This is a genomic window from Mucilaginibacter sp. UYCu711 (assembly GCF_050433825.1).
Taxonomy (GTDB): domain Bacteria; phylum Bacteroidota; class Bacteroidia; order Sphingobacteriales; family Sphingobacteriaceae; genus Mucilaginibacter.
Map to the genome: position 1 here is coordinate 115,344 of NZ_JBNPWM010000008.1, position 57,671 is coordinate 173,014.

General features: G+C 43.9%; 51 protein-coding genes (2 of these 51 cut by a window edge). 30 read left to right on the top strand and 21 right to left on the bottom strand.

The window, feature by feature from the left end; genetic code table 11:
* Positions 1-663 carry the 3' portion of a translation initiation factor IF-2 gene (gene infB / locus ABIB50_RS17610; protein ID WP_429381763.1) on the top strand. Its footprint begins 2,346 nt before the window's first position, so the window shows 663 of its 3,009 coding nt (coding positions 2,347-3,009); its start codon lies off the left edge, out of view; the stop codon is at positions 661-663.
* 159 nt (positions 664-822) lie between these two features.
* Here the strand turns inward: infB and ABIB50_RS17615 are convergent, their stop codons facing one another.
* Genes ABIB50_RS17615 through ABIB50_RS17625 form a run of 3 tightly spaced genes read right to left on the bottom strand, consistent with a single transcriptional unit; the run spans position 823 to position 3,182 of the window.
* Positions 823-1,497 (bottom strand): metal-dependent hydrolase, encoded by a 675-nt coding sequence (locus tag ABIB50_RS17615; protein WP_429381765.1) that lies wholly within the window; start codon positions 1,495-1,497, stop codon positions 823-825.
* An 11-nt stretch (positions 1,498-1,508) separates the two neighbouring features.
* On the bottom strand, positions 1,509-1,814 hold the full coding sequence (locus ABIB50_RS17620; RefSeq protein ID WP_429381766.1) for a YbaB/EbfC family nucleoid-associated protein: 306 nt from the start codon (positions 1,812-1,814) through the stop codon (positions 1,509-1,511).
* A 39-nt stretch (positions 1,815-1,853) separates the two neighbouring features.
* Positions 1,854-3,182 (bottom strand): serine hydrolase domain-containing protein, encoded by a 1,329-nt coding sequence (locus ABIB50_RS17625; RefSeq protein ID WP_429381770.1) that lies wholly within the window; start codon positions 3,180-3,182, stop codon positions 1,854-1,856.
* 138 nt (positions 3,183-3,320) lie between these two features.
* On the opposite strand from ABIB50_RS17625, the gene ABIB50_RS17630 reads away from it, so the two are divergent.
* The 3 genes from ABIB50_RS17630 to ABIB50_RS17640 are packed head-to-tail and all read left to right on the top strand — an operon-like array spanning position 3,321 to position 5,757.
* Positions 3,321-4,355 (top strand): tetratricopeptide repeat protein, encoded by a 1,035-nt coding sequence (locus ABIB50_RS17630; RefSeq protein WP_429381772.1) that lies wholly within the window; start codon positions 3,321-3,323, stop codon positions 4,353-4,355.
* Between the two features lie 13 nt (positions 4,356-4,368).
* Positions 4,369-5,253, top strand: a complete 885-nt coding sequence (locus tag ABIB50_RS17635) for a tetratricopeptide repeat protein (RefSeq protein ID WP_429381774.1) — start codon at positions 4,369-4,371, stop codon at positions 5,251-5,253.
* 57 nt (positions 5,254-5,310) lie between these two features.
* Positions 5,311-5,757: a GNAT family N-acetyltransferase gene (locus ABIB50_RS17640; protein WP_429381775.1), complete on the top strand. Its 447-nt coding sequence runs from the start codon at positions 5,311-5,313 to the stop codon at positions 5,755-5,757.
* Here the strand turns inward: ABIB50_RS17640 and ABIB50_RS17645 are convergent.
* The gene (locus ABIB50_RS17645; RefSeq protein WP_429381776.1) at positions 5,754-6,527 is read right to left on the bottom strand and encodes a LytR/AlgR family response regulator transcription factor; all 774 of its coding nucleotides are present in this window, start codon (positions 6,525-6,527) and stop codon (positions 5,754-5,756) included. The two genes, ABIB50_RS17640 and ABIB50_RS17645, sit on opposite strands and share 4 nt — an antisense overlap.
* 2 nt (positions 6,528-6,529) lie before the next feature.
* The gene (locus ABIB50_RS17650; RefSeq protein ID WP_429381778.1) at positions 6,530-8,176 is read right to left on the bottom strand and encodes a sensor histidine kinase; all 1,647 of its coding nucleotides are present in this window, start codon (positions 8,174-8,176) and stop codon (positions 6,530-6,532) included.
* A 232-nt stretch (positions 8,177-8,408) separates the two neighbouring features.
* On the opposite strand from ABIB50_RS17650, the gene fumC reads away from it, so the two are divergent.
* The 4 genes from fumC to ABIB50_RS17670 all read left to right on the top strand — a co-directional run bounded on the left by fumC (position 8,409) and on the right by ABIB50_RS17670 (position 11,610).
* Entirely contained in the window at positions 8,409-9,806 is a 1,398-nt protein-coding gene (fumC, locus tag ABIB50_RS17655) for a class II fumarate hydratase (RefSeq protein WP_429381779.1), read from the top strand.
* A 4-nt stretch (positions 9,807-9,810) separates the two neighbouring features.
* Complete coding sequence (locus ABIB50_RS17660; RefSeq protein WP_429381781.1) at positions 9,811-10,311, top strand: fumarate hydratase; 501 nt, start codon at positions 9,811-9,813, stop codon at positions 10,309-10,311.
* 1 nt (position 10,312) lies between these two features.
* Positions 10,313-11,107, top strand: coding sequence for a S1/P1 nuclease (locus ABIB50_RS17665; protein ID WP_429381783.1), 795 nt, complete (start codon positions 10,313-10,315; stop codon positions 11,105-11,107).
* Positions 11,108-11,175: 68 nt separating this feature from the next.
* Positions 11,176-11,610 carry a low molecular weight protein-tyrosine-phosphatase gene (locus tag ABIB50_RS17670; protein WP_429381785.1) on the top strand — a complete coding sequence of 145 codons (435 nt, stop codon included), beginning with the start codon at positions 11,176-11,178 and terminating at the stop codon, positions 11,608-11,610.
* A 92-nt stretch (positions 11,611-11,702) separates the two neighbouring features.
* Here the strand turns inward: ABIB50_RS17670 and ABIB50_RS17675 are convergent, their stop codons facing one another.
* Positions 11,703-13,919: a transferrin receptor-like dimerization domain-containing protein gene (locus ABIB50_RS17675; protein ID WP_429381787.1), complete on the bottom strand. Its 2,217-nt coding sequence runs from the start codon at positions 13,917-13,919 to the stop codon at positions 11,703-11,705.
* A gap of 224 nt (positions 13,920-14,143) precedes the next feature.
* Between ABIB50_RS17675 and ypfJ the strand changes: the two genes are divergently transcribed.
* The 3 genes from ypfJ to ABIB50_RS17690 all read left to right on the top strand — a co-directional run bounded on the left by ypfJ (position 14,144) and on the right by ABIB50_RS17690 (position 16,526).
* Entirely contained in the window at positions 14,144-15,016 is an 873-nt protein-coding gene (gene ypfJ, locus ABIB50_RS17680) for a KPN_02809 family neutral zinc metallopeptidase (protein WP_429381789.1), read from the top strand.
* A gap of 126 nt (positions 15,017-15,142) precedes the next feature.
* Positions 15,143-15,565 carry a DUF4476 domain-containing protein gene (locus ABIB50_RS17685; RefSeq protein ID WP_429381791.1) on the top strand — a complete coding sequence of 141 codons (423 nt, stop codon included), beginning with the start codon at positions 15,143-15,145 and terminating at the stop codon, positions 15,563-15,565.
* Between the two features lie 52 nt (positions 15,566-15,617).
* The gene (locus tag ABIB50_RS17690) at positions 15,618-16,526 is read left to right on the top strand and encodes an N-acetylmuramoyl-L-alanine amidase (RefSeq protein ID WP_429381793.1); all 909 of its coding nucleotides are present in this window, start codon (positions 15,618-15,620) and stop codon (positions 16,524-16,526) included.
* 129 nt (positions 16,527-16,655) lie between these two features.
* On the opposite strand, the gene ABIB50_RS17695 is transcribed toward ABIB50_RS17690, so the two are convergent.
* Positions 16,656-18,317 carry a glutamine--tRNA ligase/YqeY domain fusion protein gene (locus ABIB50_RS17695; RefSeq protein WP_429381795.1) on the bottom strand — a complete coding sequence of 554 codons (1,662 nt, stop codon included), beginning with the start codon at positions 18,315-18,317 and terminating at the stop codon, positions 16,656-16,658.
* Between the two features lie 294 nt (positions 18,318-18,611).
* Between ABIB50_RS17695 and ABIB50_RS17700 the strand changes: the two genes are divergently transcribed.
* Positions 18,612-20,996: an ABC transporter permease gene (locus tag ABIB50_RS17700; protein WP_429381797.1), complete on the top strand. Its 2,385-nt coding sequence runs from the start codon at positions 18,612-18,614 to the stop codon at positions 20,994-20,996.
* Positions 20,997-21,082: 86 nt separating this feature from the next.
* On the opposite strand, the gene ABIB50_RS17705 is transcribed toward ABIB50_RS17700, so the two are convergent.
* Positions 21,083-21,958, bottom strand: a complete 876-nt coding sequence (locus ABIB50_RS17705; protein WP_429381799.1) for an NAD(P)H-binding protein — start codon at positions 21,956-21,958, stop codon at positions 21,083-21,085.
* Between the two features lie 87 nt (positions 21,959-22,045).
* Here ABIB50_RS17705 and ABIB50_RS17710 point away from each other — a divergent pair, with 87 nt between their 5' ends.
* The gene (locus ABIB50_RS17710) at positions 22,046-22,438 is read left to right on the top strand and encodes a winged helix-turn-helix transcriptional regulator (RefSeq protein ID WP_429381801.1); all 393 of its coding nucleotides are present in this window, start codon (positions 22,046-22,048) and stop codon (positions 22,436-22,438) included.
* Between the two features lie 113 nt (positions 22,439-22,551).
* Here the strand turns inward: ABIB50_RS17710 and ABIB50_RS17715 are convergent, their stop codons facing one another.
* Both ABIB50_RS17715 and ABIB50_RS17720 read right to left on the bottom strand, forming a co-directional pair.
* Positions 22,552-22,788 carry a hypothetical protein gene (locus ABIB50_RS17715; RefSeq protein WP_429381803.1) on the bottom strand — a complete coding sequence of 79 codons (237 nt, stop codon included), beginning with the start codon at positions 22,786-22,788 and terminating at the stop codon, positions 22,552-22,554.
* Between the two features lie 2 nt (positions 22,789-22,790).
* Positions 22,791-25,379: a glycoside hydrolase family 38 C-terminal domain-containing protein gene (locus tag ABIB50_RS17720; RefSeq protein ID WP_429381805.1), complete on the bottom strand. Its 2,589-nt coding sequence runs from the start codon at positions 25,377-25,379 to the stop codon at positions 22,791-22,793.
* An 80-nt stretch (positions 25,380-25,459) separates the two neighbouring features.
* Between ABIB50_RS17720 and ABIB50_RS17725 the strand changes: the two genes are divergently transcribed.
* On the top strand, positions 25,460-25,648 hold the full coding sequence (locus tag ABIB50_RS17725; RefSeq protein ID WP_429381807.1) for a hypothetical protein: 189 nt from the start codon (positions 25,460-25,462) through the stop codon (positions 25,646-25,648).
* Positions 25,649-25,969: 321 nt separating this feature from the next.
* The gene (locus tag ABIB50_RS17730; RefSeq protein WP_429381809.1) at positions 25,970-26,200 is read left to right on the top strand and encodes a hypothetical protein; all 231 of its coding nucleotides are present in this window, start codon (positions 25,970-25,972) and stop codon (positions 26,198-26,200) included.
* A gap of 49 nt (positions 26,201-26,249) precedes the next feature.
* Here ABIB50_RS17730 and ABIB50_RS17735 read toward each other — a convergent pair whose 3' ends face one another.
* Entirely contained in the window at positions 26,250-26,993 is a 744-nt protein-coding gene (locus tag ABIB50_RS17735; RefSeq protein WP_429381811.1) for a DUF6263 family protein, read from the bottom strand.
* 111 nt (positions 26,994-27,104) lie between these two features.
* Here ABIB50_RS17735 and ABIB50_RS17740 point away from each other — a divergent pair, with 111 nt between their 5' ends.
* On the top strand, positions 27,105-27,851 hold the full coding sequence (locus ABIB50_RS17740; RefSeq protein WP_429381813.1) for a hypothetical protein: 747 nt from the start codon (positions 27,105-27,107) through the stop codon (positions 27,849-27,851).
* A 152-nt stretch (positions 27,852-28,003) separates the two neighbouring features.
* Positions 28,004-30,739, top strand: a complete 2,736-nt coding sequence (locus tag ABIB50_RS17745) for a PQQ-dependent sugar dehydrogenase (RefSeq protein WP_429381815.1) — start codon at positions 28,004-28,006, stop codon at positions 30,737-30,739.
* 126 nt (positions 30,740-30,865) lie between these two features.
* Here ABIB50_RS17745 and ABIB50_RS17750 read toward each other — a convergent pair whose 3' ends face one another.
* A complete protein-coding gene (locus ABIB50_RS17750; protein WP_429381817.1) occupies positions 30,866-31,213 on the bottom strand; it encodes a hypothetical protein in 348 nt (115 codons plus the stop codon).
* A 101-nt stretch (positions 31,214-31,314) separates the two neighbouring features.
* Here ABIB50_RS17750 and ABIB50_RS17755 point away from each other — a divergent pair, with 101 nt between their 5' ends.
* Positions 31,315-32,211: a hydroxypyruvate isomerase family protein gene (locus ABIB50_RS17755; RefSeq protein ID WP_429381819.1), complete on the top strand. Its 897-nt coding sequence runs from the start codon at positions 31,315-31,317 to the stop codon at positions 32,209-32,211.
* 73 nt (positions 32,212-32,284) lie between these two features.
* On the opposite strand, the gene ABIB50_RS17760 is transcribed toward ABIB50_RS17755, so the two are convergent.
* The 3 genes from ABIB50_RS17760 to ABIB50_RS17770 form a co-directional block, all read right to left on the bottom strand.
* On the bottom strand, positions 32,285-32,692 hold the full coding sequence (locus ABIB50_RS17760) for a hypothetical protein (RefSeq protein ID WP_429381821.1): 408 nt from the start codon (positions 32,690-32,692) through the stop codon (positions 32,285-32,287).
* Positions 32,693-32,775: 83 nt separating this feature from the next.
* Positions 32,776-35,328 (bottom strand): beta-galactosidase, encoded by a 2,553-nt coding sequence (locus ABIB50_RS17765; protein WP_429381823.1) that lies wholly within the window; start codon positions 35,326-35,328, stop codon positions 32,776-32,778.
* A gap of 81 nt (positions 35,329-35,409) precedes the next feature.
* Positions 35,410-36,930 carry a Gfo/Idh/MocA family oxidoreductase gene (locus ABIB50_RS17770; RefSeq protein ID WP_429381825.1) on the bottom strand — a complete coding sequence of 507 codons (1,521 nt, stop codon included), beginning with the start codon at positions 36,928-36,930 and terminating at the stop codon, positions 35,410-35,412.
* Between the two features lie 384 nt (positions 36,931-37,314).
* Here ABIB50_RS17770 and ABIB50_RS17775 point away from each other — a divergent pair, with 384 nt between their 5' ends.
* From ABIB50_RS17775 to ABIB50_RS17815, 9 genes are all read left to right on the top strand, one after another.
* Positions 37,315-38,067, top strand: coding sequence for an ROK family protein (locus ABIB50_RS17775; protein WP_429381827.1), 753 nt, complete (start codon positions 37,315-37,317; stop codon positions 38,065-38,067).
* A gap of 30 nt (positions 38,068-38,097) precedes the next feature.
* The gene (gene tkt, locus ABIB50_RS17780; RefSeq protein WP_429381829.1) at positions 38,098-40,107 is read left to right on the top strand and encodes a transketolase; all 2,010 of its coding nucleotides are present in this window, start codon (positions 38,098-38,100) and stop codon (positions 40,105-40,107) included.
* 74 nt (positions 40,108-40,181) lie between these two features.
* On the top strand, positions 40,182-40,892 hold the full coding sequence (gene rpiA / locus ABIB50_RS17785; protein WP_429381831.1) for a ribose 5-phosphate isomerase A: 711 nt from the start codon (positions 40,182-40,184) through the stop codon (positions 40,890-40,892).
* Between the two features lie 105 nt (positions 40,893-40,997).
* The gene (tal, locus tag ABIB50_RS17790; RefSeq protein ID WP_429381833.1) at positions 40,998-42,089 is read left to right on the top strand and encodes a transaldolase; all 1,092 of its coding nucleotides are present in this window, start codon (positions 40,998-41,000) and stop codon (positions 42,087-42,089) included.
* 7 nt (positions 42,090-42,096) lie between these two features.
* Positions 42,097-42,720, top strand: coding sequence for an HAD family hydrolase (locus ABIB50_RS17795; protein ID WP_429381835.1), 624 nt, complete (start codon positions 42,097-42,099; stop codon positions 42,718-42,720).
* 1 nt (position 42,721) lies between these two features.
* On the top strand, positions 42,722-44,143 hold the full coding sequence (gndA, locus tag ABIB50_RS17800; RefSeq protein ID WP_429381837.1) for an NADP-dependent phosphogluconate dehydrogenase: 1,422 nt from the start codon (positions 42,722-42,724) through the stop codon (positions 44,141-44,143).
* Positions 44,144-44,167: 24 nt separating this feature from the next.
* The gene (zwf, locus tag ABIB50_RS17805) at positions 44,168-45,685 is read left to right on the top strand and encodes a glucose-6-phosphate dehydrogenase (protein ID WP_429381839.1); all 1,518 of its coding nucleotides are present in this window, start codon (positions 44,168-44,170) and stop codon (positions 45,683-45,685) included.
* Positions 45,686-45,803: 118 nt separating this feature from the next.
* Positions 45,804-46,535: a 6-phosphogluconolactonase gene (gene pgl, locus ABIB50_RS17810; protein WP_429381841.1), complete on the top strand. Its 732-nt coding sequence runs from the start codon at positions 45,804-45,806 to the stop codon at positions 46,533-46,535.
* 188 nt (positions 46,536-46,723) lie between these two features.
* A complete protein-coding gene (locus tag ABIB50_RS17815; protein ID WP_429381843.1) occupies positions 46,724-47,221 on the top strand; it encodes a DUF6265 family protein in 498 nt (165 codons plus the stop codon).
* A 131-nt stretch (positions 47,222-47,352) separates the two neighbouring features.
* On the opposite strand, the gene ABIB50_RS17820 is transcribed toward ABIB50_RS17815, so the two are convergent.
* From ABIB50_RS17820 to ABIB50_RS17840, 5 genes are all read right to left on the bottom strand, one after another.
* Positions 47,353-48,159, bottom strand: a complete 807-nt coding sequence (locus tag ABIB50_RS17820; RefSeq protein WP_429381845.1) for a hypothetical protein — start codon at positions 48,157-48,159, stop codon at positions 47,353-47,355.
* A 172-nt stretch (positions 48,160-48,331) separates the two neighbouring features.
* The gene (locus ABIB50_RS17825; protein ID WP_429381847.1) at positions 48,332-49,594 is read right to left on the bottom strand and encodes a glucose-1-phosphate adenylyltransferase; all 1,263 of its coding nucleotides are present in this window, start codon (positions 49,592-49,594) and stop codon (positions 48,332-48,334) included.
* On the bottom strand, positions 49,591-51,018 hold the full coding sequence (locus ABIB50_RS17830) for a glycogen synthase (RefSeq protein ID WP_429381849.1): 1,428 nt from the start codon (positions 51,016-51,018) through the stop codon (positions 49,591-49,593). Before ABIB50_RS17830 ends, ABIB50_RS17825 begins: the two co-directional genes overlap by 4 nt.
* A 548-nt stretch (positions 51,019-51,566) precedes the next feature.
* The gene (gene polA, locus ABIB50_RS17835) at positions 51,567-54,386 is read right to left on the bottom strand and encodes a DNA polymerase I (protein ID WP_429381851.1); all 2,820 of its coding nucleotides are present in this window, start codon (positions 54,384-54,386) and stop codon (positions 51,567-51,569) included.
* Between the two features lie 107 nt (positions 54,387-54,493).
* A complete protein-coding gene (locus ABIB50_RS17840) occupies positions 54,494-55,048 on the bottom strand; it encodes a DNA-3-methyladenine glycosylase I (protein ID WP_429381853.1) in 555 nt (184 codons plus the stop codon).
* 99 nt (positions 55,049-55,147) lie between these two features.
* Between ABIB50_RS17840 and ABIB50_RS17845 the strand changes: the two genes are divergently transcribed.
* The 3 genes from ABIB50_RS17845 (at position 55,148) to hisS (ending at position 57,364) form a co-directional block, all read left to right on the top strand.
* On the top strand, positions 55,148-55,525 hold the full coding sequence (locus ABIB50_RS17845; RefSeq protein ID WP_429381855.1) for a VOC family protein: 378 nt from the start codon (positions 55,148-55,150) through the stop codon (positions 55,523-55,525).
* Positions 55,526-55,527: 2 nt separating this feature from the next.
* Complete coding sequence (locus ABIB50_RS17850) at positions 55,528-55,818, top strand: VOC family protein (protein WP_429381857.1); 291 nt, start codon at positions 55,528-55,530, stop codon at positions 55,816-55,818.
* Between the two features lie 166 nt (positions 55,819-55,984).
* Positions 55,985-57,364 carry a histidine--tRNA ligase gene (gene hisS, locus ABIB50_RS17855; RefSeq protein WP_429381859.1) on the top strand — a complete coding sequence of 460 codons (1,380 nt, stop codon included), beginning with the start codon at positions 55,985-55,987 and terminating at the stop codon, positions 57,362-57,364.
* Positions 57,365-57,460: 96 nt separating this feature from the next.
* Here the strand turns inward: hisS and ABIB50_RS17860 are convergent, their stop codons facing one another.
* Positions 57,461-57,671: the 3' portion of a DUF1501 domain-containing protein gene (locus ABIB50_RS17860; RefSeq protein ID WP_429381861.1), read on the bottom strand. The gene runs 992 nt beyond the window's last position; 211 of the gene's 1,203 nt are visible here — the last part of the coding sequence; its start codon lies beyond the right edge, outside the window — the gene reads right to left on this strand; its stop codon occupies positions 57,461-57,463.

The window sequence follows — 57,671 nt, forward strand, 5'->3', positions numbered from 1 at the left end:
CACATCACCCTTGATGAGATCGGCCGTCGTTTAGCGGTTGGTAACTTTAAGGAGCTGAACATTATTGTTAAAGGTGACGTGGATGGTTCAATAGAAGCGTTATCCGATTCGTTATTGAAATTATCAACCGAGCAGATCCAGGTTAACGTGATATCAAAAGCAGTTGGTCAGATCTCAGAATCAGACGTATTGCTGGCATCAGCATCTGATGCGATCATCATTGGTTTCCAGGTACGCCCTTCAGGTGGTGCCCGTAAACTGGCCGAGGCCGAACAAATTGATATCCGCCTATACTCTATCATCTATGATGCGATCAACGAGATCAAGGCAGCGATGGAAGGTATGTTGGCGCCAACATTCGAAGAGAAAATTGTTGCTAACGTAGAGATCCGCGAAACATTCAAGATCAGCAAGGTAGGTACCATTGCAGGTTGTATGGTGTTAGATGGTAAAATTACCCGTAACAGCAAGATCCGTATTGTACGTGAAGGTGTTGTTATTTACACCGGCGAACTGGCTTCATTAAAACGTTTCAAAGACGATGTAAAAGAAGTATCGGCCAACTACGAGTGCGGATTGAACATCCAAAACTTTAATAACATTGAAGTAGGCGACATTGTTGAAGCTTACGAAAACGTAGAAGTTAAACGCAAGTTGGCTTAATATAAGACGCGAAATTTTTGCGTCTCTACATAAAAAAGGCTCGCTGAAATCAGCGAGCTTTTTTTATATTTGTCATTCTGAGCGTAGCGAAGAATCTGCAAACTTTGCAATCGCCGCATGGCAGACCCTTCGCTACGCTCAGGGTGACAATTATGTCCTTTACAACACAATCTCTTCTCCAATAGCCGGCAGCTTAATATTTATACCTGCTTTAATAAACTTAGCAACCGCTTCGTCTTCGTCAATTTCAATAACCGGGAAGGTATCGTAATGCACCCCGATAACGTTTTTGCAGTTAAAAAAATCGGTTGATTTGATGGCATCATCAACGCCCATAGTATAGTTGTCGCCGATAGGCAGGAACGCCCAGTCCAGGTTCTCATCCGCCAATAGTTTCATGTCATAGGTTAGGGCGGTATCGCCGGCGTAGTAGATTTTTTTACCTTCCGCGTACAACACAAACCCGGCAGGGTTACCACCAGCTGCGCCGTCAGGCATGGTGCTTGAGTGTACTGCATTAACCATTTTAACCCGGCCAAATTCAAAGTTAAACCCGCCGCCAATGTTCATACCATGCGCCTCGATGCCTTGTTTACCCAGCCAATTTGCTATCTCGGCAATGCAGATAACTTTTGCACCGCTGCTTTTTTGGATAGCAACCAGGTCGGCAACATGGTCGCCATGCCCGTGCGATACCAGGATATAATCAGGCTTTAAACTATGGATATCAATATCCTTAGCCGCAGGGTTAGGCGTAATAAAGGGATCGAACAAAAGCTTCTTGCCCCCGGTTTCAATCATGATGGTTGATTGCCCGTAATAGGTAGTTTTCATAACATTAAGTTTTATTTGTTAAACATCCCGCCCAGGCCACCAAACATATCTTTGGTAACAGCAGCCATTTCGCTTTGGCTAACGTTATCGGCCTGCTCCATGGCTTTGTTAATGGCTATTACCAGCAACTCTTCTATCTCTTCCTTATCGGCATCTTTAAAAAAATCAGCATCAATGTTTATAGATTGAATGACCTTGTTACCGGTAGCATTAACGCTTATTTTACCACCCTCGGCTGCGCCGGTTACAGTGATATTATCAAGCCTTTGTTTTACCTCGCCGGCCTTTGCCTGTACTTCAAATAGTTTATCGAACATGTTAACTCCTTTATCTTTTTATAGAACAGTATTTACAGCTTAGTGTTTATGCGCTTTGTGCTTTTTAACGGCGCTGTGTTTGGCTACCGGTTCTTTCTTCTGTTTTTTAACGGGCTGCCTTTTCTTTTCTACGGTAGGGGCCTGTGCTTGTTCATCCTCTTCCTCGCCGCTACGGCCGTAAGCCCCTGCGCGTATTACGGGCATTCCGGTCATTTTAAACAGATCATCAAGGTGCAGCAGGCTGCCGTTAGTCATATTATCCAGCAATATAATCACTACATCTTCCTTCATATCGCGCAGAAAGTTATGGCGAAAGCCATGCCACCAGCCGGTATGGTAAACCACTTTTTCGTTAGGCGCCTCAAACAAATGCCAGCCATAACCATACCCGAAATGACCATTTTTTAACGGCACACGATTGGTATAAGCTGAATCCTGCGTGACCTGTTTAATGAGCTTTCCGGCACGCAGCGCACGATCGTATAGGAAAAGATCGCCCACGGTACTATATATACCTTTATCGCCAACAGGCCCGTCCAGGTAGTTTTGCGCTACCGAGTACCGCCAACTGTTACGATCGTGCCCCAATACCTTGGTAGGTATTTTATCGTAAGTGGCCTTGGAATAAACATTGGTATGTTTCATGCCGGCCGGCAGAAAAACGTTCTGCATCATATAATCGGCATACGACATATGTGTAGCCTTCTCTATAATAGAGCCCAGCACCATAAAGTTGGAGTTGTTATAATGATAACCTTTGTCGGGCACGTTATAACGTGCAGGTTTGTACTGAGCCAGTAAGTCCATCATTTGCTGGTTGGTAACACCTTTCTTCTGGTCGCGGTGTTCTTTGCGGAAAACGTCATCGATAGCATATACATAATTGGGCAGGCCTGAACGGTGCGTAAGCAGCATGCGGATAGTTACGCCATGATATGGGAAATTGGGGAAAAACTGCTGCACGGAGTCGTTAAGGCGCAGCTTGCCCCGCTCTATTAATTGTAGAATGGCAGTCGACGTCATAGTTTTGCTGATGGACGCCAGTTCAAACTGAGAGTTGAGCGTCAGGCTATCCTGGTGTGGATAGTTAGCCCAGCCGAAAGCATTTTGGTAAATTATCTTTCCTTTTTTTGCCACCAGTACGTTACCGTTAAACCCCGCTGCTGTGTGCAGGTGCTGCATAAAAGCATCTATCTGTTTATCTGCATTTTTAGGGTTATAGGCCAACAAAGCTTTAATGTCCAGGGGTTTACTTTTTTCGGCCGGGCTAAAAACTGAGCCGCCGTTTTCGCCGGGGGTAGATGAGCATGATGCTAATACAAGCAGGGTAGTAGTAAAAGCAAACAAGCTTTGTTTCAATAATTTCATAAATAATATACTATCGCGGTAACCGACTGCGAAAATTGCAAAATATAACCCGCGTTGAAATTAAAGTTTTAAACATTTTTATTGTTTTAGTTGATAACGTTGCTAAATTTAAAATACATAAATCCTACTCTTAAAATTATGCAAACCTATCACAAGTCAATCTTAACATTGTTATTGCTTTTTTGTTCGGTAACAATATTTGCGCAAAACAATAAAGCCAATTTAGACACCTTAATGGTGCAGGGCACAAAACTGCATAATCAGGGTAAATATGCAGAGGCCATTGAAAAGTATGCAGAAGTGCTAAAAGCCGATCCTGAGAATGGATTTGCTAATTACGAAACCGCGTTTTCATTATATGCACAAAAAAAGCCGCAGGACGCCATACCTTATTTAGAAAAAGTGGTAAAAACCAACAACGAAAATTTAAATGTGGCTGCATTATGCCTTTTGGCAAGTATTTATGATGGCGACCATCAAACCCAAAAAGCTGTTGACAATTACGAAAAGGGCATAAAAATAAACCCGAACTACCCCCAGATATATTATAACCTTAGCCTTACTTATTTAAGAAACAACCAGTACGACCTGGCAGAAAAAAATATCATTGAAGCATTAAAGCGTAATCCTAATCATATCGGTAATCTATCTGTCTATGCCCTGTCTGCTTATCGGCAAAACAAAAAAGTTAATGCGCTAATGGCTTTTTGTAGCGTAATATCACTTGGAAGTACTACACCAACTGCGGCATCTGCATTTAACAATATCCAGAACATTTTAAATGGCAGCAGTATTAACCAGGACGGAAAAACGACCATTAATATATCGCCAAATGATGCCCAGGAAACATCTACATTAAACCTGGGATTATCCATGGTTACAATATCGGCTAAAACAAAGAATTTACAGGGTGCTGATCTGTTAACCGATGAATTGACCACACTGTTTAAATTAACCGGCGAACTGGCTGAAAAGAAAACTGAAAAGACTTTTTTCGATCTGTTTTTTGCAGACTATTATTATAAATTAGCGCAGACAGAATATATGCCGGCCTTTGCCCGCTTAATGGCTATTAACACCGACCGCGACGGCACAGCTAAGTGGGGTAAAGAAAACATGGCCCAGTTAACCGGTATGGCGCAGTGGTTGCACAATACACCAAGGAAATTTTAATTATATCAGTAAAATGCTATCCTACTCAAAAACACTTTTGATACTGCTGCTATTTTGTTGCTCGACAACCTTATTTGCTCAAGATCGCCAAACCGACGACCCTGCCACAAACTACAAAGCTGCATTAGCATTAGTTGACGCTGGTAAAGCCCCCGAAGGTATTCCTTATTTAGAGAAAGTTTTAAAAACGCAATCAACCTATACCAATGCGGCTTATAGTTTATTGGGCAGCATTTATGATAAAAATAACCAGCCCGATAAAGCTATCGCCATTTATAATGAGGGGTTAAAAGCCTACCCGAAGGATCAGAACCTATACTTTAATTTAGGCATAGCCGATTTCCGCGCCAAGCTATATGCCGATGCCGAGCTGGCCGCCATTGAAGCTATAAAGCTCGACCCCAAACATGCCAACAGCCAGCGCCTCTACGGACTGGTTACCTTCCACCAAAACAAAAGGTTGAATGCTTTGATGGCCTTTTGCAGTTTTTTATTGCTGGAGCCCAACGGCCAGCGTACTGAAGAAGCCGCCACCAACCTGCAAAGCATCCTTAAAGGCGGCGTATTAAAAGCTGATGGGCCGGGGAAACTTTCTGTGGCCCAGGCAGCAGAAAATGCTAAATCAAATGCTATTATAAGCGGCGCTATAGCATCCGCCCAGTCAAAAAATTTAGCCGGAACCGTATTAATGGAGTACCAGCTTAAAACCATATTTACCCAAGCCGGGCTGGCATCAACCAAAAAATCCGATAAAACTTTTTTTGATAAATTTTATGTCGATTACTTTTACAAACTCGCACAAAGTGGTAATGTGCCGGGCCTGGCTAAGCTAATTGCTGATAAAGCTGTTGATGCTAAGTTGATGGATTGGGTTAAGGGGGCAGAAAGAGTTTATTGATACTTTCTGTAAGGAATCTTTACCTACCCCGACTATAATGCTATTTAAAGCATTATAATGAACCACAATATCATAATAGTAAAAATAACTTCCGTCCAAACACTTGAGCGATGTGCCGCAATATATCCGTCGGCATACAATACCGAACCGTGGAACGACAACTGGACATACACAACCGCATTGGCCCTTTTAACCTGCTATTATAACACTCCTGAATTTAGGGGTTGGGTAGCTCTTCAGGATGGTAAAATAATCGGTTGTGCAATTGGTAATATAGAGCCTTATTATAGCGGTGATATCTTTATTTTAAAAGAGGTATTTGTTGCTGCTGAAGCCCAAAACCTGGGAGTTGGAAGAGACCTGCTGGCGACAATGAAAGAGAACCTGGAAACAATAAACATTAAAATGATCATTTTATCCACGCGTACACCAATTATTGATTTCTACAGCAAGTCGGGGTTTAAGGTAATGGATGATGTAAGCACAATGGTTTATGCTTATTAAACAGTTCCTTTTTTATTCCTTACCAATTCACCCGTTAATATGTCTTTTAGCTTACCCCGCTTAGCTTTTGATATCGGTATTTTGGTGTTATCTGTTAACAGCAGGCTCCCGCCATCTTCATTCAACCAGCTTTTAATGTATTGCATGTTTACCAGGTGAGATTGGTGCGTGCGCAGAAAATTATGTTCGGTTAATATGTCGGCATATTCTTTCAGCGTTTTAGAGGTTAGCAGTTGTTCGCCTTGCGTAAGCATAAAACGGGTGTAGGTATTATCGGCCTCACAGCGGATAATATCGTTTAGGTTTACATACCGGGTTTCGCCAAACATCGGTAGTGCTATGCGCGGACGGGTTTTGTTTTCGTCTTTTAAATAATCCAACAGATAGCCCAGGCGTTCGTTCTTTTGCTTTTGGGCGATAGCCTTTCTGGCTTTATCAATCGCAATAACCAACTCGTCAATGTCAACCGGTTTTAACAGGTAATCCAGCGCGGCAAACTTTACTGCCTGGATACCATACTGATCATAAGCAGTGACAAAAATTATCTCGAAATCAATCGCGTCTAACTGTTTCAACAATTCAAACCCCGATCTATCATGCAATTGGATATCCAAAAACAGCAATTGCGGCCGGTGTTGACGGATGGCTTTTACAGCCTCATCCACATCGCCAGCTACGGCGCAAACCGTTACATCCGCTGCATAAATTTTCATTAAATGCTGCAGGTTTTCCTGGTTTGATGTTTCATCGTCGACAATTAGCGCCTTCATTTTTAAAGCCAGCTTTTAAGGTTTATGGTAATGGTTGTCCCTTCGTTTCCTGTTTCTATCTGCAGCAAGATAGTTGATTTTTTGTAGATGCTATTCAGCAGGGCTATCCTTTCCTCGCACAGTTTTATACCCTTGCCGGTGCCGGCAGGTTTGTTAAATCCTTTACCGTTGTCATGAATAGTTAAAACTATATCTGTATCAATCTCGTCAATAACGATACTAACAAGCCCTTTATCTTTAAGAGATGACATACCGTGCTTAACCGCGTTCTCTGCAAAGGGTTGTATCAGCATTGCGGGTATTTCAATTTGCTTATCTACATTGTTAGCTACATTTATATTAAACTTAAAGCCAAAGCGGGTTTGTTCCATTTGCAAATAATCATCAAGCAAACTAATTTCTTGTTCAATGCTGATGAGGTCCTTGTGGCCTTCGTCAAGTACATTACGAGTTAGGCGGGCAAAGCGGGTTAGGTATTTATTGGCATCTTCAATTTCATTTTTATTGATAAGGTTTTGTATCCCCGCAAGGGCATTAAAAATAAAATGCGGGTTTAGCTGCGCACGTACGGATTGCAATTGCAACATTGCTATTTGTTTACTCTGCGCCTCGCGCGCCAACTTTTGCCTTTGCTTTCGGCGGTACATCATAAACATAAAGCCGCCGGTGGTTAGCAGTATAACAATAATAAATTCGACTGTTTTAAGAGAGAGGGTGATTGGTCCGGGTAAAACAGTAAAGTGCGCCCTTACCTCTGATCCGATAATTATCTGCTGTTTGTAACCAGCTGTTATCTCCGGCCTGATAATTATAGTATACTTCCCCGGTTTACTGAAAAGGACACCGCTAATGTACATCTCCGGATCGGGCGAGCTAAAATTACGCTCCCAATTATTTCCAATAGAAACAATGGAATCCTTCCCACCAGATTCTCTTTTAAGATAGACGTGATAAAGTTCGTTTTGCGATGTGTTTACGATATTTAAGTTGATACTTTCGGCATTTTTAACCGACAAGATGCCAAAGCCCTTATTCCAATCTGACGCATTCTTAGCGCGAAGTCCGGTGGGGTATTGTATGCACATACTGCTAATCTTTACCGGCGGTATATCATCACTGTTATAGACGTAAAACGATTTATTGCTCTTGTTATTTTTTTCTGCGATGATGAGCGTTATGGTCTTATGCTTGCAATCAAATTTCCCTAAAAATGCATATGATGTAAATTTATTTGACCTGAAAACCGAGGGCGTTGTCCAGGGCACAAGTTCCACGCTGTCATTAGTTACCACACGATATCGATATCGAGTGGCAGTAGCCCGCGTTATAGAAGTGGTTGCCAGTTCCACTGATTCAGTGTTATATAATTGAGCAGACAATACGTTTCCGTTATTTCTATAGCTGAAGAAATAATGTATTTTATCTATTAAATGTTGCTTAATCCATACATCAAATTTAAGATCCTGTTGTGCGTATGGCTCATTAAAAAAATGCACACTGCTATATTCCCATTTATCTGTACTATCTGCAGTCATGTTGTGCATAAAGCGTTCCATCTCGGCTTGCGTTGGGGCCTTATGCTGAGCTACTCCATTTTGATTAAACAGCAGAACAATTAAGCCTGCGATAGAAAGAAAATACTTTTTCATGTGTTTTTAAATTTAATCAAATCTGGGTTTAAAAGTATAGGGGCGCAAGTTACAAACAGTAAACGGGCTGGGTGTAACAGTATTTGGGCGGGTATAGTGATTAGTGGTTAGAGATTAGTGATTAAGGACAAGCCTAATCACCAATCTCTACCTCTCGTAACTTTTTAAACATTAACTTCCATCCCACCCATTTTACCCCTACCTTTGCGGCTGAAAATTATATTGCATTATAATGAGTTTCAGAACCGAACATGATACCATGGGCGAGGTACAGGTACCTGCCGACAAATACTGGGGCGCGCAAACCGAAAGATCGCGCAATAACTTTAAAATAGGCCCGGAAGCTTCTATGCCTAAAGAGATCATTGCCGCTTTTGCTTACCTTAAAAAAGCTGCCGCATTTACCAATACCGATCTGGGTGTTTTACCCGCCGATAAACGCAACCAGATAGCCGCCGTTTGCGACGAGATATTAGCCGGTGGTTTAGCCGCCGAGTTTCCATTAGTTATCTGGCAAACCGGATCGGGCACGCAATCAAACATGAATGTTAACGAGGTTATTGCTAACCGCGCGCACGTATTAGCGGGTAATAAACTGGGCGAGGGTAAAACCTTCATCCACCCAAATGATGATGTAAATAAATCGCAATCATCAAACGACACCTATCCTACCGCAATGCACATTGCCGCCTATAAAATGGTGATAGATGTAACCATACCGGGCATTGAAAAGCTACGTGATACCCTGCAGGCAAAAGTTGAAGCATTTAAAAGCGTGGTAAAAATTGGCCGTACACACTTAATGGATGCTACTCCGTTAACTTTAGGACAAGAATTTTCAGGTTACGTATCGCAGTTAAACCATGGTTTAAAAGCATTGCGCAATACGTTGGATCACCTGTCTGAGCTTGCTCTTGGCGGCACCGCGGTTGGTACCGGCATCAATACCCCAAAAGGTTATGATGTTAAGGTGGCGGAATACATTGCCAAATTTACCGGCCTGCCATTCATCACCGCCGAAAATAAATTCGAGGCGCTGGCTGCTCATGATGCTATTGTAGAAACACATGGCGCTTTGAAGCAGATAGCGGTTTCATTAATGAAGATTGCTAACGATATCCGTATGCTGGCCTCTGGCCCGCGTTCTGGTATCGGCGAAATTCATATTCCGGACAACGAGCCGGGTTCATCTATCATGCCGGGCAAGGTTAATCCTACCCAAAACGAGGCAGTGACCATGGTTGCCGCACAGGTAATGGGTAATGATGTTACTATCTCAATAGGTGGCTCAAACGGGCATTACGAGCTGAATGTATTTAAACCGGTTATGGCGGCCAACTTCCTCCAATCGGCACGTTTAATTGGCGATGCCTGTGTATCGTTTAACGACCATTGCGCCGTTGGTATCGAACCAAATTATGCCGGCATTAAAAAGCACCTGGAGAACTCGCTGATGTTGGTTACCGCATTGAACCCTCACATAGGTTATGAGGCTGCTGCCAAGATCGCTAAAACAGCTTTGAAAGAAGGCTCATCATTACGCGAAGCTGCCATAGGCCTGGGCTATTTAACCAACGAGCAGTTTGATGCATGGGTTCGTCCTGAAGATATGATAGGCAGTTTGAAATAGGCAAATGCAAAAACCTTTTTGCTTTCTGCTTTTAGCTTTCAGCTTATTCTCATCCGCGTGCTCCCTCAACCCCGGCGTGCAGGGCAAGGGCGAAAACTACCTGCAGGGCGAATGGCAGCAGGACAGCGTCCCAATGCAAAAGCAGCTGTTGAGTTATTCGCTATTTAAGTTTAAATTTAGCTGCGACTCGGTTTTTATGGAGATCAGTTCTTTTAGCAAGGTAAACTCGGGCGTGGATAGTTGTATGAATGCCGGGCACTGGAAAGAATATATCCGCGGCACGTACCGCCAAAGCCATGACACGCTGCGCATCCGGGGCAATTTTTGCAATGCCGATTATACGCTCAAAAAGCAGGAAGGCTGTTTCCGTTCCGGTCCGTACGAGGAGTATTTTAAGGTGAGTACGAAAGCTGATTCGCTGGTTCAATTTTTAAGTACGTCAAACGTTATACCTGTTAACTTACATTTAATTAAACGGATCAGTTGTGATCCAAAACCATTATAACATGAAATTCAACTTTTTTAAAAAGGCAGCTATCGCGATAGCAATTGTATACGCGCCGGTACAAACCATGGCCTGGGGTACCAACGGCCATCGCATCAGCGGCCAGATAGCCGAGGACCATTTAACCGCTAAGGCCCGCCTGGCTATAAAAGCTATTTTAGGTAACGAGTCGATAGCTATGGCCAGCAACTGGGCCGATTTTATAAAGTCGGACCCGGCCTACAGCTACCTGTACAACTGGCATTTTGTTGATTTTGAAAGACCGATGAGCCTGCCCGAAATGACCGAGTTTTTGGAGCACGATAACAGCGTGAATGCCTACACCAAGCTAAAGTTTTTGATAGACGAGCTGAAAAAGAAAACCACTACGAAAGCGAACAAACTGCTTTACCTGCGCATGCTGATCCACATTACCGAAGACATCCATCAGCCAATGCATACCGCGCACGAAAGTGATAAAGGCGGTAATGATTTTAAAGTAAACTGGTTTAGTAAGCCAACCAACCTGCACTCTATCTGGGATACCGAACTGATCAACTTCCAGGAGTTAAGTTATACTGAATATGTAAGTGCGATAGACCATGCCACCCCGGCACAAATTAAAACCTGGCAGGCAGCCCCTTTAGCCCAATGGATCAATGAGTCGAGTGTACTTGCCGAGCAATTTTATACCGAAATTAAACCCGGCGACACGCTTAACTACAAATACAACTTTACGCATTTAGACATCCTTAACCAGCAGCTGCTTAAAGGCGGTATCAGGTTAGCAGGATTGTTGAACCAAATATTTGGATAGGGAGCTGAAAGTAGAAAATCTAAAGCTAAAAGCTTTGGTCTTTCCGCTTTTTGCTTTAAGCTAAAAAAATGAAAATACTAATGGTTTGCCTGGGCAATATTTGCCGTTCGCCGTTGGCGGAGGGGATAATGCAGCACCTGGCCAATAAGCAAAACTTAAACTGGCACATCGATTCGGCCGGCACCGGCGACTGGCACATTGGCGAAGGCCCCGACCGCCGTTCAGTACGGGTTGCCCGTGATAACGGAATTGATATCAGCCGGCAGGTTTGCAGGCTTTTTCGCACCAGCGATTTTGACACGTTCGACCAGATCCTGGTGATGGATAGAAACAACCTCAGTAACATTTTAGCTATGGCTCGTAATGAGGATGACCGTAAAAAGGTATCGTTATTATTGATCGACCAGATCGTTCCAGACCCTTATCATGACGACAGGCAGTTTAAGCCGGTTTTTAGGTTGATCGAGGAAGGGTGCAGGGCGTTTATCGCTAAATACAAATAACTAATTGTCAAGGAGCGAAGCGAAGAATCTTGTAAGCGCGGTAAGTACGGCGTGTAAGATTCTTCGCTTCGTTCAGAATAACAAAAGTGGTATTACATCGCTGCCTTATCCAAATAAGCAGCCAGCGCGTTAATAGTTGCCGATACAGCGGCTATCTGCTGTTGCACTTCGCTCCAGTTACGTTGCTCTATCGCTTCGCGGATGCCCGGCATTGTTTTTACACCATAACCGGTATAAAAACCCGGCGCGTAAATGCTGTGCTTGTACCATGGGCGGCGCGGCAGGCCCGCCGGTGCTAATAATTGCTGCTCAGCTTTATAAATAGTTTCGTTTAGCGCTTTATGGTCGATGTTTGAGGCTGATGCGGTAGCCATTGCCGCTGCCAGTTTATCGGCGCTTGTTTTTAATGCAGCCAGCGAGGTGGTTAACGCGCCGAAATCTATCGCCGGAACTTCAGCCGTGGCTGTTGGTGTGGCCATTTTTTTAGTTGGATCAGCAGCCAGGTTAAAGGCGTTGCTTTTTACCAATTGGTTTTCCATAGCGGTAGACTCGCGCATGGTGTTAGCCATTTCCATCACCTCCTTGCCATAACCATTTAGCGTATTTGATAGGCTCCTGAAATCAAACGGCAATACATCGGCGTTAGCCATACGTAAAACCGTGTGGCCAACAGTTTTTGCCAGCACTGCTCCGTACACAAACCCCGGGTCCTTAAAACGAACATAATCAGCGTACGAATCGTATATAGAATGGTAATCACCACCACCGCCTTCGCCGCCAAAACCAATATCAAGCGTCGGCACCCCCAAATGTTGCAGGAACGATGAAAAGTCGGACCCAGAACCTAACGCGCCAATCGGGTCGGCTTTACGTTCCATAATATCTTTTTTGGCTTTTACGGATGCGGCATTCACCAGCTCAAAAGCACGTTTCCGTTCTTTGGCGGTCACATTTGTTTCAGGATCTATAACACTTTCTGAGATCTCGCCCATAAAGTTCTCCAAGGCATGCGAGCCACCGGCATGGTAGAACCCTCTTGAGATATCATCCGAGTTAATGTATACCACAGCCTTTTGCTGCAATTCTTTATCATGATCTTCAGCATATTCGGTCGAGCCTAACAGTCCCGGCTCCTCGCCGTCCCAGGCGCAGTATACGATGGTGCGTTTTGGCTTCCAGCCCGTTTTTAACAGATCGCCCAAAGCCTTAGCCTCATCCAATAACGCCGATTGCCCGCTCAGCGGATCATCAGCTCCGTTTACCCAGCCATCATGGTGATTGCCGCGCAGCACCCACTCATCAGGGTAGGTTGATCCTTTTATCGTGCCGATAACGTTATAGGCGGTAACCAGGTCCCAATTAAAGGCCAGCTTTAAATGTACGGTTGTTGCGCCGGGGCCGATATGATAAGTGAACGGCAAAGCGCCGCGCCATTCGGCCGGAGCAACCGGGCCACCTAAGGCAGCCAGCAAAGGTTTCGCATCTTTATAGCTTATCGGTAGTACCGGGATCTTTAATATCGTGGTAGCGTCTTTACGATCAAGGCGTTTTGCATTCTCAGTAGCGCCTACGCCCGGAGTTAGCGGGTCGCCGGGGTAGATCACCATATCCATAACCGAACCTCGTTGTACGCCGGTCTCGTTTTTATAAGCACCTTTAGGATAAACATCGCCGGCAAAGAAGCCATCGTCCTTCGGGTCTGAGTAGATGATACAGCCGATGGCGCCATGCTCATAAGCTACCTTTGGCTTAATGCCCCGCCATGATTTGCCGTATTTGGCAATTACTATTTTGCCTTTAACGTCAATGCCCATAGCAGCTAAGGTTTCATAATCATCAGGCAGGCCATAATTCACAAATACCAGCTGGCCCATTACATCACCATCGGCGCTCCAGGCGTTGTAGGTTGGCAGCTGCCCTGCCTGGCTTGATGTCGGGTCCTCGGCTAATGCTGCTTCTTTTAGTATGGCCGTGTATTTGGTTGGGCCGGTCATTTCAAGCAGCCTTACCTTAGGGGTTGGAAAAAGTACCTTATAGGGCTGCAAATGCGCGTCAAAGCCGTACGACTTCAATTTAGCCAGGATCTTTTCGGCGACAATTTTACCGCCCGGCGAGCCAATGTGGTGTGGATAGGCCGACAGATCTTTTAACGTTGCGCCAATACGTGGCGAGCTGATGGCCTGGTCGAACTGCTGCTCGGTTTGAAGCTGCGTTGCCGAGGATGCAGGGGTAAACCCCATTAATGTTTTTTGAGCGTAGGCGCCAAATGTGGTAGTAGCGATTAGGCTTAAAGCGAATAGTTTTTTCATTTCCTGTCAGGGTTTTTATATGGCTATTAAATTAGATATTTTTAGCCGTAAAGCCAAACAGGTGATAATTGGGAGTAACAAAAAAATCAAATCACCCGGTATGCTACTTTTGCTATGCCGCTCCCTTTTGAAGAGAAGTTGGGGTGAGAGCCTAAAAAACCCACCTTCACTCAAACAATAACAAACACCACCCTGTTAAACAGTTACACTAAAACGATAAAACTATGCAATGGAGAGGCGGTAATGAAAGTAATGATGTTGAAGAAGGCAGCAGCAGGGGCGGTGGCCGCGGGATGCTTTTTGGCGGAGGCGCGCTGGGCCTTATCGGCGTGGTGATCTATCTGTTTACCGGCATCAACCCATCGCAACTTTTTAACGGTGGCAGCGGTAATAATTCGCAACAGATCAATACCGTTCCGGGCGGTGGTACCGAGAGTGAGAACAAGAAATTTGCGCGTGTAATTTTCCAGGGCACCACCGTTGTTTGGGACAGTCTTTTCCGCACCATGGGGCAAACCTATACGCACCCGGTTTTGCATCTTTATACTGACGCTGTTGATGCTGAGGGCTGCGGCTATACCACATCGGCAACCGGTCCGTTTTATTGCCCGGCCGACCAGAAGGTATATCTTGATCTTTCGTTTTTTGATGAGCTGGAACAAAAGTTCAGTGCGCCGGGCGAGGCTGCCTGGGCGTATGTTATAGCGCACGAGGTAGGGCACCATATCCAAAACCTGTTAGGGGTATCGGCAAAGATGGACCAGGCGCGGCAAAGTATGAGCGAAACGGCTTACAACAAGCTATCGGTAAAGCTGGAACTGCAGGCTGATTTTTATGCCGGTGTGTGGGCTCATTACGAGAACCTGAGCCATCATAACAATATTGTAATTGAACGGGCCGATATCGACTCGGCGCTAAACGCCGCGCACCAGATTGGCGACGACCGTTTGCAGCAAAAATACCAGGGCCGCGTTAGTCCCGATAGTTTTACCCACGGCACCAGCGCGCAACGGATGTATTGGTTCAGGAAGGGTTACGATACCGGCGATATACGACAGGGCGATACCTTCGCCAATAACGAGCTTGACGATCAGTAATTTAACCAATAATTTAATACTTATTAATTATTGATAAATTTTAAGCGATTATAGCCTAAATGATACATTTTTTTTGGTGATTACAACAGGTTATAGCTATGTTTAGTATTCCCAATCCCTGATTGAATGAACAAGCTATTGTTTTTACCCCTGTTGCTAATCATTATTGGCATCAGCAAGCATACTAATGCCTCAACTTTCTCTGTTAAAACTGCTACCGATACTGTACGAAAAAAACTGGTGCACCCTAAAGAGGCTATGGCCGGCGCTGATGTAACCGCAATTTTAACCACCATGCGCGATAAACGTAACGACCAGGAAAAAGTAGTGGCGCTTAAAGAAGCGGTTAAAGACAAAGGCATTACTATTGACCAGTTAATAACCCTGCTGAACCAGTTTTTAACGGATGATTCGAAAATTGAATGTGCAGAATACGCTTTTGCCTACACCACCAATTATAAAGACTTTTTAAAGATAATGGATATCTTTTCGCAGGAAGATTATAAGCATAAGCTCGAAGATTTCTACAATAAAGCGCGCAAGTGGTAACAATTTCGGCACTATTAATGCTGTTATTGGGCTAAAAAGTTAATTTAGCTTCATGGTTATAAAGAGTCATCGCGTTAGCATTTATTTATTGTTGTTTATTGCCGTAGTGTATACTACCGCATGTTCACCAAAGGTTGTAAAGCCGGGCACTAAGTCTGCAGATGGTTCAAAGCCAATTGCAATTAAGCCACCGCGTTTTGCCATAGATAGTTTCTATACCGCCAAAACCGATTCGTTAGTAAACATTATTAAGCTGCAGCAGCCCGTTACGTTAATGGATAGCTCCGGTTTAATAGCCGCCCCGTCAGAATGGGTAAGCTCGGTTAATTTTGGCATACGTAAGGCTAACTATGTAATTATCCATTATACCGCCCAGGATTCGGTACAACAAACCATTCGCACTTTTGGCCTTTTGAGAACCCAGGTAAGCGCGCACTATGTAATTGGCAAAGACGGCAAAGTATACCATATGGTAAATGATTACCTGCGCTCAAACCATGCCGGCGTGGGCAAATGGGGCAGCCTTACGGATATGAACAGTATATCTTTAGGTATTGAGATAGACAATAACGGTTTTGACCCTTTTAATGATGTACAGATAAAAAGCCTGTTGCTATTACTGGCACAGCTTAAAAAAGCATATAATATACCACAAGCCAATTTTTTAGGCCACCAGGATTTTGCACCCAAACGCAAACCCGACCCGGGGCCGTTGTTCCCGTGGAAATTGTTGGCCGAAAAAGGTTTTGGTTACTGGAGCGATGACATACTGGTACCTGCCCCGCCAAATTTTGATTATAAAACCGCCCTGCGACTGATAGGCTATGACGTTGCCGATCTAAACTCGGCTATTATTGCATTTAAGCGTCATTTTGTACAAGATGCGTATACGGCTACGCCACAGTTAAGTGAGTTGGATTTGAATATCCTTTATAATGTTTATCAGAAGTATGCTCCGTAAGCCCCCAACCCCCTGAAGGGGGAACAATAACGAACGATTTGAGATATAATAAAAAAGGCGGAAGATATACTTCCGCCTTTTTATTTTAAGCATTTCAAAAAACTCCCCTTTAGGGGGTTGGGGGGCTAACTATTTCTTAACAGCCCAGCCGTCCTTCAGCGTCACCGTTCTGTTAAACACCAGTTTATCATCGGTTGATAATTTATCCAGCGTAAAATAGCCTTTACGGATAAACTGGTAACCTTTGCCGGTTACGGCATTGGCCAAATCTGGCTCGATATAAGCGTTTGGCAATATGGTTAAGCTATCCGGGTTAAGATATTCTTTAAAATCGCCTTCTTCGTTTGATGGGTCCTCTACTTTAAACAGGCGATCGTACATGCGTACTTCGGCAGTTTTGGCGTGTGGCACGCTCACCCAGTGAATAGTGCCCTTAACGTTAATACCGCTGGTATCATGGCCAGATTTTGACTCGGGGATATAGGTACAATAGATCTCGGTCACGTTGCCGTCTGCATCCTTTTTAAAGTCCTCACATTTAACAATGTAGGCGTTCTTTAAACGAACACTCAGGCCAACACCTAAACGAAAGAATTTTTTAGGCGGCTCTTCCATAAAATCTTCGCGCTCAATCCACAGTTCATTGCTGAAAGGAATATCGCGGCCACCATCGCCACCTTCAACCTCGGGGTTGTTCTCGCCGTGCATAGTTTCTGTTTGCTCTTCGGGATAATTGGTGATGATCATTTTTATCGGATCAAGCACTGCCATGCGGCGCCAGGCGGTCTTGTTCAGGTCCTCGCGGATACAAAATTCCAGCAGGCTAAAGTCGATCATGTTCTCGCGCTTGGCAACACCAATGCGCTCGCAAAACTCGCGAATAGACGCAGCGGTATAACCACGACGGCGTAAACCACTAATGGTTGACATCCGCGGATCATCCCAGCCTTCAACATGATTTTCGGCTACTAATTGCATCAGCTTACGTTTGCTCATTACCGTGTAGGTCATGTTAAGGCGCGCAAACTCGTATTGTTTTGACGGGAACAGGTTTAGTTCCTCGATAAACAGATCATACAACGGCCTGTGCGATACAAATTCCAACGTACAGATAGAATGTGTTATCTCCTCGATAGCGTCGCTCTGTCCATGCGCAAAATCGTACATAGGGTAAATGCACCAGGCATCGCCGGTACGGTGATGATGGGCATGTTTAATACGGTATATCAACGGATCGCGCAGCAACATATTTGGCGAAGCCAGGTCGATCTTGGCACGCAATACTTTATCGCCGTCCTGGTATTTGCCGGCCTTCATATCGGTAAACAACTGCAGGTTTTCTTCAACGCTGCGGCTGCGGTATTCGTTTGGTGTGCCCGGCTCGGTTGGCGTACCTTTTTGCGCGGCTATCTCATCGGCACTGCTATCATCAACATAAGCCAGCCCTTTTTTTATCAGGGTAACCGCAAATTGATATAGGTTATCAAAATAGTCAGACGCGTACAGCTCTTCGGCCCAATCAAAGCCCAGCCATTTAACATCTTCTTTTATGCTGTCAACATATTCGGTTTCTTCCTTGGTTGGGTTGGTATCGTCAAAACGCAGGTTGGTTTTGCCGTTGTATTTTTTTGCCAGCCCGAAATTTAAGCAGATAGACTTAGCGTGCCCTATGTGCAAATAACCATTGGGCTCGGGTGGGAAACGGGTTAATACCCGGCCACCGTACTTGCCTTCGGCTAAATCTTCCTCAACTATCTCTTCAATAAAATTTAATGATCTCTCTTCGCTCATAGTGAGGGCAAAAGTATGATTTTTAAGCGAAAGGATAAATAGCCTCCTCTAAATCTCCCCCTAAATGGGGAGACTTAAAAAATTATTATTATTATCATTAAAAGCCTTCCCTATTAGGGGAGGACTGGGTGGGGCTGACCAACGGATTAAAACCGTACGGGCGTTGTGCGGTTTCGATACAATTATATTTTTAAGTTACATGTAACTGCTTGATAATAATATACTTGAGTATTTGGCATTGTATTTTCAGATATTTAGAAAAACCCTTTAAACTTTACAATAAACCCTAACGGTATGATCAGGAGTTACTTAAAAATAGCCCTAAGAAATCTTCTTGGAAATAAAACCATCTCTTTTATTAATATAGGCGGGCTGGCTATGGGCATGGCAGTGGCGATACTTATTGGTTTATGGATCTGGGATGAGCTATCTTTCAACAAGTATCACCAAAATTACGACCGCATTGCGCAGGTAATGGAAAACAATACCCGCAATGGTACTATAAGTACCAGCAGCGCCATCCCGCTTCCGCTTGACGCCGAAATGCGTAAAACCTACGCAGGCGATTTTAAACATATCGTAATGCAGTCGTGGGCGGACAATCATGTAATTAGCATGGGGGATAAAAACATTACCTACCGTGGCACTTTTATAGGCGCCGAAGGCCCGGAAATGTTCACCGTTGATATGATCAGCGGTAATCGTGGCGCTTTGCATGATCCTTCCTCAATACTAATCAGTCAATCCGTAGCTAAAGCTTTGTTTGGCGATGCCGATCCTTTAAGCAAGGTTATTAAACTGGATGATAAAGCTGATTTTAAGGTCGCGGGTGTTTATGCTGATCTGCCTGATAATACCACCTTGCACGATGTCGCATTTATGGCTCCCTGGGACTTTTATGCTAATCAACCCACCTGGATAGGACGGGGTGCTGACGACTGGAGCGATAACTCATTATTTATGTATGTGCAGATAGCAGATAATGCCGACATGAGCAAGCTATCGGAAAAAATAAAAAATGTAAAGCTTAACAGGGTTGGGCCAGACCTTGCTAAAGCCAAACCAACCATGTTTTTGCAACCTATGAGCAAGTGGCACTTATTCTCGCAGTTTAAAAACGGCGTTAACACTGGCGGCGCTATACAATACGTGTGGTTATTTGGCTTGATAGGGATAGCCGTATTACTACTGGCTTGCATTAATTTTATGAACCTGAGCACCGCCCGCAACGAAAAACGTGCTAAAGAGGTTGGGCTGCGTAAAGCTATCGGCTCATTACGCGGGCAGCTGGTGATGCAGTTCTTCTTTGAGTCGCTATGCACCGTTATATTGTCGTTTATACTTTCTATTATTTTAGTGGCCCTGTTGCTGCCTTACTTTAACCAGTTATGCGGCAAGCAACTGTCAATTCTGTGGGATAGTTCCCTATTTTGGGCTGTAAGCATAGGGTTTACTTTATTCACCGGTTTAATTGCCGGCAGTTACCCTGCACTGTACTTGTCATCATTTAACCCGGTAAAAGTTTTAAAGGGTACGTTTAAAGCAGGGCCGCTGGCCGCTATCCCGCGTAAGGTTTTGGTGGTTACGCAATTTACTGTTTCGGTTGTTTTAATAATTGGTACCATTGTAATTTTTAAGCAGGTGCAGTTTGCACAGGACAGGCCGGTTGGTTATAGCCGTGATGGCCTGGTAGCCATTGAAACCACAAACGGCGATCTGCATAACCATTTTGATGCTTTCAGGCTTGACCTGTTAAAGTCGGGCGCGGTAGACGAGGTTGCCGAATCATCAAGCCCGGCTACGGCTATAAATAATTTTATGGGCGGTATTTCATGGAAAGGAAAAGACCCGGCAATGGCTGCCAAATTTGCCAACGTGCGTATTACCACCGAATTTGGAAAAACCATAGGATTTAAATTTGTTAGAGGCCGCGACTTTTCAAGGCAGCTGACTACCGATTCGTCTGCCGTGGTGATAAACGAAGCCGCAGTAAAATATATGGGGATCAAAAATCCGGTAGGCGAAACTATCCAGACCGAGAAAAAAGCGTTAACGGTTATCGGCGTAGCCAAAGATATGGTAATGAGCTCGCCGTATGAGCCTGCGCAGCCTACCATATTTTACCTGCAGCGACGCGGGTTTGATTATGTAGATATTAGGCTCAACCCAAAACTAAGTGCGCATGAGGCATTGGCCAAAGTAGAAGCTATTTGTAAGGTTTACTCACCATCGGTGCCATTTGCCTATAAGTTTGCTGATGATGAGTATGCCGCCAAATTTACTACCGAGCAACGCGTGGGCAGTTTGGCGAAATCATTTGCAGCGCTTGCTATTTTAATAAGCTGCCTTGGCCTGTTTGGCATGGCATCATTTATGGCCGAACAACGCCGTAAAGAAATTGGGGTCCGCAAGGTTTTAGGTGCTTCGATTATCAAGTTATTAGGCAATATGACGACGGATTTTATAGTACTTATTGCTATCGCATTATTAATAGCCTTCCCGCTAGCTTATTACTTTATGCATAACTGGCTGCAGGCATATACCTATCGCACCAGTTTATCCTGGTGGATATTTGCGGTGACCGCCGCGGGTACTGTAGTAATTACGCTGTTAACCGTAAGCTATCAAAGCATTAAAGCTGCGCTGGCAAACCCGGTAAAGAGTTTAAGGAGCGAATAGCCAGCCCCTCTAAATCTCCCACTGAAGGCGGAGACTTAAAATTATTATAAAAAGCCCTCCCCCTTTAGGGGAGGGTTGGGTGGGGCTTAAAACGCCTTTGCAAATTCCTTCGCGAAATCTTCCAGCTTGGTTTTGCCCAAAACCTCTTTGTTCTTAAAGTAATCTTCAAACATTTTACCGCTGCGTACAGAAGTCCCCATTTCGGTGTAGTTAGTGGCAATCTCTTCGGGTAGCCCCGCGCCTATTGCTCCGGCAATGTTATCTGCATCGGTAAATTCTATCCATGGCAATTCGGGTTTACCAATGGCGGTACCTAAGGCTTTGGCTACCTCGCCGGCAGTTTTTTCGTCGCTTGCAATGTAGCGTACACTTTTACCGGTAAAATCGCTTTGCAACTCCTCCGCTGCTACCAAAGCAATATCGTTGGGGTGTACCAATACCATATTTGTATCAGCGCCAAAATTGCTGCCAATAATATTGGCCTGTTTTATCATATCAACATTGGCATAAAAGTTTAGGTAGAAGAAACCCGGGCGCAGGTGTTTTACTGCAACTCCATCCAACTTATTATAAATTTCTTCGACACGGTGGATGCCGGTAACCGGCCCGGTACCATCCTCTAAATGCGCACCGATGCTGCTTAGATTTACCACTTTGGTTACCCCTGCTGCTGTGATAGCGTCGGCATAATTCTGGCCAATGCCTGCTATGTAGTTTTCCCATTGGGCGGCGCCAAAATTTGGCGGCACCATGGTGTAAACGGCGTCGGCCCCATTAAAGGCTTGGGTTAAAAATTGCACATCGGTTACCTGGCCAATGGCAGGGGTTGCTCCTAATGCTTGTATTTCGCGGGAACGATCTGCGTTACTACTGATAACGGTTACCTGGTGGCCCGCTTTTACTAAAATTTCGGTCAGTGGTTTGCTGATATTACCTAATGACCCTGTGAGTGTGATTTTCATGATCTTTTATGTTTTTTTATTTGACAGGACAAATGTATATTTGTACTTACTTTTTTACAAGTACTTACCCCAAAGTGTGTACAAATCATGACAGCGATAAAAGAGAGCTCGACCCAGAACATGAACAAGGGCATTGCCGAAATGCATTGCCCGGTTACCTACGTAATGAACCGCATAGGCGGCCATTGGAAACCAATTATTATGTACCAGCTTAAAGATGGCCCAAGGCGCTATAGCGAAATTAAACGCGCTATCCCTGCTGTTACCGAGAAGATGCTGATCCAACATTTGAAACAACTGGAGGCAGATAACCTCCTTATCCGCAAAGCGGAACCGGTTGTGCCGCCGTTTGTTACTTATAAGCTAAGCGCATCAGGCGAGGCGTTGATGCCGGTGATGACGGAGATGGTGAACTGGGCGATTAAGGACAGTAAGATATTGGCGAAGATGTTTGAGGAGGAAATAGTGGAGGCGATATAGGTGTTCCATTTTTGAAAAGCGGAACACCCGGAACACTATGGAACACCATAATAGTTAAAAAATTTAACCCACACGCTATCGTTCATTCAATTTACCCCTTAGGGCGATGGATTCTAATATTTCGGATCCGGTGGCGGCGTACGCGATCTGACAATAGCTACAATTATCAAAGCTGTTATAGGGGTTGACAAAACAGCCAACAATATTGTACCCCAGTAACCTAAAGCAGTGTCTTTGCCATATTGGCCTACTGCATTAATAAACAAAAGCCACAAAGCGATAAAACCCACCATCACCAGCGTGAACATCGTTCCTGAACCTACAATCTTGAAAGCTAATATCATGGCCATTGTTATTTCTTAAAGTTAGTAAACTTTAGTGTCCTTATCCCAAACCTCGGCATAGCAACGCTTACATTAGTTGAATTGGGGGCGCCTTTACGCATGGTTAGCTCCTGCACAACATCCCCATTTAAAGCAACGACTTCCGCTTTATCAGCAATAGCGTCAAGCGTTATTTTTTTAGGCTGATTATCGCCTTCGGCATTAAACAGGCGAACCAATAAATCTTTACCAACAACTGTAACTGACGAAACCTCTAAACCCGTACCTGCAACGCTTATTAAAGAGCGCGATTGTGCAGTTACATCATCGTCCATGAGTGTGGCTGTCAATTCTTCATTAAACTGTGTACTTTCGTTCCAGATGCCAGCCTTATCCCATTTACCGGCGTGCGGTATTAGCGCATATTTAATTTGGGTAGGATATTTCAAAGTATAGTTGCGGCCCCATAACCCAACACCCGAGTAAGCCACATCCAACCCCAGCGGAAAATCCTCGCCATGGGCATAGTTGGTTGTGTGATCGGTCAACACAGCCATACCATAATTGTTATTAGCGTCGGTAACATCAACCCAGTTTAGCACTACATTATTTTTTATGCTGTCCCAACGGGTGAAGAAAGTGTTTGCTAACTTGCTTTCGGTAACATCAAATGGCGCGTTTTTATAAACTTTTTGATTTTTAAGATTCAGCGGGAACAGCGCCAGCAATTTATCCCTGTCATCATAAAAAGCTTTTTTTAGCGACGTAGCTTCATATTTGCCGGTTTGGCCGTATGGATTGCCAATGCCGGGATTTCCCTTCCAATCTATGTTCAAAAATACATCAATACGTTTCTTGCCCTGGGTAAACACGTAGGTCTGCTCAAACGGATGATTAGCTATCATACCTGTAACCGCAATCTCTACTTCAGCCGGGCCACCATCAATGGTTACTTTGGCGGGTTGATCAGCGCTCGATTTAAAGCCGCCTTCTTTAAAAAAGTCACCCCGCAGCTCATTAAATCTGCGGACGTTGGCCTTATCAACAAACTCTTTATTACCTAATTTTTTTGCGATAAGGCTTTCAATTGTTCCGCCTTTAGCCGGATTAATAATTACGGTGTACAAATCCGTTTCTACTTTATATTTACCCTCGCTTTGCGTGGTAACAGAAACCCCGCTTTTAACAGTAGGTTTTTGCTTTTGTAAATGATAAGTTGCATAGCCTACAGAAGGGACATCAGCCTTAAATAAAAGTATCGAGATCCCTAATGGCAAAGTTACAAGCTGACTTAAAACTTCTTGGTTTTTATCATTTAAAACACTTACATCATGACCCCAATTATTAGGAATAACCACTTTGGCAATTCCACTGTGCTGAACTCCCAGGGTGTTAAATACCCGGACATATTTTGAGTTAGGTGACGGATGCCCGTTTGACAATATTTCGGTTGAAGCCGATACTGCACTGTCCGCATTTTTATTGCTGATACCTGTCCAGCCAACAACCTTGTCTGCCCAGGTATTGCCCTGCCCCGTATTGTAAGGCACTATCCAGCAATCATGGTGTTGTGATAACAACAGGCGTGTCCATCCTTCGTCTAATGCTGCTTTTGGCCATGCAGCGCCTTTATAAACAGCGGCCATTGCCGCCAGCTTCTCGGCAACTACCAGTTTGTTTTCTGATACCCGCACCTGTTGTGCTATCCGCTGCAAAATTTGTGATCCCCAAACCAGGCTGGTCAGCACATCTTCCTGCGAAAACTTCCAGTCCTGTGTTGGAGTTTTAATGGAGTAGTTGTCTACATAATCCGTCCAGGTTTTATATTCAGTAGGTTGGTAGCCGCGTGTCCCTTCGCCAAGCAGCGGACCACCTTTCCAGCCTGCATCTTGCAACGTCATACCTACCGGATGTTGTATGCCTGCGGCAAAAGCAGCATTCATAAAACCTTTACCGTTATCGTGTCCTATAGTTTCCCAGGTCGAGCCGGGTTTAAGATCCTCAATAGCGTAACGAGGAATAGTTACCAGCTTTGTTCCGTCCGGGCCAACCCAGTATACCAACTCGCCGCCAAAGGCACGGCTATAGCCACCCCATAAAGTATTAGGGTTTTTAAGGGACGCGTATTTATAGCCAAATGATTTCAGGACCTGCGGCAGGGCGCTGGTAAAGCAAGGTTCCTCGGATGAGTAAGTGGTAAATACCGCCGTAGGAAAATGTTGCCTAACGGCTTCTATACCATAAGCAAACTGGCGGATAATACTTTCGCCGCTGATGTTGTACATATAGCTTTGTCCATTCGCCGGGCTTACATATTCAATGCGGCGCGTGGCTATACTTTGATCAGCAAACAGCGCTTGCAGCTCTTTATATCCCTGCTCATCTTTCGCCTTTGCCATGGCCCAGGTTTCGGGCTCTATCTCCAGGTTTATCTTCCAGTTAGGGTGTGCCTTTAATTGAGCAACAATAAAGCTGGTGTAATTAACCGGGTAATGTCCCCAAAAGCCGCCGTGGTAGCCATCAATAAAATATGCTTTTTGCTGCGCGATGGATGTGGCACTCATCAGCATAAAAAAACATAGGGCAGTAAATAGTTTACTGGTAATTGTGCGGCACATAAGTAGTTTAATTGGTAGCCTAAAATAATGATTTTTAGCAAACTTAAATTGTATATTAGTGTAGCCAATTACCTTACACTATGAAACCAATATTTTTCTTCATCGTCATTATATTTTTAAGCGCCTGTAACCCGGCGGCCAATAAAAGGCACACTTACATAGACAGCAATATCATGGTAAACGATACCTTGTTTTTAAGGCGCGATGTAAAAAACGATTCGGTGTTCCAGGTTATTTATGTAGACCCGGACAGGAACTCAAGCGTATAACTATCAGTATACTTTTGATCACCAGGATACTATTAATATAAAAGATTATTTTGACGCTTTGCATACACGGCATATTACCCTGCAAAAGTTCGATACCGATGGCCTTGCGTCAACGTGGCGGCCGGTTTACCAACATAAGTCGAAATACTATTTGTATGAGCCAACCGGGTCAATGGGTAAGGTTGCTGAGGTTTTAACAGATTCATTGATGATGTTATCTTCTGTAGAGGGATATACCTCTTTTGCGATAGGGGCATTACAAGAACATCCGACCGGATTTTCAACATTCATTTTACACACGTTATACAGGGTTTTGAAGGGATGCCAACCGGCATAAATATATATGTGTTGGATAAAACAAGTAAACTTTCGGTTTGGGAATACATATTACCTGGCAGCAACAGGTTTTGGTATCAATTGATGATACCAAAAGAAAGCGCAAGGCAATACCCTATTATTATAAACAGGGCAAATTACATGAGGCAGGAAGAATACCAGGGCTTTGATCACATCGACTTTAAAAAGATTATAGCCGGCCTAAAACAAAAATAGCGATGGGTTAAAACCCCTCGCTATTTACCGTGATTATTAGGGATAATATTTATTTAGAGTCTATTGTTATTTTTTGCTTGCCTTTACCGTCCATTTGTATCCTGCATGAATCAATGGTGCGGGCGCTTTTTTCAAGGTAATACCGGCCGCTAAAATTCTGCGGATCGGCGTGTTCGCCTTCAATACTGCCATCAACTTTTATCTGTATGGTTTCATCATAAATACTTTCTAATTTGTATTTAGATACCCGCTTGCCGCCCGAACCCGGAAGCGCTTCTTCGGTTGTCCATTTATCGCCAATGGCAATTTTATCGGCAGGGAAATTGATCTGGAAAAAGCCAACGTCAATCATCTGGAAATTTGCCGGGATAGTATGGCCGCTGGTAAACGTAAGCGGCTTTAATAGCTTGCCGTATTTATCAATGGTAAACTTATAAGTCGAATCAATAGTAGGCCTTATTTGCTCGTCGAATTTAATTTCTTCGGGGGTCATTTCTGCCTGCGGTTTGTCTGATGAATATTCGTCAGAGTTTGTTACCTTCTGGTTCTTTACCCGCACAAAATCAATTTTTCCTGATACCAGGTATGATGAATCGGGCATCACCGAATCTACCCGAAGGCTCATCCGGATAAACTCGCCTTTTTCAACACCGTCGTCGTTTGTCGAGGTTCGGTATTTAACGTCTATTCTTTGTTCCTTAGCTAATTTAAGGCTTAACGAAACGTTTTTACCACCGCACGAAGACTCCACAAGCGCGATAGCGCCTAAAATGTAAAAGTAACTTGCTTTCATAATTGGTTTGGTTTAAATTGGTTATATCTAAGATATAATTTTGATAACTGTTTATCAAATATTTATATATGTTATAGATTTTTGTAATTTGCTTAAGCTAAACCTGTAAACATGAACCGTTATTACATCATCTTCATTCTTGCAGTGCTTGCTGTAGGCGCTTGTAAATCGCCGCAAAAAAAAAGCCGCAAGAACTACGTCGACAGTAATGTTGTAATTAATGATACCTTATTTTTAAGGCGCGAGATTAGAGACAGTGTACTTTATCAAACCGTCTATGTTGATCCCAATAAAAACTCGCCGGCTTACCTGAGTGCGTTTATCTATAACAGCCTGGATAGCAGCGATATTAAACGTTACCTTACCGCTATTAATAAAAAAAGCCCCAAGCTTAAAAAGTTTAATACTTACGGACTTTCAACCAATTGGCGGCCGGTGTATCAATATAAATCAAAATATTATTTATACGACCCATCTGACGGTGGCGTTAAGGCGGTAAATGTTTTAACTGATTCGGTAATGATGTTTGACATTTTCGGGGATGGATATTTACCTATAGCGCTGCAGTCGGTTACCAAAGTGAGTGATCATATTTTTAATATTAAACTGTTGCATCAGTTGGATGAACAAGCATCGTTACCCAAAGAGCTTAACATCTACATCATCGACCATAAAACCAATATGACAGTGTGGGAGTTTAAAACCGATGGAGAACCCAAGTACCAGCTAATGGTGCCCAAAGAACACGTAAAAGAATTACCGATTGCGATTAACGCGCATTATGTCGGCATGCGCGAAGAATATGATTTTGAAAAAATAGATTTTAAGAAGTTGATTGCGGGAGTGGATCCCAAATAACTCCTTTTATAAAAGAATATAAATGGAAGCATACTTCCCCTCTCCATAACATTTTCCTTACAAACCCCCTTTAACCAATATCCGCTGTAAATAAGCGTTGATGGGTTACGGCGCAATTACTATATTTACCGCCCGTATAATCCATTAAAATTATGTTTAGCAATAAGCTCCTATTTAAAATATCCGCTATACTTCTATTCCTGGTCGCCGCGTTTTCATACGCCTTTATGTTGGACGACCCGAAAAAGCCCGACGAGAGCCGCTTTACCGCGGTAACGCTTACCCGCCCCGGCGAGCTGGACGAGCCTAACACCTTCGAAGTATTGAGCGATGGCCGCGTACTGATAAGCGAGCGTAAGGGCGCTATCAAACTATTTGACCCGTTGACCAAGCTGGTAAAGACTATTGCCACGCTGCCGGTTAACACCAAGTACACCAGTGCCACAGGCAAAGTTACCGAGGCCGAAGAAGGTTTGATGGGTTTAACTGTAGACCCCGACTTTAATAAAAATCATTTCATCTATACATTCTACGCTCCGCTTACCGAGAAAAAATGGAAGCTTACCCGCTGGAAATTTGAGAACGACGCTTTAGTTGCCGGCTCGGAAAAAGTATTGCTTGAGTTTGCTACCCAACGCGAGGTATGCTGCCATACCGGCGGCGGCATGACCTGGGACGCCAAGCACGACCTTTACCTTACTGTAGGTAACAATACAGCTTCGTTATTATCGGCGTCAACCGATGAGAACCCCGGCAAAGAAAGCCGCGATGATCAGCGTGGTACGGCAAACACCAACAGTTTATTAGGTAAGATACTACGCATCCACCCGGAAGCAAACGGCACTTACTCTATCCCGGCAGGTAATCTGTTCCCGAAAGGAACACCACAAACCCGCCCCGAAATTTATACCATGGGCCACCGTAACCCGTGGAGACCATCAATCGACAGCAAAACCGGTTGGTTATATTGGGGTGATATCGGCCCGGACGCTACCGATGATACAGAGCAAAGTCCGCGTGGTTATGATGAATTGAACCAGGCCCGCAAACCGGGTTTCTTCGGCTGGCCATACTTTGTGGGCCCTAATGCAGCGGTACCTGTATTTAACTATGTTGATGGCGAATTGGGCGAGAAAAAAGACCCTTTGAAGCCTATCAATAAATCGGTTAACAATACCGGGTTAAAAGAATTACCGCCGGTTGCACCAGCGTTTATTTATTACCCTTACGCGGTGTCGGCCGAGTTCCCGTTAGTGGGCAGCGGCAGCCGCAGCTCAGTTGGCGGCCCTATTTATCACCGTGCAGATCGCCCATTGGCCAAACGCCCCTGGCCCGCTTATTACGAAGGCAAATGGCTGGCAACAGACCTTGCCCGCGGCTGGATAATGGCCATAGGCATGAAAGCTAACGGCGATTACAAAGACATGGAGCAGGTAGTACCTGCTTACCACCCAATAGAGCCTATCGACATTAAATTTGGCCCTGATGGCGACCTTTACGTGTTGGAATATGGCAGTGTTTGGTTCGGCAAGAGCGATAACGCTAAACTGGTACGTATTGAGTACAATGCCGGCAACCGTAAACCAACCGTTATGGCTGCCACCAATGTACAGGGTGGTACCATCCCGCTTAAAATCACCCTATCATCTGCCGGCACCAGCGATGCTGACGGCGATGCTTTAAAATACAGCTGGAAAGTTACTACAACAGGTACCCCTGCTAAATTATACCCTACCGCCAACCCGGCCATCACCTTAACCAAAGCCGGCGTTTATATGGCTACGTTAACTGTTACCGATGCCAAAGGAGCAAGCAACAGCAAATCGGTTAAAATTATCGCGGGTAACGAGGCCCCGGCAGTTAATGTGGACCTGAGCGGTAACCGTTCGTTCTACTTTAATGACAAACCGCTGGGTTATAATGTTACTGTTACAGACAAAGAGGATGGCAGCCTGGTGGCAGGTACTATCCCGGCCGCACAGGTGTCCATGAGTGTTAACTATACGTCCGAAGGATTTGATTATGTGCAGGTGGCACAGGAGCAAAGCAGCGTTGATGCTTCAACCCAGTTTGCGGTTGCCAAAGCATTAATGGCCAGCTCTGATTGCAAAAACTGCCATAGCGTTAAAGACGTAAACATTGCCCCAAGCTTTACAGATATAGCCAATAAATATAAAGGTAACGATACCGAGATTGAGCGCCTGGCACATGCCATACATGGCGGTACCGGCGGCCGTTGGAACAAGCCTATCGCTATGCCGGCCCACCCCGCAATTTCGATAGCCGATGCACATACTATTGTAAATTACATTATGAATGTAAGCAACAATAACATTAACACCATGCCGGTAAAAGGTGCGTTTACGCCTAAAGCTGTTGCTGATGATAACAACAACGGCAGCTATATCATTCGTGCTGCCTATACAGACAAGGGTAATAAAAACATCCCAAAACAAACTTCAACTTCAACCATCATACTGCATAACCCTACTGTAATTGCCGCTACCGCGCCGATAATTAAGAACGCCTTCGTTAAAGTAAATAACCTTGACGGGTCGACCAACATTATAGGCCGTCAGAATGGTTACGTTGCATTTAAACAAATAGACCTTACAGGTATCAAACAGGTACAATTATCCGGCTACGCGACGGCATTAGAGAACAACCCGGGCGGCACCATTGAAGTACACATCGACAGCCCAACCGGCGCCCTGTTAGGCAAAGGCCAATTTGAGCAAACAGCAATTAAACCAAAAACACAAAACTGGGTAAAAACACCGCTTGCCGAAACTGTAGGCATGCATGACATTTACTTTGTGTTTAAAAACGATAAAGCCAAAGCGATAGACCCGTTGGTAATATTTAACTCGGTTAAGTTTGAGGAATAGGCCCCTCCCAAACCCTCCCCGGAAGGGAGGGCTGTAACAAAAAAGGTATTGCTATGCAATACCTTTTTTGTTTTATATATAAGTGACAACTTAAAGTCTCCCCTACCGGGGGAGATTTAGAGGGGGCTACTTCACCCTCTTCAACGTCCCGCTAAAATTCATGCCCTGGAAAACTATGGTAACCAGCATTTTATCGCCATCAATTTTTCCTTTAACTGCTGATACGGCAAAGCCGTTATAAGTAAATGGCTTAAACAGGATATCGTTACCTTTTATAACGCCGTCTTTTAGGGGGATATCGCCTATTTCGGTATTAACGATACCGTTTACTTTGCCGTTATCTTCCTTCATATTTACGGTAACATCATATAGCAGGGCAATTGTGCCTGCCCATTTTCCGCCCGCACCTTCGGCATAACATATAGCCGAAGCCATCAATACCACCATCACCGATAAAATAGCCCACTTCTTCATTTTTGTACTTTTTATAATAATAGACAATATTAACACATTGAAGTTTAATGTATTAATATTTTTATACAATCTAAATCAAAAAAGCGTAATTTTAATTCATTATGAGAACATCACAAAACCGCAGATCAGCAATAAAAAATATTATAGCCGGCACCGGGGCAGTAGCCGCCGCCGGCACATTGTCTGCTTTTAAATCGCCTGAAAAAAAACAAATGCCTTATCAATTAAAAGGAAACATTAACCACTCAGTGTGCCGCTGGTGTTTCGGCAATATAGACCTGGATACGCTTTGCGGTGCAGCCGCAGGAATGGGAATGAAAGCCATTGACCTGATAGGCCCCGACGAATGGGAAATTGCCAAAAAACATGGCCTGTTTTCGTCGATGTGTAATGGCCCGGGTGTGGCTATTACTAATGGATTTAACGACCTTAAAAGACACGACAGCCTGGTGGCCAGCTACAGCGACCTGATACCAAAAGTTGCATCAGCAGGCTACAAAAACCTGATATGCTTTAGCGGCAACCGCGAAGGCAAGGATGATGTTACCGGTATGGACAACTGCGTTATTGGTTTGAAAAGATTATTACCCCTTGCTGAACAACATGGTGTTATTCTTTGCATGGAACTATTAAACAGCAAGGTTAACCACCACGATTACCAATGCGACCGAACCGACTGGGGCGTTGCGCTTTGCAAAAAATTAGGTTCAGAGAATTTTAAACTGCTGTATGATATCTACCATATGCAGATAGATGAGGGCGATGTGATTGCTACCATCAAGAAAAACCACCAGTACCTGGCGCATTACCACGTTGCCGGTGTACCGGGCCGCCACGAACCGGATGATACACAGGAGTTATTCTACCCCGCCATCATCAAAGCCATTAAAGATACCGGCTTTAAAGGCTACGTAGCGCAAGAGTATCTGCCGATAGTAAAAGACCAGGACGCGCAAATAGCATCGTTAAAAGCGTCAATGACGATTTGCGATGTGTAAACGTTAAAACATAACCCACAAAAAAAGCCCTTCCGGATATCCGGAAGGGCTTTTAAATATCATACGGCTAAAATTATTTAGCAGCCGGTTGGCGTAATGTTATTTTAACAGGTGAGTTATTGAAAGTAGTGGTTAATACCAATTTGCCCTCAGCAATAGTACCTTTGTAAACTACAGGTTTACCATTAAAAGTAGTGGTGAATTGAATATTATCACCATCAACTTTACCTTCGGTAATTTTATTTTTGCCCATTTGAGCAGCCACAAACGGTGTATAACCAGCTTCGTCAGGGTTTTCTGATTTAGGATTATTATCAACCAAAGCAAACTCGCCGGTTAATGTTTTACCTTCTGTTTTAAGGGTAAGCGAAATGTTATAAGTTCCTTCAACAAGGCCTTTCCACACGCCATCAGCAGATGCTGCTAAGGCAATCGTAACTACTGTAAGTACTAAAACCAGTGATAATAATATCTTTTTCATTTTTTTAATTTAGTTTATTTTCTGTTTTTAAATCGATTACAAATTTATAAAATATAAACAAAACTTACTGTAACAGTTTCGTTTTAAAAGTCTAACGTTTGTACATCCCTGCTGGCCACCTGTTCGGCTTCTATCCTCACATCCTTTGGCGACACACCATTTTCGTCATAAATAACGATGGTGTTAGCGCCCGGTTTTAACCAGCATTCGGGAATATACATCCCGTTTATTTTTATTTTTTCGGGATATCGCCCCAAATTGTGCCCGTTAACCCATACTGAGCCGTAACTTAAGCTTGTAGTATTAACGCGCCATATAGCATAAGATTGTTTTGAGAGCGGAAGGTTTAACGTAGCGCGATATAAATAGGGCACCCTTGCCGTTTTAACAGGTGGACTTTTCCAGCCCGTTAACGGATGCGGATCGATTATACCGCCTTTCAGTCCCCAGCCTTTTAGGTGGATTACCGGCCCTTTGCCATTTGCCTTTTGCAAAGTTACCGGCCCCGACAGGCCTTTAACATCAAGCGTATCTATCCGGCCTATCTTAAATATTAATTTATTACGCCCATTGTGCGCCGTATATAATACAAGCGCATTGATTCCCTTTTTTAAATAAAGCGGCTGATCTTTATTAAATACTTCACCTGTATCAATTCGTTTTTCATTTAAAAATAATGCCGCTCTGTCGCTTACGTTAGTGAAATGTACTATGTAGCTCCCCGTTTCCTTAACCTGGAAAGCATGGCTATACCAGGCATAGGCAGATACATCACCATCTGCACCCATTTGTTGAGGGTCATCGGTTACCAGCGATTCGATATAATTAACCCTGGGATGCAATGGCCATGCCGCTTCTTTTGCCTGCCACGGGCCCGGATTAACCTCAACCATACGCTTTATCATTTTAACCGGCGCGGCTGGTTGCATAACTGATCCTACCGGTTTAAATATCCACGTAGGGTAAGTATTATGGGTAAACCATGGCTCCTCGGTAACCAGGCTTAATTTATTGTCTTTGCTGATCAGATCAGCAGCATAATCAGGGCCAATTATAATATGGTTTTGCCCGTTTGCTTCTGCAAACCAGGTGCGGGTTGCCAGTTCATCGTTCACTACAATGATTTTAACATCCGCAAAACTATAAGCCACAGCCGATGATGTTATATCAGTATGAAAATTCAACAAGCCATCAACCAGCTTAAAATTAGCCGGCGCCGCTTTTGCATCGCCTTTAATATTAAAATATAGCTGCGCTGTTGTCCCGGCTACTCCATATACCACTAAAGTTGTTGTTTTTCCTTGCGGGATAATGCTATATATTTTTGTCGGTGCCCAAACCAATTTAACCTGTGGCGTTAACTGGTAGTCCTGCACCAACGGCATGATCTCGCCAGCAGCCAGTTTAATTTCTGTCGATGTCCTTACCGGCACATTTGCAGGTAATGTAAATTTAAACTTGTGCGCTATGCTATCCGCATTATCCAAAAATGAAATACTGCCCGTCGGGCTTTTGCGTACCGTCACTCTTATGTTAGTGTCGGATACTAAGGGTTTATTGTTTTGCTCATCCAGGCTATTCTCTAACACACTTTGAAAACTCTGCGCAAACCAATTGGCCCTTTTAAAAGCGTAATATATTGGCCGCAGATCGCCGGCCTGGCCAACGGCTGCGCCATAGTCGTACGATGCCGCGTTATCTTTATCATTAAAATATTCAAAGTTACTGCCGCCATGAGCCATATAAACATTGTAACCATTGGCCCCATGGGCCAGCATTTTCCAGGTGCGGCGGTCGTACAACGTCGAGTCCAGTTCCTGCGGGCCGTAATTTAAAAACCATACGCCCCAATACTCCGGGCAAAACCAAGGATTGGGCCGTGCCGGATCATCTAAGCTGGTAAAATCACCGGATGGGTCATTGCCCGAATGTAATCCACTAAAATAATAAGGTACCTGCAAACCCAGCCCTACCGTTTTATTCTGTAACTGCTTAAAGTAATTGTTAGGAATAATAGTTCCCCATCCTGCCCGATGCTCGTTCTCTAACTGCACCATAATTACGGCGCCACCATGATTTATTTGATTTTTGGTGACGATGGGGATTAGCTTGTCAAAAAAATGATCGACGGCAGACAGGAATTGCGGATTATCTTCTCGCACGCGCAAGCCCGGCTTAAACTTTAGCCATATAGGATAGCCTCCCATGCTCCACTCGCCGCATACATAAGGACCCACACGCACAATAGCGTACATGCCCATACTTTTTATCAGCTGCAAATAAGCATTAAGGTCATGATCGCCGGCGAAGTTGAATTTACCCTCGTTAGGTTCGTGGAAGTTCCAGAAAGTATACATTTCAATGGTGTTGAAACCGGCGCGTTTTAAGCGTAACAAACGGTCGCGCCATAAGCCGCGTGGCACCCGGGCATATTCCATACTGGCCGAGGTAATAAAAGTGCGCTTACCATTAATTAAGAAACCACGGGCGTCATAATTTATAAAAGGTTTTGCAGCAATGGCCGATGGAAATATATGGTCGTTACGTGTTGGTGTACCTGTGCCGGGTTGGGCACTGGCAAACGTCACAGTTATCAATAGAAAAATACAGAACAGAAAAGCGCCTTTAAATGTCATGCTGCAAATCTAAACATCTCAAAAACAAAAAAGGAGGCACCTGTAAACAAGTGCCTCCTTTAATATTTATAGCGGTGTTAATTATATACCGCTAAGTTTCCAACCGTCTCTGTAATCGCGTTTAACAAACTGGTTAACCTCATCAACGTTGGTTACCTTAAGATTAGCCGCGTCGTAGTTAAGGTTAACGTAACGTGCAGGGAATTGCTGACCGCCACGACGTCTTCCGCCGGTTGCAGCAGCGTCAGTAGTTACTTCAGCAGCTTTCGGTACGTTAACACCCCTGATAGCTAAGTTACACATCAACATTGCTTCGGTTAATAAACCTGCTTCCTCAAACGGAGAGCTGGTTTGCATGTTGCCGTAGCCTGCCAAACAAGCTTCAACCCATTGTGCATAGTGCCCTTCGGTACTGTTTTTAACACGGGCAAGTTTTTGAGGTACGTTAATGTCGTCCATTCTTGAAACAGGTAATAAACGAGCTCTAAGTGCATAGCAGCCGGCAGTCATTTTACCTTTTGTACCAATAAATAACATACCACCATCGCCTTGGCCCCATGGTTCAGACGGATCTAACTCAACCGGGCGTGGAGGAATGATACCACCATCCATCCAGTGTACACGTACAGGTCCGCTGGTTTTAGGTGTTTTAGGGAAAGTCATAACAGTATAGTTAGAAGCAGGTCCGGTCTCTAACGAGCCGCCGCCGGCTATACTGGTTTGTACCGATGATACATACTGTAAGCCTAATACTTTCATTGGGCCGTGCAGAATGTGTGCACCCATATCACCTAATACGCCGGTTCCGTAATCCCACCAGCCTCTCCAGTTAAATGGCAATACTTTTACGCCACCTGGCTGGTCTGTACCTATAGGGAATGGTCTTTCTTTAGCCGGCCCTTGCCATAAGTCCCAGTTTAAGGTACTTGGCGGAGTAGTTGATTGTGTAGGCCATTTTAAACCTTGCGGGGTGTTAGCCTGCCAGTTACCTTGAGGCCATACCGGGCGATTAGTCCAGCAATATACTTCTGTAACATCACCAATTAATCCGGCATCATACCATTCTATCATGCTCCTAAGGTCATCAGTTGATGAGCCCTGGTTGCCCATTTGGCTAACTACTTTGTATTTTTTTGCCATGGCCGCCATTGTACGTGCTTCGTACACGTCATGCGCCATAGGTTTTTGCACATAAACGTGTTTTTTCATTGCCATTGCGGCCGTAGCAATTACTGCGTGGGTATTATCGGGCGTAGCGCAATGTACAGCATCAAAGTTTTTATGTTCTTTATCAAACATTTCTCTGAAATCCACATAGCGTTTGGCGTCAGGGTATCTTGCAAACATACCTGCTGCATAATCCGCGTCAACATCGCACAAGAACGCTGGTTTAGCTTTACCGCTTTTAACAAAAGCTGCATTATCGCTTTGGCCTTTACCACCCAAACCCACACTGGCATAATACAGCGTATCGCTTGGCGCCCTGTAGCCCTTGCCTAATACAAAGCGCGGCACTATTGTAAAGCCTGCAGCTGCGAGAGCACTTGTTTTCACAAAATCTTTGCGTGAAATGGTGCTTCCCTTTTCTTCATTCTCTTTCATTTTATTAGTTTTAATAGTTGGTTTTATGATGATATAATATTAAAAATTCGGAATAAAAACCGCTCTAAATATTGATTGGACCGGCTTGCATAGTGCTTATAATTGGTTACAACCTGCCTGCTGCTATACATAGCGGCTTAGCAAAGGTTGAAATTAGAAAATTAAAAATTAATAACTAAAAAAAACACTGCTAAAAATCGTAACATTTTTAATATACAGTTAAACAAGTATACGGCTGCACTATTAAGAACAGGTTATTTTGACGTTAAAAAGGAGAGTAAGTCTACAGTTTCTGTCGATTATATTATTATATACCTTATATTCTGACCAAAAGATTGTTATATATTACAAAATACATATTACTTTTGCCGTCCATATACAATCATGAGCGAAACATCTTCACAACTAAAAGTTCTTTCCATTGATATAGGCGGCTCGCATATAAAGGCCACGGTGTTAGATAGTAAGGGCGCACTATTAATGGAGTATAGCAAAGTGGAGACCCCACAGCCGGCTAACCCTGATAATGTAGTTAAAGCCATTAAAAAATTAGCTAAGCTCTTTTCAGGCTATAATAAGATCTCTGTTGGATTTCCCGGCTACGTGCGCGATAGCATTGTAAAAACCGCACCCAACCTGGATAACGAAGCCTGGAAAAATTTTAATTTGGGCAAAAAACTCGAAGAAGAATTAGGGTACCCGGCACGCGTTGTAAATGATGCGGATATGCAGGGCCTTGGTGTGGTAAGCGGTAAAGGGCTTGAGCTGGTGCTTACGCTGGGGACAGGTTTTGGTACTGCGGTATTATTAGATGGCAAGCTATTACCTCACCTGGAGATAGGTCAAAGTCCCATCACCCGGCATAATACTTATGATGCCTACATAGGCGATAAAGCTTTTGATGCGGAAGGCAAAAAGAAGTGGAATGAGCGGATGGAAAAGGTTTTAAAAGTTTTAAAAACCCTGTTTAACTACGACTACTTATATATAGGTGGCGGCAACGCCCGCGAGCTTACTTTTAAGCTGGATAAAAATGTAAAATTAGTAACCAACCAGGACGGAATAAAAGGTGGCGCAAGGCTATGGGCGGATGAAAAAACGCCTACACCGGTAGTGCCATCATCAACAATTAAGTAAATTACGAAACATCATACAAAAAAAGAGGAAATGGATTCAAAAAGTAAAAACATCGAGGAATTAGCAATTGACACAGTAAGGATATTGTCGGCAGATGCCGTACAAAAAGCTAACTCGGGCCACCCGGGTACCGCTATGGCGCTTGCGCCTGTGGGCCACGTACTTTGGAAGGAATTTATCAATTTTAATCCTAAAAACCCTGATTGGGCAAACCGCGACAGGTTCATCCTGTCTGCAGGCCACGCTTGTATTTTACAATACAGCTTTTTGCACCTGTTAGGTTATGATCTTTCTTTAGACGATATCAAGAATTTTCGTCAATTACACAGCAAAACGGCAGGCCACCCAGAGTATGGCTTGTGCCCGGGAGTTGACGTTACTACCGGCCCGTTAGGTCAGGGTTTTGCAAATGGCGTTGGTTTCGCTATCGCTCAAAAACACTTAGCCGGTTATTATAACAAACCAGGTTTCGACCTTTTCAACTACCACATTTACGCTATTTGCAGCGATGGTGATATGATGGAAGGTGTAACTTCTGAAGCAGCATCATTAGCAGGGCACTTAGAGTTGGGTAACCTTATTTATTTATATGATGACAACAAGATCTCTATTGAAGGCAGCACTGATATTGCTTTCAATGAAGATGTTGACGCACGTTTCCGCTCATATGGCTGGCATGTACAGTCGGTTGACGATGCTAACGACATCAATGCGATACAACAATGTTTAGTTAACGCTAAAGCTGAGACTCAGAAACCATCATTGATCCGCGTACGCTCGTTAATTGCTTACGGCAGCCCTAATAAATCAGGCACCGCAGGTTCGCACGGTTCGCCGCTTGGTGCTGACGAGATCAAACTGGTTAAAAAATTCTTTGGCTTTGACGAGGATAAATCATTTAACATACCTGCCGAAGTTGAAAAATACTACCATGAAATTGGCGCCCGTGGTATCGACACCGAGAAAAAATGGAACGACCTGTTCGCAAAATACAAAGCTGAATTCCCTGAACTGGCTGCCCAATACGTAGCAACTGCTAAAGACGAATTGCCAAAAGGCTGGTTAGATAAATTACCGGTATTTAAAGGATCGGACCCTAAAATGGCTACCCGCCAGGCATCAGGCAAAGTATTAAACGCTATTGCAGATAGTTTCCCTCACCTTATTGGTGGCGCGGCAGATTTGGCTCCATCAACAGAGACAACCTTAAAAAAATCAGACTCATTTACGTCAGAGAACCGTAACGGACGTAACTTCCACTTCGGTATCCGCGAGCATGCAATGGGTTCGGCTTTAAACGGTATGGCTTTAACAAAAGGTGTTAAACCTTTTGGTGCAACGTTCCTAATGTTCTCAGAATATATGCGCCCGCCAATCCGCTTAGCGGCTATCATGAAAATAAGCCCGATATTTGTTTATACTCACGATAGTATTGGCTTAGGCGAGGATGGTACAACCCACCAGCCTATCGAGCAATTGATCTCTTTACGTTCTATTCCTAATATCACAGTTATCCGCCCGGCTGATGCAAACGAAACTGCACATGCATGGCGCGTAGCTATCGAGAAAAAAGGCGGCCCTACTGTATTGGTGTTTACCCGCCAGGGCTTACCTATCCTTGATCAGGATACTTTAGGCAGCGCAAGCCAGTTAGAAAAAGGTGCTTACATTCTGTCTGACTCTAAAGGCACTCCTGATGTTATCTTAATGGCTACAGGTTCTGAAGTTGCTTTGATCATGGATGCTAAAGCTAAATTAGAAGCAGATGGCGTTGCTGTACGTGTGGTAAGTATGCCATCATGGGAGTTGTTTGAGAAACAAGAAGCTGCTTATAAAGAGAAAGTATTCCCTAAAGCTGTTAAAAAACGGTTGGCTGTTGAAATGGCATCGCCGCTTGGCTGGCATAAATATGTTACCGACGAAGGCGACATATTGGCTATGGAAACATTTGGCGAATCGGCTCCTGCTGAAGATTTGTATAAATTCTTCGGCTTTACGGTTGATAATGTAGTTAAGAAAGCGAAAGCTTTGTTGAAGTAATGAGTTTTGAGTGGTGAGTTTTGAGTGTAACGCTCTAACTCATCACTCAAAACCCAAAACCCATCACTCAAACAATGAACTGGCAAAGCGATATCATCAAAAACTTAAGCTGGGCGGGTACTATAACCAATAGAGCCGGCAAGCAAAAGGTGGCCGACCAGATAGTTAGCAAAATAAAAGACGGCGATGTAATTGGCGTTGGGTCTGGTTCGACAGTTTACATCACACTGTTTACCATTGCCGAGCGTATTAAAGCTGAAAAGCTTAATATACTGGCCATACCAACTTCCATCGAAATTTCAATGGCTTGCAGTAAGCTGGGGATACCCTTAACAAGTTTGTATGAGCATAAACCCAATTGGTGCTTTGATGGCGCCGATGAGGTTGACCCTCACAAAAGCCTGATAAAAGGCCGTGGCGGCGCGTTATTTAAAGAGAAGCTATTAATTAGCAGCAGCCCTTTAAACTATATTATTGTTGACGACACGAAGCTGGTTGATAAATTAGGGAGCAAATTCCCGGTACCTGTCGAGGTTTTCCCTACGGCACTACTACATGTAGAGGATGCGTTAAAGGCCTTAGGCGCTACAGAAATTGCACTGAGACTGGCGGGCGGTAAAGATGGACCGGTTATCACCGAAAACGGCAACCTGCTGCTTGATGTTAAGTTTCATGAAATAGACAAGGATATGGAGCGCAAGATAAAAGCCATAACCGGCGTAATTGAAAGCGGCCTGTTTATTAATTATAATATAGAAGTTTTAGTAGCGGCAAACGAAGGTTAATAGTAATATTGCATGACAATTAAGCCAATAGGTGGTACACTTATTGACGCCTAAAAGGCAACTGACACACGTAAAAAATAGAAATTGATATTAAAATAAATAATAATGGAAACTAATAAAGTAAAACAAATACACAGCTTTGGTCAAAGCATCTGGCTTGATTTTATTGATCGTGCATTTATTGGCAATGGTAAATTGAAAGCTTTAATTGATGATGACGGTATCAGGGGGGTAACCTCAAACCCGGCAATTTTTGAGAAAGCTATTAGCAGCAGCGATATGTATGATGCTGATATTGCTTCTTTATCAAAAGGCGACAAAACCAACGAGGAGATCTTCTTTGGCCTTGCTATAAAAGATATCCAGGATGCTTGTGATTTGTTTAAAGGTTTATATACTGAAAGCAACAAAGGCGATGGCTATGTAAGTTTAGAAGTTTCTCCGTTTTTAGCTTTAAAAGGCGCCGAAACTTTCGAGCAGGCAAAACTGCTTTGGAAACAAGTTGACCGCGAAAACGTAATGATCAAGATCCCGGGTACACAACCTGGTTTAGATGCTATCCGCAAATCTATCGCTCAAGGTATCAATATCAACGTTACTTTATTATTTGGCTTGCCACGTTACGAAGAAGTTGCTTTGGCTTACATTGCAGGTTTAGAAGATCACTTAGCAGCAGGTCACGAAATTTCACACATCCACTCGGTAGCCAGCTTCTTCCTTAGCCGTATTGATGTTTTGATCGACCCGATATTAGACGAAAAAGGCTTAGGCGAGTACAAAGGCGAAGTTGCCATAGCATCTGCCAAAAAAGCATACGAAATATACAAACGCGTATTCAGCGGCGAGCGTTGGGAAAAATTAGCGGCTAAAGGTGCTAATCCTCAGCGTTTACTATGGGCAAGTACCAGCAGCAAAAACCCTGCATTTAAAGACACCAAATATGTTGAGGCTTTAATAGGTTCTGACACCGTTGATACCGTTCCGTTGGAAACTATCGTTGCTTTCCGCGACCATGGTGTTGCTGCTAATACTTTGGAGCAAGGCCTGGACAAAGCAACTGAGATCTTAGACAAGGTTAAAGCTGCCGGTATTAATATCGATAAATTGACCCAGCAATTAGAGGACGAAGGCGTTGAGAAATTTAATGCTCCTTTCGAAAAACTATTACAATCAATAGAAGATAACAAAGGCAAATAATTGGTAGATGGAAGCCAACAACTTTAAAATTCTTTTCTTTGACATTGGCGGTGTATTGCTCAGCAATGGCTGGGGGCATGAGTCGCGCAAGAAAGCTGCAGAGAAATTCGGGCTGGACTATGACGAAGTAAATGCCCTGCACAATTTCATCTTTAACGTATATGAAATTGGCAGTATAACATTGGACGAATACCTGGACACAGTTATTTTCAACCATCCCCGCGATTTTACAAGGGAGGATTTTAAGGAGTTTGTTTACCGGCAATCGGTAGAGCTACCTACGCTTAAGTGGTTAAAAGAATGGAAGAAAGATTGCGGTTTCCGCATTATCTCCATAAACAACGAGGGCAAGGAATTGAATGATTACCGGGTGAAGAAGTTTAAGCTACATGATTTTTTTGATGCGTTTGTGTCATCATGCGAGGTTAAAATGCGCAAGCCCGATCCGGGGATATGGCAACTGGCCCTGGGCATTGCCCAGGTACAGCCTAACCAATGTGTTTATTTTGACGACCGCATCATGTTTGTTAACGCGGCGCAAAAGCTGGGCATCAAGTCGTTTTTACATACCGACCTTGAATCGACCAAACAAATATTACAACAACTAAAAGAGGAAAATCACAACAAATAATATGAGCACACCAACAAAATACGATTTCGGCATGATAGGCCTTGGCGTAATGGGCCGCAGCCTTTTATTAAACATGGGCGACCATGGCGTAAAAGGTGCCGGATTTGACAAAGATGCCAGCAAGGGCCAGGCATTGGAGCAGGAAAGCACAAATGGTAACCTGAAGGGCTTTAGCGATATAAAGGACTTTGTTGCAAGCTTAAACACGCCGCGTGCCATTATGATGTTGGTGCCTGCCGGTAAAATTGTTGATGATGTTATTGAAGAGCTTTTACCACTTGTTGATAAGGGCGACCTTATTATTGACGGTGGTAACACTTATTATACAGACACCAACCGTCGGTTTGATTACCTGAACAGTAAAGGTATCCACTTCTTCGGCATGGGTGTATCTGGTGGCGAAGAAGGTGCGCGCCGCGGCCCAAGCATGATGCCGGGTGGCGACAAAGATGCCTACAACGTTGTGAAACCTATCTTCGAAGCTATTGCGGCTAAAGTTGATGGCGAGCCTTGTGTTGCATATTGCGGTACTGGTTCGGCAGGTAACTTTGTTAAAATGGTGCACAATGGTATCGAGTACGGTGTAATGCAGTTATTGGCAGAAACCTACGAGATATTGAAAAAAGGTTTAGGCCTGGATAATCAAGCCATCGAAAAAATATTTACCGAGTGGAACGATGGTCGTTTAAAATCATTCCTGGTAGAAGTTACCCGCGACATCTTCCGTTACAATGCGCCGGGCACCAATCATTTGTTATTAGATGACATCAAAGACGAGGCCCGTGCAAAAGGTACCGGTAAATGGACCTCACAAGTAGCTATGGACCTGCAAGCTCCTATCCCAACCATTGATTCATCAGTTTCAATGCGCGATTTATCTAAATACAAAGACATGCGCGTGAAAGCCGAAGGTATTTACGGTGGTGTTGAGGGTAAATTAAATGTTGATACAGCAGCGTTTCTTAAATCATTAGAAGAAGCCTTCTACTTCAACCTGATCATCAGCTATGCACAAGGTATCCACATGTTATCGCGTGCGTCTGTCGAGTTTAACTATGGTTTAAACCTGGCCGAGATCGCTAAGATCTGGAGGGGCGGCTGTATCATCCGCTCGTTGTTCCTGCAAAATATTTATGAAGCATTTACCGCTAACCCGGGTTTAGAACATTTGTTGTTAGATAACGGTGTAGCTAACCAGGTTAAAGGATCTGTAGGTGGTGCACGCACCGTTGTATCGGCTATCACTGCTGCAGGTATCGCAGCACCATGCTACGCCGAGTCTTTAAGTTATTTCGATGCATTCCGCAGTGGCCGTATGCCATCAAACTTAATACAAGCCCAACGCGATTATTTTGGCGCGCATACTTACGAGCTTATCGGCAAAGAAGGCACGTTCCACACCCAATGGGTACCTAAAAATTAATATCACACAGAAGCATAACATAGTATGTCAACAATAAAATCAGAGCCAACCGTATTTGTAATTTTCGGTGGCACAGGCGACTTAAACGCCCGCAAATTAGCGCCGGCATTATATAACTTGTTCCTTGATGGCTATTTGCCAAAACAGTTTTCTATCATAGGCACGGGCCGGACGCAGTTAACTGATGAACAATTCAGAAAAAACTTAAACGAGGACATCAACAACTTCTCACGCAGCGGCAAAGCTGATAAAGAAAAATGGGCCGAGTTTGAAAAAAATATCTACTACCAGGTATCAGACGCTAAGGATGCCGAAACCTACAAAGAGTTTGGCAAACGCATAGAGGCGCATAACAAAGAGTGGGATACAAAAGCTAATGTAATTTATTACCTGGCTGTATCGCCTTCATTCTTCCCTATCATTACCTCAAACTTAGCAAAAGCTAAATTGACTACTGATATTGAGCGCCACCGAGTAGTAATTGAAAAACCATTTGGCCATGATTTGGAGACAGCTAAAGAACTGAACAAATTATTGGCCGGCTTATTCGACGAAAAACAGATCTATCATATCGATCACTATTTAGGTAAAGAAACCGTACAAAACATTATGGCTTTCCGTTTTGCCAACTCTATTTTAGAGCCGATATGGAACCGTAATTATATTGAGCACGTACAGATCTCGGTTACCGAGAAATTAGGTGTAGAAGATCGTGGCGATTATTATGATGGCTCTGGCGCCATGCGCGATATGATGCAAAATCATCTGTTACAATTATTGTGCTTAGTGGCTATGGAAACCCCCGTTAGTTTTAATGCTGACGAGGTGCGTAACCGCAAAGTTGATGTACTGCGTGCTATGCGTCGTTTCTCTCCGGAGGATGTGCGTATGTCTGCCGTACGTGGCCAATATGCTAAAGGCTGGATGGAAGGCAAGGAAGTGCCGGGCTATCGCGATGAGCCTAAGGTTGACCCTAACTCAAACACCGAAACTTTTGCAGCTATAAAATTCCATGTTGATAACTGGCGCTGGCAAGGCGTACCTTTTTACCTGCGTACCGGTAAAAGGCTGCACCAACAATCATCGGTTATCTCTATCCAATTTAAAGACGTGCCCCACAAGATATTCCCTACCGAAGCCGCCGAAAGCTGGCAACAAAACAGGCTGATCATCAGCATCCAGCCGGAGATGAGTATCCGTTTGCAGGTACAAGCTAAACGCCCCGGATTGGATATGGTATTAAATACTGTTGATATGGTATTTGATTATAAAGGCACCTACACCAACCAGGCACCTGAGGCTTACGAAACCCTATTGTTAGATACCATGTTAGGCGATCAAACCCTGTTTATGCGCGGCGACCAGATTGAAGCTGCGTGGGACCTGATCATGCCGATATTAGGCACCTGGACCAACAAAAAGAGCTTAAACTTCCCTAATTACGCTGCAGGCGCATGGGGCCCTGAAAGCGCAGAGGCGTTAATTGCCCGCGACGGTTATACCTGGTTCTCCTTACCGATACAGAGTGATAAGAAGAAGTAAGAAATAAATAATATACCACTGTCATTCTTCGCTATGCTCAGAATCTTGTAAGCGCGATAAGTATATCGTATAAGATTCTTCGCTATGCTCAGAATGACATTTTTAATTTAGTAATACCATGAACGTAAACATATTTAACACCCCCGACGAAGTAGTAGACGCATTAGCACAATTCTTTGTAAAAACCGCAAACGAAAGCATTGCCGCGCGCAGCAAATTCTCGGTAGCGTTATCAGGTGGCAGTTCCCCGAAGAAATTATATGAGCTTTTAGCATCAACAACTTATGCCGATAGTGTAGAATGGGCCAAAGTTTATTTCTTTTTTGGCGATGAGCGCAATGTGCCGCAAAACGACCCGGAAAGCAACTACCTGATGGCTAAAAAAGCATTATTTGAGCCTTTATATATCGACAGGGCCAACATATTCGCGGTTGATACGACGTTAACCCCAAATGAAGCCGCGCAAAAATATGCCGAGCAAATTGCCGAGTTTTTTGATGATGACGAAATGAGCTTTGACCTGGTATTGCTTGGCCTTGGTGATGATACGCACACCGCGTCATTATTCCCACATACCGAAGCGTTGCATGATATTACCCCATCTGTAAAAGCTAACTTCCTGCCCGAAAAACAGATCTACCGTATTACGATGAATGCACCGTTGATAAATGAAGCTAAAAACATTGCTTTCCTTGTTTATGGCGAGAGCAAAGCGCCCGCGGTACACAACGCACTTGAAGTTGACGAGGACATTGAAAATTATCCGGCGCAACTGATAGATTCAATAACCGGCGAAGTTTACTGGTTCCTGGATGAAGCAGCGGCAGCTGATCTGGAAGAAGAGTATTAATAAAACCATTTGTAATTCTGATAGCGAAGAATCTGCCGAGCGGCGAAAGCTTAGTTAACAGATCCTTCGCTATGCTAAGGACGACAAAAAATTGTATAAAACAAGAACGGCTCTCAAATTTGGGGAGCCGTCCTTGTTTTACATCTATCGTCAATAATACCTATCTTTAATTTACCAATTATAAAGCCATGAAATACATTTACGCAATCATCTTGTTTTTTACAGGTTTATCGCCTGTGGCTACTTTCGCCCAGGCCTCTAAAGGTTCATTTTCTGATATCAGTTTTATTGAAGGTCACTGGAAAACAACGCCGGCCGATGGCCGGGTCATAGAAGCTGTTTGGGTAGGGCCGGCCGGCGACAATATGCTGGGCTTCATGCGCATGATGAACGGCGACAAGGCCGACCTGTACGAGATATTAGCTTATGAACAGTCAGCCCAGGGGCTGGTATCGTTGGTAAAGCATTTTAAACCAGGCCTATTGGGGCAGGAGGAAAAAGACAATCCCAACAAATATCTATTTGTAGAAGCAAGCAAAGACAAGGCGATATTCCAAAACGTAGGCGGTGATCTGAGAATCCTTTATGAAAGCCGTTCTCCCAGCCAGTTTGCCATAGCCCGTGGCAGCCAGGAAAATGGCCAATGGGTTTTTAAGGATCTGTTTGTGTTTAATAAGGTAAAATAGTTCAGCTAACAAAAAGCCCTGGATATTTCGAGGCTTTTTGTTGAAATGCTGATTATTCTTTCATAATGTCAAGTCCCCTCAGGGTCTCCCAACGGGGACCCTGAGGAGGTAGGCGTTGTAAAATAGCTCATCTACACATCAATATCCATAAAATGTATCTGAAGGTAATTATAAAGATGGCCAAGCGCTTGTTTGGATAACGGCTTCCCGCCCGATAAATACTGATCCAGATCTTCTTTACTACCAATAAGCTTGATCAGATCTAAAGGATATTCAGACCCCATGCCCATTTCCCGCATTTTTAGTTTAATAACCGTTAATGGGTCCAACTTAGCGAATGGTATAAATTTATTTTCATAATGGATCAATTCCGGTATCAATTCGGCTAACGCTAAACCTTCAGGAGTAGATGGCCCGGCATCAAACATGCCGATGGCCCTTGCCAAACCGGCTTCGTATTCTTCGGTGCTTTTTAAAAGAAAATCCATAGTCTCCTTGAAAACCATCTCGGGTTCAAATAGTTGATCAGGGGTAGCTGCTTCCGGTTGCATAACCTCGCGGCCTTTTTCTGGTTTATGAAGGTCTGGAGGAGTTAACGCTACCCTGGTTACAAACTGCCCAACTTTTATGTCAGGATATAAGGCCAGTTTATTGGCCAGCTCTTTTTCGGTGTGTTCTCTATATTCATCAACAGTGCCCACCCAGTCTATGTAGGCTGTGTTAAGGAAACTGTTAATGCAATACCTGATCTTATAATTTGAGTTACCAAACTGGCTCTCGACAGTAGTAACCAGTTGTGGAGAAAATTCGCTATTATGCTTAAGCAAGCGCTTCGCTTCTCTATACGCGAATTCTTTAAGCCATACCAGGAAACTTGTTTGCACTTCCGGATGCTGCTTGATATAACTGGCTATTTTATTTCTGGCGATCAGGTACATGATTACAGGTTTAGTATCGTTACTACTAATTTAGTAAAAACGATCAACAAAAAGCCTCACGGCATACCGGAAGCATCTGTTTATATTTAATAAAGTAAAATAGCTCAGAATAAAGAAGAGCCCCGAAATATCCGGGGCTCTTCTTTTTAAATCTATTTAATATTAAACGGAATTAAATAACCGTTCCGTTAAGTATAACCGCACGCTTTTTAACCACCACAATTCCATCCTGTACGGTATGGGTTGGGTAATCGCCGTTTGGTAGCGGGTCGCCGCAGTTAATGCATACATCATTACCTATATAAGTATTTTTGTCGATAATAGCATTTTTTATCTGGCAGCGGTCGCCAATACCCATTATAGGCTGTTCGTTTTCCTGGCATTCCTGTATCTGCTCCAAAGTTTGATAGTTATCGCTACCCATTATATAACAATTCTCTATAGTGGTGTCAAAACCTATCCGGGTACGGATACCCACAACCGAGCGAATAACATGGCTGGCATTAATGATACAACCATCGGCAACAATGGCTTTTTCCATGTGCGTGCCCGAGATCTTTGAAGGCGGCAACATGCGCGCACGGGTGAAGATATAGTTTTTATCAAACAGGTTAAACTGCGGGATATCGTCGGTTAAACCTAAGTTGGCATCAAAGAACGACGGGATGGTACCAATATCAGTCCAATAACCTTCGTACTGGTAGCTTAATACCTTGTGTTTATCAATTGCTTGCGGGATGATCTCTTTACCAAAATCCGTGTTTTCATTGCCCTGCAATAGTTTATACAGCAGCTTACGATTAAATATGTAAATACCCATTGATGCGAGATAGATGCGGCCCTGCGCTTCCATCTCCGGGCTGACCTCTGATACCAACTGATCAAATCCACTCTTAGGTTTTTCAACAAATGCCGTAACCAGGCTATCAGCGTCAGTGTGCAGGATCCCAAAACCGGGTACATCATTAACGTGTACCGGTATGGTGGCTATGGATATATCCGCTTGCGCTGCGATGTGTTTATTCACCATATCCTCAAAGTCCATCTGGTACAATTGATCGCCCGACAGGATCAATACATAATCAAACTCATGTACCGATAAATGATGCAAGCTTTGGCGCACCGCATCGGCAGTACCCTGGAACCAGTGCCCGCTTGTCGGCGTTTGCTCCGCAGCTAAAATATCAACAAAAGCCTCGCTAAAACTGCTAAAGTGATACGTGTTTTTAATGTGTTTGTTTAACGACGCTGAGTTAAACTGTGTTAAAACATAAATACGTGTAATACCCGAATGCAAGCAATTGGAGATTGGGATATCAACCAAACGGTATTTGCCGGCGATTGGCACAGCCGGTTTGGAGCGTGTTGCGGTAAGCGGATACAAACGACTTCCCTGGCCACCGCCAAGAACAATGCAAATTACTTTTGAGGTCATATTGTTGTGGTATTTAAGCTTTGATATAGTTCCATATATTGTTTTGCCGATACATCCCACGAGAAATCAAGGGCCATCATGCGCTTGCGTAAGGTTTGTAAGGTTTTATTGTCATCAAAAAGCACTATTGCCCTGCTTACTGCATAGCAAATATCTTCCACACTGGTATTTAAATAGCTTATGCCGTAGCCGCCTTTGTCGCCAAAGTCAATAACGGTATCCTTTAATCCGCCGGTGCTGCGTACCATAGGCATGGTGCCATAACGTAACGAGTATAGTTGGTTCAATCCGCATGGCTCAACACGGCTTGGCATCAGCAAAAAGTCCGATCCTGCATAAAACAGGTGCGCCAACTCTTCATTATAGCCTATATATACATTACAATCAGCCGGGAATTTCTCCTTCAGTTCCTGCAGATCCATTTCTGTCTGCGGGTCGCCGGCACCCAGTATCAGGAAGTTAACTTTGCCTGTATAATCGGCCAGGCTGGTTTCAATAGCCTCGGCCAGCAGGTCGGCACCTTTCTCGCCTACTAACCTACCAATAAATGAGATTAAAGCCTGTGTGGGGTCGAGGTTAAAACGGGTACACAAGGCCTCCTTATTTTTTTGTTTGCCTGCGGCGACCTTGGCAGCAGTAAATCGCTCGGCTATCATCGGGTCAGTCGCCGGGTTCCATACTTCGGTATCAATACCGTTAATGATGCCCAGGCCCTTCGCGCGTTCTAAAAAGAACAAAAATTCCAACCCGTTAGAATTAGTAGTAAGTTCCTCTAAATAACTCGGCGATACGGTAGTATATCTGGAGGCGCACCGCACCGCAGATGCCAGCGGATTAATTCCGCCGCTCCAATCTAATAACCCCGTTTTGGTCAGGTCTATCTCTGGCAGGTATGATAATTTATCCCAGCCAAACGCACCATGATACTGGCCGTTATGGATGGTAAATACCGTAGGCGTTTTAGACAGCCGGGTATATAGTTTTGAATATTGCAGTAAAAATGGCACCAGGCCCGAGTGGTGATCATGGCAATGGATTATATCGGGCGATTGCTGCGAGTAGCTTATCCAGTCTAAAAACGCTATCTGGAAAGCAATGAACTGCTCGGTCTCATCCGGGTAGCTGTAAATGTTTTCGCGGTCTATCAGGCCGGGGATCTTTACCAGGTAAAGTTCGAAGCCCAGTTTATTGGTTTTTTCTTTTAGTATCTCAAAATATAGCCTGCGGATCCCCAACAGCGTAGCACCCTGGAAAACGGTTTCAAATTCGTTTTCGCGGGTAAACTTGCGGTCGTAAAAAGGCATTACTACCGCGGCGTTATGCCCTGCCAGCGTTTGATATTTTGGCAATGCGCCAACAACATCGGCCAGGCCGCCAACTTTGGCAACAGGGTAACACTCGGCGCTAAGATGAAAAATTCTCATTGGTTTATATACTGCGATTAAGGTACTAAACATTATCGCAAATAAACAAACACATAATTTGAAAAATGTGTTTTTAACGGTGTAAATATTTAACCGCAATACTGCTTTGTTTGCGATTTTGGCAATTTTAGCCATTTGGAGCTATTGAAAATTTCGATTTTTGCAATAACGGAAAGAATATTATTAGGTGATAGATTAGGAAATGAATTCCGCAATCACTTGATTATAAAAAACAAACGATGAAAACACAGCAAATAATGCTGACTTATAAGTTGTTTCGGCTTCGTTTCAAAAAGCCTGTTTTATGTCGCTAAAATTGGCGGGTTTTCAATGGGCTGATTATCAAATTACAACAGCATATATACGCTTATAAAATCTGACTTAAAAGTTGTTTCATTTTGTTTCATCAACTTTTTATAAAAATCTATATTTCAATCAGTTAGGTCAAAATCTTGTTTCACTTGTTTCATTTGGTTCACATTTTCGTGAAACAAGCAACGCAATATCTATAAGCTGCCTGTGAAGAAGACACAGGCAGCGGGGTACGATTAATGTGCCTCCAACCAATTCAAACCTGTACCAATTTCCACAATAATGGGTACTGTGGTTTTGATGGCGGTTTTCATGTTATGCATGATGATAGGCTTTACAATCTCTATCTCGTGGATGGGTACATCAAACACCAACTCATCATGTACCTGCATGGTCATGCGGGTATCCAGTTTTTGCTCTTTTAATTCGCGGTGAATGTTGATCATGGCGATCTTGATCATATCAGCCGCCGAGCCCTGGATTGGCGCGTTAATCGCATTTCGCTCGGCAAAGCCGCGCACGGTTTGGTTGGCCGAATTGATATCGCGCAGATAACGCCTGCGGCCCATTAGCGTAGTTACATAACCGTTCTCACGGGCGAAGTTCATGGTATCAGCCATATACTGTTTAATACCGGGGAACTGGGCGAAATAGTTCTCAATGATCTCGGCAGCCTCTTTACGCGGAATACCCAGGCTCTGCGACAACCCAAAAGCCGACTGCCCGTAAATTATCCCAAAGTTTACCGCTTTAGCATTACGGCGCTGGGTACCGTCCACATCGGCAACCGCTACCCCATACACATTGGCCGCGGTGGCGGTATGGATATCAATACCTTTCACAAATGCATCCATCATGGCAGCGTCCTTGCTTATTTCGGCAATGATGCGCAGCTCAATTTGCGAGTAATCCGCAGATACAATCACGTGGTCTTTATCCCTCGGGATAAAAGCCTTACGCACCTCGCGGCCCCGCTCGGTACGGATTGGGATATTTTGCAGGTTAGGGTTGGTCGAGCTTAACCTACCGGTAGCTGCTACCGCCTGGTTATAGCTGGTATGCACACGGCCGGTTTTTTGGTTCACCATTGTTGGCAACGCATCAACATAAGTCGACTTTAATTTTTGAAGCTGACGATAATCTAAAATATCCCGAACGATATCACTTTTATTGGCCAGGCCCAGCAACACATCCTCGCCGGTTTGGTACTGGCCGGTCTTGGTTTTCTTGGCTTTGGGGTCAAGCATTAGCTTCTCAAACAATACCTCGCCCAATTGCTTTGGCGAAGCGATGTTAAAGCGAACGCCTGCTTTTTCATAAACCGTTTTTTCCAGCACAGCGATATCGGTTTCCAGTTCTTTGGAAAACTCCTTTAACGTATCGTGATCAATTTTAACACCTTCGTGCTCAATATCTGCCAATACATATATTAATGGGTTCTCAATTTTATGCAGCAGGTCGTTGGCGCCAACTGATATTATCTTTGGCTCAAAAACCTCTTTTAATTGCAGGGTGATGTCGGCATCTTCGGCAGCGTATTCTTTGATCTTTTCAATCTCTACATCGCGCATACTGCCCTGGTTCTTGCCTTTGGGGCCAATCAACTCGGTGATGGATACTGGTTTATAGCCCAGGTAATTTTCGCTCAGCACATCCATGCCATGGCGGGTGTCGGGGTCGATGATGTAATGCGCCATCATGGTATCAAACAGGTCGCCGCATATTTGCACGCCATACCACTTTAGCATCAGTATATCATATTTTAAATTCTGACCTATTTTGCCAATGGCAGGGTCTTCCAGAACATCTTTAAACTCATCAACGATAAACTGCACTTCTTTTTGATCCACAGGAACCGGCACATACCACCCCTCGAAAGCTTTAATAGCAAACGACAAGCCAACCAGCTCGCAGTTATTAGCATCTGTACCGGTAGTTTCGGTATCAAAGCAAAAGCTTTTTTGTTGTTTTAGCAGGGCGATAAGTTCAGCGCGCTTTTCTTTAGTATCAGCCAGGTGGTATTGATGCGGAACGTTATTTATATTCTTTGACGCGGCTACAGTTTCAGGCGATGATCCGATATCCTGGATATCCACCGTCATGGTGGTGCGGCCTTCGGCAACAGGCGAGCCAAACATATCTATTTGTGTACCTGCTGATACAGCCTTTATTTCGGTAATGCTAAAATCGTCGCCAAAAACACGGCGGCCCAGCGTTCTAAATTCCAGCTCGGCAAAAAGTGGCTCTAACAGCTCTTTGCTGGGGTCGCACATTTCCAGCCCGGCCTCATCCAGCTCCACCGGGGAGTTAAGGTTGATCGTCGCCAGTTTTTTCGACATTAAACCCTGCTCGGCAAAGGTCTCTACATTTTCTTTGAGTTTACCCTTAAGCTCATGGCTATGGGCAATTATTTCTTCTACCGATCCGTATTGTTTGATCAATAGTTTGGCTGTTTTTTCACCCACACCCGGTATACCCGGTATGCCATCTACAGCATCGCCCCATAAACCTAAAATATCTATTACCTGTTCAGGGCGCTCAATTTCCCATTTGGCAAGCACTTCGGGTACACCCAAAATCTCCATATCATTACCCATGCGGGCAGGTTTGTAAATGAAGATATTATCAGACACCAACTGTGCGAAATCCTTATCAGGCGTCATGCAATAAACTTTGTAGCCTTTTTGCTCGGCTTTTTTAGCCAGGGTGCCGATGATGTCATCAGCCTCGTAACCATCCGATGTAATAACCGGGATATTAAATCCCAATATCAGCTTAAAAATATAAGGCAGCGCTGCCGACAGATCTTCAGGCATGGTTTCGCGATGGGCTTTATATGCCGCGAAATCGGTATGGCGTTCGGTTGGCGCGTCGGTATCAAATACCACGGCCATATGGGTTGGCTTTTCCTTCTTCAATACATCCAGCAAAGTATTGGTAAAACCCATTACAGCCGATGTATTAAAACCACCAGATGTAAACCGTGGGGTTTTACTTAATGCAAAATGCGCCCGGTATATCAGGGCCATACCATCTAAAAGGAAAAGCTTTTTCATTGTTTACTGAGATTGCATCGATGGTTTTGATTTCACCGATCTTTCAAAAATACAATTTATGTTCACCGATTAATAAAATCTGTGAAATCAATAATAAATCAGGAAAATCATTTAAACGCACACGCCGGCACATGATCATTCACCATACCTGTTGCCTGCATAAAGGCATAACAAATAACACTGCCAAAAAAGGTGAAGCCCCGTTTTTTCATGTCCTTACTTATGGCGTCGGATATTTCGGTAGTAACCGGCGTACTGCCGGTGGTGTTATTTATGGGCTTGCCATCAGGCATAAAACTGTACAAATATTTATCAAACGATCCGAACTCTTTTTGCACTCCTAAAAACAAATTGGCGCATTTAATAGCGGCATTTATTTTTAAGCGGTTGCGAATAATGCCCGCATCCTGCATTAGCCGCTCCACATCTTCATTATTAAAGGCGGCAACTTGGTGTACATCAAAATTGGCAAAAGCTTTACGGTAGCCTTCGCGCCGCTTTAAAATAGTGATCCAGCTTAACCCTGCCTGTGCCGATTCAAGGATCAAAAACTCAAAAAATATTATATCGTCGTGCGTGGTTTTACCCCATTCTTTGTCATGATATTCCATGTATAAGGGGTCGTTGCCACACCAGGAGCAGCGTTTTAATTCGGTTGTCATATTTGTTTTCTATTAGCCGGAGTAATAAATTTTAATTCTATAAAGTTATGAAATCCGTTATCTTTATCGGGTCATTTATACGTAACAAACCGCCGCAAAATGGAAAGTTTATCACCAAATATTTTCACCAACGACATTAAAAACACAGTCGCCTTTTATCAATTACTTGGCTTCAATATCACTATGTCGGTTCCCGAAGAGGGCGACGACATGGTTTGGGCTATGATGGTAAATGGCACCGTAACCCTGATGCTGCAAACTTTTGAGAGCCTGGCCGACGAGTTGCCTGAGATCTCAAGAAATCCGGGCGGATCATTATTGCTATACATTAATGTTCCCGCCATCCGTGACTTTTTTGAGGAGATAAAAGATTTAGTCCCTGTATTAAAAGGATTGGAAACTACCTTTTACGGCGCTACCGAATTTTCTATAAAAGATCCTAACGGCTATGTGCTAACTTTTGCCGAACATGAATAAGCATGATAACGTTTAAACGTACCGACCATGTTAATGTCTGCGTCCCAATTGAAAAAATTGAGGAAGCACGTGCGTTTTATGCTGATGTGCTGGGCCTTACTCCCAAACCCCGTCCCGACCATGTTTTTGATACGCCCGGCTATTGGTTCAGTTTGGCTGATATTGAGTTTCATATAGGTGTTGAGCCACCATCTGGCCAGACCTTCAGGCATACGGCTTTTGAGGTTACTGACCTGCCGCCTGCCGCCAACACCTTATCAATAATGGCATCACTATTAAAGAACAACCCTTAATTGAAGGCCGCGAACGCCTGATGTTTGCTGACCCGTTTGGGAATATGATGGAGTTGCTGGAGTATAGCCCCTCCCAACCCTCCCCGGAAGAGAGGGCTTAACAAGCGTTTTAAAAAAAGTCTCCCCTACCGGGGGAGATTAGAGGGGGCTTTCGTACCTTTGCCGCATGGCCGCTATAAAACCATCCGTACCTAAAGGAACCCGCGACTTTTCGCCTGCCGAAATGGTAAAACGCAATTTTATTTTTGATACCATTAAAGGCGTTTTCCGCAAATATGGGTATCAGCAAATAGAAACACCATCGATGGAAAACCTGTCGACCTTAACCGGTAAGTACGGTGACGAGGGTGATAAATTGATGTTTAAGATCTTGAATAGCGGAGATTATCTATCTAAGGTCGACCCGGCAAAACTAGCGAGTGCTAATTCTAACCAGCTTATTTCAGACATTTCAGAAAAAGCTTTACGCTATGACCTAACCGTTCCATTTGCGCGTTACGTTGTTCAGCACCAAAACGAGATCACTTTCCCTTTTAAACGTTTCCAGGTACAGCCGGTATGGCGCGCAGACCGGCCGCAAAAGGGCCGCTACCGCGAGTTCTTTCAATGCGATGCTGATGTTGTGGGCTCCGACTCGCTGTTAAACGAAGCTGAGTTTATACTGATTTATGACGAAGCTTTAAGCAGTTTAGGATTAAAAGATTTCACCATAAAAATCAATAATAGAAAAATTCTATCGGGCATAGCAGAAGTTATAGGAAAAAGTGATAATATAATTGACTTGACTGTAGCCATTGATAAACTGGATAAAATTGGGCTTGATGGCGTTATAAAAGAGTTATTAGAGAAGGGCTTTACGCCCGATGATATTGAAAAACTAAAACCGGTTATCTTGTTGGAAGGCACCAACTTTACCAAGTTGGAAAGCCTTCGCGAAGCATTAGCAGAATCAGTAATTGGCATGATAGGTTGTGATGAAATTGAAGAAGTATTTAATTACATCAATAACTTTAAGCTGCAAAACGCAACCATTGAGTTGGACATTACTCTTGCCCGCGGATTAAACTATTATACCGGCGCAATCTTTGAAGTTAAAACCAACGAGGTCCAAATGGGCAGCATTGGTGGTGGCGGCCGTTATGATGATCTGACAGGAATGTTCGGATTAAAAGGATTAACCGGGGCCGGCATATCTTTCGGTGCCGATCGGATCTATGATGTAATGGAAGAGCTAAATCTTTTCCCGGCAGATGCTAACCAAAGCACCCAGGTACTAATCTGCTGCTTTGATAAGGACGGCGAGCTTTATGCCTTACCGCTGCTGCAGCAATTACGCGAGAACGACATTAACACCGAACTATACCCGGCAGGCGCCAAAATCAAAAAGCAACTGGATTATGCCAACAACAAAAACGTGCCTTACACGGTAGTTATCGGCAGCGACGAAATGCAGAGTGGCTTGCTTACGTTTAAAGATATGACATCCGGCCAGCAGGAAAAGCTGACTGCGAAAGAGATCATTGAGAAATTAACAACTTCCTTATAAAGAGAGTTGTCATTCTGAGCGATAGCGAAGAATCTGCCGAGCGGCGAATGCAAGGTGAATAGATTCTTCGCTATCGCTCAGAATGACAAACCGTTATTATACTCCAATCAAATCCAGCCCCGCAAAGTTCTTATTCAATACAGAAGCATTACTTACATCCAGCCATTTATCTAATAGCGTGGCGTAAATATCCCTGAAGTCTACCTGGTATTTTAAGTCGCCGTTATCCAGTGTGGTCAGATCAGGCGAATCATTAAAGATTCCTTGTTTTTTCAATTTACCACCAAACATAAACACGTTGTTTGCA

Excerpts from the sequence above, each read along its gene's own strand:
- ABIB50_RS17615 (WP_429381765.1), bottom strand. The coding sequence starts at position 1,497 with ATGAAAACTACCTATTACGGGCAATCAACCATCATGATTGAAACCGGG.
- ABIB50_RS17620 (WP_429381766.1), bottom strand. The coding sequence starts at position 1,814 with ATGTTCGATAAACTATTTGAAGTACAGGCAAAGGCCGGCGAGGTAAAA.
- ABIB50_RS17625 (WP_429381770.1), bottom strand. The coding sequence starts at position 3,182 with ATGAAATTATTGAAACAAAGCTTGTTTGCTTTTACTACTACCCTGCTT.
- ABIB50_RS17630 (WP_429381772.1), top strand. The coding sequence starts at position 3,321 with ATGCAAACCTATCACAAGTCAATCTTAACATTGTTATTGCTTTTTTGT.
- ABIB50_RS17635 (WP_429381774.1), top strand. The coding sequence starts at position 4,369 with ATGCTATCCTACTCAAAAACACTTTTGATACTGCTGCTATTTTGTTGC.
- ABIB50_RS17640 (WP_429381775.1), top strand. The coding sequence starts at position 5,311 with ATGAACCACAATATCATAATAGTAAAAATAACTTCCGTCCAAACACTT.
- ABIB50_RS17645 (WP_429381776.1), bottom strand. The coding sequence starts at position 6,527 with ATGAAGGCGCTAATTGTCGACGATGAAACATCAAACCAGGAAAACCTG.
- ABIB50_RS17650 (WP_429381778.1), bottom strand. The coding sequence starts at position 8,176 with ATGAAAAAGTATTTTCTTTCTATCGCAGGCTTAATTGTTCTGCTGTTT.
- fumC (WP_429381779.1), top strand. The coding sequence starts at position 8,409 with ATGAGTTTCAGAACCGAACATGATACCATGGGCGAGGTACAGGTACCT.
- ABIB50_RS17660 (WP_429381781.1), top strand. The coding sequence starts at position 9,811 with ATGCAAAAACCTTTTTGCTTTCTGCTTTTAGCTTTCAGCTTATTCTCA.
- ABIB50_RS17665 (WP_429381783.1), top strand. The coding sequence starts at position 10,313 with ATGAAATTCAACTTTTTTAAAAAGGCAGCTATCGCGATAGCAATTGTA.
- ABIB50_RS17670 (WP_429381785.1), top strand. The coding sequence starts at position 11,176 with ATGAAAATACTAATGGTTTGCCTGGGCAATATTTGCCGTTCGCCGTTG.
- ABIB50_RS17675 (WP_429381787.1), bottom strand. The coding sequence starts at position 13,919 with ATGAAAAAACTATTCGCTTTAAGCCTAATCGCTACTACCACATTTGGC.
- ypfJ (WP_429381789.1), top strand. The coding sequence starts at position 14,144 with ATGCAATGGAGAGGCGGTAATGAAAGTAATGATGTTGAAGAAGGCAGC.
- ABIB50_RS17685 (WP_429381791.1), top strand. The coding sequence starts at position 15,143 with ATGAACAAGCTATTGTTTTTACCCCTGTTGCTAATCATTATTGGCATC.
- ABIB50_RS17690 (WP_429381793.1), top strand. The coding sequence starts at position 15,618 with ATGGTTATAAAGAGTCATCGCGTTAGCATTTATTTATTGTTGTTTATT.
- ABIB50_RS17695 (WP_429381795.1), bottom strand. The coding sequence starts at position 18,317 with ATGAGCGAAGAGAGATCATTAAATTTTATTGAAGAGATAGTTGAGGAA.
- ABIB50_RS17700 (WP_429381797.1), top strand. The coding sequence starts at position 18,612 with ATGATCAGGAGTTACTTAAAAATAGCCCTAAGAAATCTTCTTGGAAAT.
- ABIB50_RS17705 (WP_429381799.1), bottom strand. The coding sequence starts at position 21,958 with ATGAAAATCACACTCACAGGGTCATTAGGTAATATCAGCAAACCACTG.
- ABIB50_RS17710 (WP_429381801.1), top strand. The coding sequence starts at position 22,046 with ATGACAGCGATAAAAGAGAGCTCGACCCAGAACATGAACAAGGGCATT.
- ABIB50_RS17715 (WP_429381803.1), bottom strand. The coding sequence starts at position 22,788 with ATGGCCATGATATTAGCTTTCAAGATTGTAGGTTCAGGAACGATGTTC.
- ABIB50_RS17720 (WP_429381805.1), bottom strand. The coding sequence starts at position 25,379 with ATGTGCCGCACAATTACCAGTAAACTATTTACTGCCCTATGTTTTTTT.
- ABIB50_RS17725 (WP_429381807.1), top strand. The coding sequence starts at position 25,460 with ATGAAACCAATATTTTTCTTCATCGTCATTATATTTTTAAGCGCCTGT.
- ABIB50_RS17730 (WP_429381809.1), top strand. The coding sequence starts at position 25,970 with ATGCCAACCGGCATAAATATATATGTGTTGGATAAAACAAGTAAACTT.
- ABIB50_RS17735 (WP_429381811.1), bottom strand. The coding sequence starts at position 26,993 with ATGAAAGCAAGTTACTTTTACATTTTAGGCGCTATCGCGCTTGTGGAG.
- ABIB50_RS17740 (WP_429381813.1), top strand. The coding sequence starts at position 27,105 with ATGAACCGTTATTACATCATCTTCATTCTTGCAGTGCTTGCTGTAGGC.
- ABIB50_RS17745 (WP_429381815.1), top strand. The coding sequence starts at position 28,004 with ATGTTTAGCAATAAGCTCCTATTTAAAATATCCGCTATACTTCTATTC.
- ABIB50_RS17750 (WP_429381817.1), bottom strand. The coding sequence starts at position 31,213 with ATGAAGAAGTGGGCTATTTTATCGGTGATGGTGGTATTGATGGCTTCG.
- ABIB50_RS17755 (WP_429381819.1), top strand. The coding sequence starts at position 31,315 with ATGAGAACATCACAAAACCGCAGATCAGCAATAAAAAATATTATAGCC.
- ABIB50_RS17760 (WP_429381821.1), bottom strand. The coding sequence starts at position 32,692 with ATGAAAAAGATATTATTATCACTGGTTTTAGTACTTACAGTAGTTACG.
- ABIB50_RS17765 (WP_429381823.1), bottom strand. The coding sequence starts at position 35,328 with ATGACATTTAAAGGCGCTTTTCTGTTCTGTATTTTTCTATTGATAACT.
- ABIB50_RS17770 (WP_429381825.1), bottom strand. The coding sequence starts at position 36,930 with ATGAAAGAGAATGAAGAAAAGGGAAGCACCATTTCACGCAAAGATTTT.
- ABIB50_RS17775 (WP_429381827.1), top strand. The coding sequence starts at position 37,315 with ATGAGCGAAACATCTTCACAACTAAAAGTTCTTTCCATTGATATAGGC.
- tkt (WP_429381829.1), top strand. The coding sequence starts at position 38,098 with ATGGATTCAAAAAGTAAAAACATCGAGGAATTAGCAATTGACACAGTA.
- rpiA (WP_429381831.1), top strand. The coding sequence starts at position 40,182 with ATGAACTGGCAAAGCGATATCATCAAAAACTTAAGCTGGGCGGGTACT.
- tal (WP_429381833.1), top strand. The coding sequence starts at position 40,998 with ATGGAAACTAATAAAGTAAAACAAATACACAGCTTTGGTCAAAGCATC.
- ABIB50_RS17795 (WP_429381835.1), top strand. The coding sequence starts at position 42,097 with ATGGAAGCCAACAACTTTAAAATTCTTTTCTTTGACATTGGCGGTGTA.
- gndA (WP_429381837.1), top strand. The coding sequence starts at position 42,722 with ATGAGCACACCAACAAAATACGATTTCGGCATGATAGGCCTTGGCGTA.
- zwf (WP_429381839.1), top strand. The coding sequence starts at position 44,168 with ATGTCAACAATAAAATCAGAGCCAACCGTATTTGTAATTTTCGGTGGC.
- pgl (WP_429381841.1), top strand. The coding sequence starts at position 45,804 with ATGAACGTAAACATATTTAACACCCCCGACGAAGTAGTAGACGCATTA.
- ABIB50_RS17815 (WP_429381843.1), top strand. The coding sequence starts at position 46,724 with ATGAAATACATTTACGCAATCATCTTGTTTTTTACAGGTTTATCGCCT.
- ABIB50_RS17820 (WP_429381845.1), bottom strand. The coding sequence starts at position 48,159 with ATGTACCTGATCGCCAGAAATAAAATAGCCAGTTATATCAAGCAGCAT.
- ABIB50_RS17825 (WP_429381847.1), bottom strand. The coding sequence starts at position 49,594 with ATGACCTCAAAAGTAATTTGCATTGTTCTTGGCGGTGGCCAGGGAAGT.
- ABIB50_RS17830 (WP_429381849.1), bottom strand. The coding sequence starts at position 51,018 with ATGAGAATTTTTCATCTTAGCGCCGAGTGTTACCCTGTTGCCAAAGTT.
- polA (WP_429381851.1), bottom strand. The coding sequence starts at position 54,386 with ATGAAAAAGCTTTTCCTTTTAGATGGTATGGCCCTGATATACCGGGCG.
- ABIB50_RS17840 (WP_429381853.1), bottom strand. The coding sequence starts at position 55,048 with ATGACAACCGAATTAAAACGCTGCTCCTGGTGTGGCAACGACCCCTTA.
- ABIB50_RS17845 (WP_429381855.1), top strand. The coding sequence starts at position 55,148 with ATGGAAAGTTTATCACCAAATATTTTCACCAACGACATTAAAAACACA.
- ABIB50_RS17850 (WP_429381857.1), top strand. The coding sequence starts at position 55,528 with ATGATAACGTTTAAACGTACCGACCATGTTAATGTCTGCGTCCCAATT.
- hisS (WP_429381859.1), top strand. The coding sequence starts at position 55,985 with ATGGCCGCTATAAAACCATCCGTACCTAAAGGAACCCGCGACTTTTCG.